Source organism: Ruegeria sp. THAF33 (assembly GCF_009363615.1).
In the GTDB taxonomy this organism is placed as follows: Bacteria; Pseudomonadota; Alphaproteobacteria; order Rhodobacterales; family Rhodobacteraceae; genus Ruegeria.
The window spans coordinates 2,517,330-2,572,234 of the sequence record NZ_CP045384.1; the positions used below are offsets into that span (position 1 = coordinate 2,517,330).

Here is a 54,905-nt window from a genome sequence, read left to right on the forward strand (position 1 = left end):
CTGCGCACCCGACCGTCAAAGCACGGCGGATACCTGGGGCGCCGTGGCTGATCTGCCTGCGGCACAAGGTCAACCTGCGCAGGTCAAAACCCGGTCCCTGCCCGGCCCGACCGGTGAATCAAACCGCCTGAGCGAGTATCCCCGTCCGCCTCTTTTGTGCTTGGGACCCGGAGAGGCCGCAGCGCGTGCGCAGGCCGATGCTGTACACGCGCTGGGTGGCACTGCCATTCAGGCGACCGGGATGCTTGACCTGCACCGGTTGGAAAACCTGACCGGAATTTCGGGCGTGTTGTGGTGGGGAGATGACGAAACAGCGCGGCAGATCGAACAGCATCTGGCGCGCCGCGACGGCCCGATTCTGCCGCTTATGCCCGGCAAGCCCGACCGCGCGCGTGTTCTGGGTGAACGCCATGTCTGCGTGGACACGACCGCGGCGGGCGGAAACGCCGCGTTGTTGGGAGGTGCGGCATAAGCTTGCCTTGACGCTGGACGCACAAAAGCCCAGCGTCACGGCATGTTTCCGATCCGCGACCATAACCCCTCGGGGCGCACACCTTATGTTGTCTATGCCTTGCTGGCGGCCAATATCCTGATCTTCCTCAGCTATGTTGGGATCATGGATGATGGGCCACGGATCGGCAGGCTGTTTTTCGACTACGCCATCATCCCGGCGCGGGTCAGCGACGGGTTCGGGCTGGAAACCCTCGTGACGTCCATGTTCCTGCACGGGGGGTGGATGCACCTGGCGGGCAACATGCTGTTTCTGTGGATCTTCGGTGACAATCTGGAAGACGAGATGGGCCATCTGCCCTTCCTGCTGTTTTACATGGCGGCTGGAATCGGCGCGGGCCTGATTCACGTCATCACCGGGCCCGAGTCCCAAATTCCCACTGTTGGGGCCTCGGGCGCGATTGCGGGCGTGATGGGCGGGTATCTGTTGCTGTTCCCGAAAGCACGGGTCGATATCCTGCTGATCCTGGTCGTCTATTTCAGGGTCTTTACCATTCCCGCCTTCATCATGCTGGGCGTCTGGCTGGCGATACAGTTCTTTGGCAGCGTCACCAGCAATCCGGACGAAGGCGGCATCGCCTATTGGGCCCATACCGGGGGGTTTGCCGTTGGCCTGATCCTGTGCATACCGCTGTGGCTGAGACGCGGCGGAATTCAGTTCTGGGATCGAACCCATGGACATCCGCCCCACCCGGAGGCGAAGTACAAGTTGTCACAATCCCGCATTCCGCGCGTTCCGCGCCGCTAAAGCCGGTTCAAAGGGCGCCTAGCCCCGGATCACCTTTGCGAACTGATCGAAGATCGGTTCGTTTGAACAGATCACTTCACCATCTTCCAGCACGTTGCCTTCAGGGTTCAGCGCCTGCACGAAGCCGCCAGCCTCTTTGACGATGATCACACCGGCGGCCAGATCCCAAGCATTCAGGCGGCGTTCCCAAAAGCCTTCGTATCGGCCTGCGGCCACGTATGCCATATCCAGCGCGGCGGCGCCCCAACGACGCACACCGGCGCAGGCGGGCATCAGACGCGCCAGATCCTGCAAAGTCGCAGGCAGATCCGAGCGGCCACCAAAGGGCAAACCGGTCGCGAAGACCGATTCAATCATGCGATGACGACCCGACGCGCGAATACGGGTGTCGTTCATCCAGGCGCCCTCACCTTTTTCAGCAAAGAACATCTCGTCCTTGGCGGCGTCATAGATCACGCCGGCAACGATTTTGCCCTTGTGTTCCAGGGCTATGGAAATCGCCCAATGCGGCAGGCCGTGCAGGAAATTGGTGGTGCCGTCCAGCGGATCGACGATCCAGCGGCGGGTCGGATCCTCGCCATCGATGGAGCCGCCCTCTTCGGCCAGCCAGCCATAGGTCGGCCGTGCGCCCAGCAGCTCTTCTTTCAGGATGGCTTCGGCGGCGATGTCGGCCTTCGAGACGAAATCACCAGCGCCTTTCATCGACACCTGCAGATTCTCGACTTCACGGAAATCCTTGACCAAAGAACGCCCCGCCTTGCGCGCGGCCTTGATCATGATGTTGAGATTTGCGCTGCCAACCATTGTCAAAAGGCTCCTGTCCGGTCAAACCGCGCGTATACTGCCGCAATGCGCCCTTGCCAAGAGGAATGATGCGCATAACAGACCCGCAGGAAACGCCGTTACTGGGATTGCAGCTTGCGCGCTTCTTCCCGGGCCAGTTTCACCAGTTCCTGCACAAAGGGTTTCTCCAGATCTTCCGACCGGACCGCGGCATAGAGACGCCGTGTAATACCCTCTTTCGTCAAGGGACGGGTGATGTAGTCCGAGTTGTATTTGACCTCGCGCACGACCCAATCCGGCAGCACTGAAATGCCCCGGTTCGATGCAACCAGCAACAGAATGACGGCGGTCAGTTCCACCTGCCGGATCGTTGCAGGCTCAACCCGCGCCGGGATCAACAGCTGGCTGAACACATCCAGACGCGTGCGTTCCACCGGATAGGTGATCAGGGTCTGGCCGCGAAAATCCTCGGCCTCGATATAGTCTTTCTTGGCCAGGGGATGGGTCGAAGCGGCCACAAACACCGCGTTATAATCAAAAAGTTCGACAAATTCGACGCCCGGCAGGTCTTCGGGATCGGACGAGACCACCAGATCGACCTCTTCTTTCTGCAAGGCCGGAAGCGCGTCGAAGGCCAGACCGGGGCGGATATCGACATCAACGTCGCCCCAGGACTTCCTGAAAGATTCGAGCACCGGAAACAGCCATTCGAAACAGGCGTGGCATTCGATGGCTATATGCATCCGCCCTGTGCGCCCGTCCCGCAGCGAAGAAAATTCATTCTGGGCGGCTTCGACCTGCGGCAGAATCTGCTCGGCCAATCGCAACAGGCGCAAACCGGCAGCCGACAGTTTCATGGGTTTGGAGCGGCGCAGAAACAGCTCGACCCCGGCCTGATCCTCCAACCCTTTGATTTGATGGCTCAATGCGGACTGGGTGATGTTCAACTGATCCGCAGCGCGGGCCAGCCCGCCGCATTCATGGATCGCCTTGATGGTGCGCAGGTGCCGGAATTCAATATGCATTTCAAACAGCATTCATGTTGTTGTTGAGTAATATGAGTTTGTTTCACAATGCTCGCCATGGCACAAGAGGCTCAGTTGATCCAGTGAGGCCACGATGTCCAAACCTGAAATTTCCTTCGAGTTCTTTCCGCCCAAAACTTTGGAAGCCTCTTTCCGCCTTTGGGACACGGTCCAGACATTGGCCCCTTTGGATCCCCGCTTTGTTTCCGTCACCTACGGCGCTGGTGGCACGACGCGTGAACTGACACGCGACGCGGTTTCGACCCTGCACAAGTCATCGGGCCTGAACGTGGCCGCTCATCTGACCTGTGTCGATGCTTCGCGGCAGGAAACGCTGGAGATCGCAGACACCTTTGCCCGCGCCGGCGTGCAGGACATCGTCGCCCTGCGCGGCGACCCGCCAAAGGGTCAGGACAAGTTTGTGCCGCACCCCGACGGGTTTTCCAGTTCAGTCGAACTGATCGAGGCTCTGGCCGAAACCGAAATGTTCAGCATCCGTGTCGGGGCCTATCCCGACACCCATCCCGAGGCTGCAAACATGGCTGCGGATGTGGACTGGCTGAAGGCCAAGCTGGACGCAGGCGCAGACGAAGCGCTGACACAGTTCTTCTTCGAAGCCGAAACCTTTTTTCGGTTCCGCGATGCTTGCGCCAAGGCCGGTATCGACAAACCGATCGTGCCTGGCATCTTGCCGATCGAGAACTGGGCAGGTGCTCGCAACTTCGCCAAGCGCTGTGGCACGCATATTCCCCTGTGGGTCGAACAGGCGTTTGAAAAGGCGGTGCGCGATGGGCGTGAGGATCTGTTGGCCACGGCAATCTGCACAGAGCTGTGTTCAGACCTGATCGAAGGCGGCGTGGACAAGCTGCACTTCTATACACTGAACCGTCCCGAACTGACGCGCGATGTCTGCTTTGCACTGGGCATTACACCGAGCGTTGAGTTGGAAAACGTCGCCTGACTTTCAAAAAGCCCAATGATTCGCCCGGGTTACGTTTACGCCCGGGCGTTTGTCGTTTCAGAAGATGTGCACTGTTTCACAACCCCGCCCGTAAAACGGTGCCTTTGAGGGACAATTGAATCTCAGCATCGCGATTGTTGTCCCCAGCCCGGCAAATCATCCCTGAAATTTGACAAAACTATGACTGTGACCACACTGGTTCTGTGTAGTTTGTAAAGAGTGTTTTGAGTATGGAACCTGTCGATAAAGTGCGGGCGCGCGCGGATGCGTTGGCGGATCTGGGGTTGAGTCCCTGCGCCGGTTCCCAAGAGATCAGGGACGCCTGGAGGCAGATCGCCTTCCATTCACATCCCGATCATACGGATGGGGACAGTTCCGGTTTTTCGCGCGCCAAAGCGGCTTATGATTTTCTGCGCAAGGAAGGGTTGGTTACAAAAGGTGGTGCCAGTTCCGGCCCTCCGCAACCGCGCCGCCCCCGTTTGAAAAAGCGCATCATCGAACTTCCGCTGGAAGATATCGCCGCCTGCAAGGCGATTTTGAATCCCGACCAGAGGTTGCCGCAAATGCACGATGAAGCCGATACTCAGGACACATCTGATGCATGTGTCTCGGATCACGTTCCCGACGCGGTCGGGTGTTACGGGCGGCATCTGACCTATTTTGTCACCACGCCCGTGCATCATGGGGCAAATCGCGTGGCCTTGCCAACGACCGTCCTGACCAACGCGCGCCACACCGAGGCTGAAATTCTGAGCTTTCAGTCAAAAGACACCGGCGCCGGAGAAGTCATCATCCCTGATACGATCCGCGAACGGAAGTTTCCGGGGGCCAAAAGTGTGCGGATCAGGTTTGATGCCGATCAGGATATTCGGGATCAATTCTGGCTTGCGGGGTAACGGCCTGAGCCCGGCTGGACCAGCCGGGCTTGGTTCTTTTGATGCCGGATCAGTTTGAAACCGGGCCTTCCGACGTGAATTTCGGGATCACATTGGTCGAAGCGTCGCTTGGTTCGATACCGGGCCAGTTTCCTTCGGCAAGATTGATATTGCCTGGAATGTCTTCCTCGAAAAATCCGACGACCACGTCGGTGATGTTGAGATACAGCTTGTCATCCACGATCCGCCACAGGTTCGGATTTGCCGGAACCTTGCCACCACGCGACACGCCGTAAGCGCAGTGCCCATCATATTGCGGCGCGTAGTATGCTGGGTTTTCAAGAAATTTGTCGCGGTTTTCCTCGGTCGCAAAAGCCCAGGTCGCACCGTTGTATTCGGCGGTGATGTTGGCATTTCCGCGCACACCTTCGGGCTGCGACTGGCCCACCGGCATCTGATCCAGGCTGCGATAGGCAACGACATCATAACCCGAAACAGCAAAACCTGTGCCGTCGATATATTGAGGGCCGGCCAAAGCCGGAACCGCCAGCGCTATGGCCGCAGCGAGTGTCAATGCAAAGCGTTTCATGTCGTTCATCCTTTTTGGGTCAACTAAATCCGTGATGCCTTGCGGCAGGTCTGACAGGACAATATGCGATTCCCAAGCGGTGCGTAGTCCCCCTAACGCCGCTGTGACCCGACACGAGAAAACGTGAGAGTTTGGCGGCGGATTGTTACAGAATACGCCAGTTGAGTAGGGTTGGACTCGGCGGTTTGCAATATTAGCTGTATGGCAGCCCTGACATAGGCAAGAAAGGCAAGTGATGAGCGACCAATCCTCGTATACCCCTCCAACGGTCTGGACCTGGGACAGTAAAAGTGGCGGACAATTCGCCAACATCAACCGGCCGATCGCCGGCGCGACCCATGACAAGGACCTGCCGGTCGGACAGCATCCTCTTCAGCTGTATTCGCTCGCGACACCTAATGGCGTGAAAGTCACGGTGATGCTGGAAGAGCTGTTGGCACTTGGTCATGAAGGCGCTGAATACAACGCCTGGCTGATCAACATCGGAGAAGGCGACCAATTCAGCTCGGGCTTTGTCGAGGCCAACCCGAACTCGAAAATCCCCGCGCTTTGGGATCGGTCGGGCGACAAACCTGTTCGTGTTTTTGAAAGTGCCTCGATCCTGTTCCATCTGGCTGAAAAGTTCGGCGCGTTTCTGCCCGCATCCGGCCCCGAGCGGACCGAGGTGATGAACTGGGTGTTCTGGCAGATGGGCAGCGCGCCGTATCTGGGCGGTGGATTCGGGCATTTCTACGCCTATGCACCCGAGAAATGGGAATACCCGATCAACCGTTTCGCTATGGAGACCAAGCGCCAACTGGATGTTCTGGATCGTGAACTGGCGGAGAAAACCTTCATAGCGGGCGAAGACTATTCAATCGCCGACATGGCGATTTGGCCCTGGTATGGCCAGTTGGTTCTGGGCCGCCTTTACAGCGCGGCAGAGTTCTTGGACGTGGAATCCTACAAGAACGTCATGCGATGGGCCAAGGCAATCGACGCGCGCCCTGCGGTTCAGCGTGGCCGCATGGTCAACCGCGCCTTTGGCGAGCCGCACACGCAGCTTCACGAACGCCACGACGCCAGCGATTTCGAAACCCGCACGCAGGACAAGCTGGAAGCGGCGGCGGAATAAACATATCCCAGGCGCAACGACACGCGGTGCAGCTTGTGCCGCGTGTTTGCATTTGGATGGTTATTTCAGAATGGGTGGGTTGTCCGGATTGCTGCCGGGGGCTTCGCGGACCGCTCCGGCAATTTGCGGCTGCGGCAGATCAAACCGAAGGCCCACCTTGGCCAGAAGCGCGGCGGCGGCCTCGCTTGCGGTGAAAAACCCGACATCCATCGCGCCTGCCTCAATCCCGGAAAAGGTCAGCGCCTCGGACGCGGCCTTGGCCAAAGCGGGCTCGGCCCCTTCAATCGCATCGACAAATCCCAACAGATGGCCCTGCGCGCCCGATTTGGACTTGGTGGCAACCAGATAGGCTGCGCTGGCAAGTCCGCCCGCCGTCGCTAGTTTCGTATCCAGCGCGGTCAGCAGGTTCTGCGGCAGACCGGCAGGGGGTAAAAACTCGGCAAGCTCTTCCTCGACCTCTTGCGGGCTGTGCTGCAACGTTTCAGCTAACCATTCCAAGGCTTCCGCCGGGACCAGCATAGAAGATGGCGCAGTCTCCAGGTTCAGACCAAGCCCGATGCCCTGCCCCGACAGCATCCCCGAAAGCACCCGCCCCGACAGCGCCACATAAGGCACGGGCCGCCCGGCAAACTGCGCCAGCCGGTCCTCACGATCAAAAGCCAGAACAAAGCGCCCGTCAGCCACATCGAACAATTCGGGCGAGATATTTTCGTCCCGCGCTTCTTCGGTCAGCATCAGAAACAGCTCGCTATCGGCAAGCCGTTCAAAGAAACGCAGACGGGCGGCATCACTTGTCGGGTCCGCCTGCATCGCGGCATGCGCGGTGTCCAACGCCGTGGATTCAGTCATTCAGCACCTCTTGGACCCGTGTACGCAAAACAGGCAGCAGTTCAGCCTCGAACCACGGGTTTTTCTTCAACCATGCCGTATTGCGCCAGGACGGGTGAGGCAAGGCAAAGACCCGCGGCGCATGGTCCCGCCAGTTGCGAACGGTGTCCGTCACCGACCCGCGCGCGCCAAGATGAAACTTGTGTGCATGACCTCCGACCAACACGGTCAGCGGCACACGCCCCAGGTCCTGCATCACCCGGTCGTGCCAGGTCTTGCGGCAAATCGCAGGTGGCGGAAGATCAGCATTGCGCGCATCATACCCAGGAAAGCAGAACGCCATCGGTACGATCGAAACACGGTCGCGATCGTAAAAAACCGACTCACCAATCCCCAGCCAGTGCCGAAGCCTGTCGCCGGACGGGTCGGTGAAGGGCCGCCCCGACTCGTGCACACGGGCGCCCGGTGCCTGCCCCGCGACAAGGATCGGTGTTCCGGGGCGGAACCAGACCACCGGGCGCGGCTCGTGTGCGGTTTCTGTTTGCGCGAACCTGTCGGCACACAAGCGGCAGGCGCGGATTTCCTGACGTAACGCGTTCATCTGATCCTGAAGGCCCCTGCCCATCCGGTCTGTTGTTGGCTGCCAAAACAGATAATAACGACCTGACGCGGCACCAAGTGACCGATAACCTTTGCTGCACCCAATCAGACATTCATGCGCGCAACCGGACCGCATTGATCATTTGTTTCATTATTCGACATAATGTAGCCAACATGGGACGGTAAAAAAATACCCTTTCTGGCCGCCCGCAAGTGCGACAACACGAACGAAACGAGCAGCAGACCCCGAATGCTAGAATTCGACAACGTCAGCAAATCCTTCTGGACCGGAACGCGCCGCAAGGTGATTCTGGATCGGGTCTCGTTTCGGGTCGAACTGGGCACCTCACTGGGCGTTCTGGCCCCGAACGGAACCGGAAAAACCACGTTGATCAACATGATGGCCGGCCTGGAGAAACCCGACGAAGGCGTGGTCCGTCGCGAATGCCGGGTTTCTTTCCCCATGGGGTTCACCGGTGGCGTGTCGGGAAAACTGTCAGCGCTTGAGAACGCGCGCTACATCGCCAAGATCTACGGTATGGACCCCGACTATATCGAGGCCTACTGCAAATGGCTCTGCGGTCTGGGCGAATATTTCGACCAGCCCCTTGCCACTTACTCCTCTGGGATGAGGGCGCGTTTCACCTTTTCTTTGATGCTGGCGCTGGACTTTGACATGTATCTCATCGACGAAGGGATGCCGGCAACAACAGATGTCGAATTCAACGAAAAGGCAGGGGCGATCCTGAAGGAAAGGTTGCGCACGACGACTTTGGTGATCGTATCGCACAGCCCGTCCGTGTTGGAGAAATTCGCCCAGAAAGCGGCCGTACTTCTGGACGGGCAATTGTATATGTTTGACTCCTTGGAAGAGGCAAAGCAGCTTTATGACTACGAAACCCAAGGTTAGAAAATACAACTGGCGCCGCAGACGCCAGACGGAAAGTTCGGCCGAGGCGCGATCGGACGCCATCTCGCGTATTCGCAACGCGACGCAGGGCCCCGAGGCCGCCGGCGAAGCGCAGCCCGGCACGCAGCTGGATGACATCAAGCGCGAAGGCCTGACGGGCCGTCAATTGCGTATCGCACGACGTCTAGCGCAGAAACACGGTCTGGCCGCGACGTCGGACTATGACGCGGTGCGATTGCTGCGCAAAAAGGGCATCGACCCCTTCCAGCGCACCAATCTTCTGGACCTTGCCGCCGCAAGGCCGTCGGACGAGGGTGACAAACCCAAGGACAGGATCAACGTTCAACTGCCGCAGGCCATGGGTGCAGAGAAAACAAACCTGCCCGGGCCCGAGCTCAGCCCGGCTGAGCGGCGCAATTTTGAAATTGGCCAAATCCAAAAAGACATCGCCCGCCGTCGCAAGCGTAAATTGTTTGGACTGTTTGCGCGTCTGGCAGCATTTGTGTTCCTGCCGACCTTCATTGTCGGCTTCTATTTCTACCGCATCGCCACGCCGATGTATGCCAGCGATTCCGAATTCCTGATTCTGCAAGCGGATGGCGGACCGGGCAATATCGGCGGTCTGCTTGCCGGGACGCAATTCGCCACCACGCAGGATTCGATCTCGGTTCAGTCCTTTCTGGAATCGAAAGAAGCTTTGCTGTTGCTGGACCGCGATGCCGGGTTTTCTGATGTCTTCAAGCAGGAATGGATCGACCCTATTCAAAGACTGGCACCGGACGCCTCGCTTGAAGACGCCTATAAGCTGTTCAAACGCATGATCACCATCGGCTATGACCCGACCGAAGGGGTCATTCGGATGGAGGTTGCCGCCCCCGACGCGCAGACATCGACCGAATTTTCCGAGCGCCTGATCTCTTATGCCGAAGACAGGGTGAATGCCTTGTCCGGAAAAAAACGTGAAGACCAGATGCGCGACGCGCTGCAAAGTTTCGAAGCGGCGCAGGAAGCGCGCAGGCAGGCTCAGGAAGAGTTGATCGAGCTTCAGCTTCAGGGCGCGGTTCTTGACCCCGAAAACGTCATTGCCAGCCTGCGAGCCCGCATCAACGAAATCGAAATACTGGTTCAGGACAAAGAGCTTGAGCTCGCCGCGCTTCAGGACAACCTGCGCCCGAACAAGGCAAAGGTTGATGGCGTCAAGGCAGATATCGCCCGCCTGGAAAAGGTTCTGAGAGAACTGAATGCCGAGATGCAGGATGCCTCGGACGGCGAAAACTCGCTGGCGCGGCTGAGCGTGCGTATCCAGATCGCGCAGGCGGACCTGGCGGCGCGTGACATGATGCTGCAAACGGCAATGCAGCAAATGGAAGCGACCCGGTCCGAAGCCAACCGGCAGGTGCGCTATCTGACCGTCTCGGTCAACCCCGTTCCCAGTCAGGAACCCAGTTATCCGCGCAAGTTCGAAAATACGATTTTGGCATTCCTGTTGTTTGCTGGTATCTACCTGATGATCTCGCTTACCGCGTCGGTCCTTCGTGAACAGGTATCCTCATAAAACTCATGAAACATGTTAAAATCTCCGACCTGACAGTCGGCAACGACCTTCCGCTGACCATCATAGCTGGGCCATGTCAGCTTGAAACGGCAGACCATGCGCAGATGATTGCGGGCAAGATGAAAGAAGCCTGCGACGCAGCCGGGGCGCAATACGTCTTCAAGGCGTCTTATGACAAGGCGAACCGAACATCCCTGTCGGGCAAGCGTGGCATGGGCATCGATGCGGGGCTGAACGTACTGGATGACATCCGCAAAACGATGGGTATCCCGGTTCTGACCGATGTTCATACCGAAGCGCAATGCGCCATCGCCGCCGAGGCGGTGGACGTTCTGCAAATTCCGGCATTCCTGTGCCGTCAGACCGACATGCTGCTGGCGGCCGGGAACACCGGCAAAGCGGTCAATGTGAAAAAGGGGCAATTCCTTGCACCTTGGGAAATGACCAACATCGTCGACAAAATCGAAAGCACCGGAAATCAGAATATCCTGCTGACCGAACGTGGCACCTCATTTGGCTACAACACGCTGGTTGCCGATATGCGTGCGCTGCCCCAAATGGCGAAGACCGGGTATCCGGTGGTGATGGACGCCACCCATTCCGTGCAGCAACCCGGAGGCAAGGGCGGGTCTTCGGGCGGACAACGCGAATTTGCACCCGTGATGGCCCGCGCCGCGGTTTCTCTGGGTGTTGGGGCCGTGTTCATTGAAACCCATCAGGATCCGGACTCGGCCCCATCGGACGGGCCAAATATGATCCCGCTCGACCAAATGTCCCAACTTGTTGACACATTGATGCGATTTGATGCGCTTGCTAAAGCGAATCCGATTCAGATTTAAAGATTGAGATTTCTTATGATCAAACCCCTCACCGAGGTAACACCCAACAGCTGGAACTTTCTGCGCGACGCGATGATCACGCCCACCGGGTTCCGTGAATACGATGCCCGTTGGAAATATCCTGAAGAGATCAACCTGCCCGGAATGACCGCGCTTGGGCTGGGGCTTGGCACACAGATGCACAGGCGCGGGATCGAGCCTGTGATCGCAGTCGGAAACGACTATCGTGACTATTCATTGGCGATCAAAAATGCCCTGATGCTGGGCCTGATGCAGGCTGGTATCCGTGTCAAAGACATCGGCCCTGCGCTCAGCCCCATGGCCTATTTTGCGCAGTTCCATCTGGATGTGCCCGCAGTGGCCATGGTCACCGCCAGCCACAACCCGAACGGCTGGACCGGGGTCAAAATGGGTTTTGACCGCCCGCTGACCCATGGCCCGGATGAGATGTCGGAACTGCGTGACATCGTTCTGAACGGCGAGGGCGTCGCGCGCGAAGGCGGCTCGTACGAGTTCGTCGATGGCGTCAAAGAGGCCTATATCGACGACCTGGTCGGCGATTTCAAAATGTCCCGCCCGCTGAAAGTGGTCTGCGCAACAGGCAACGGCACGGCTTCGGCCTTTGCGCCCGAGATTTTCGAACGGATCGGGGTTGAGGTCGTTCCCAGCCATAACCGGCTGGACTATACCTTCCCCAACTACAACCCGAACCCGGAAGCCATGGAGATGCTGCACGACATGGCCGCCACGGTGAAATCCAGCGGAGCCGATCTGGCGCTTGGGTTTGACGGTGACGGAGACCGCTGCGGCGTCGTCGATGACGAGGGTGAGGAGATCTTTGCCGACAAAGTTGGCGTGATCATGGCGCGTGATCTGGCCAAGCTTCACCCCGGATCGACCTTTGTTGCGGATGTGAAATCCACCGGTCTGTTCGCCAGCGACCCCGAGTTGCAGGCCCTGGGCGTCAAAGCCGATTATTGGAAGACCGGCCACAGCCACATGAAGCGCCGCGTCAACGAAATCGGGGCACTGGCAGGGTTCGAAAAATCAGGCCACTACTTTTTGGCCGAACCGATCGGGCGTGGGTACGACTGTGGAATGCGTGTCGCAGTCGAAATCTGCAAACTGATGGACCGCAACCCGGGCAAGAGCATGTCGGACCTGCGCAAGGCCCTGCCCAAGACCTGGTCCACCCCCACGATGTCACCACACGCCGCCGATACCGAGAAATATGATATCCTTCAGCGGCTGGTCGACAAGCTGGTCGCCAAGGGAGATGCGGGCGAAACACTCGCTGGCCGTGCGATCAAAGAAGTGGTCACGGTGAACGGCGCACGCGTGATTCTGGACAACGGCAGCTGGGGCCTGGTGCGGGCTTCGTCCAATACCCCCAATCTGGTCGTTGTCTGTGAAAGCAGCGAAAGCGAGGCTGAGATGCGCGCCATCTTCGCGGACTTAGACGCCGTCATCCGAACCGAGCCCGGTGTCGGCGATTACGACCAAACCATCTGAACACAACTGCTTGGGGCATATCCCGATGCCCCAAGCACGATGGTTGCTCAGTCGCCGCCGAATAATTTGAGCAGACCTTTTTTTGCCTCTTCTTCAAGTTTGTCCTTGATGGCGTCTTCGATCTGATCACTGTCGGTGATCGTCGTATCCAATTCGTTGCCGACCTTTTCAAAAACCTTCTGTTTGGCGTCGTCTTCCAGTTCCTTGACCTTCACATCCGCGGCCGCCTTGATCACCTTGGTCAGGTCCGGCTTGATCGCCGGATCGCTCCAGGGGCCTTTGACGTGAACGGGAACCGATATCCCCTGCCCGGAATTGGCACGCAGCGCCACGGGCGTGAACAGATAGTCGATGTTGCGAGCTCCCAGATCCACTGTACCGGTGCCATCTGCGCGGAAATTCTTCAGTGACATGAGCAGGTCGCTGTTCGTCAACACGCCCTGGTCGATGGTGAAACTGGCCGTTAGGCTGTTGAACACGGTGGTTCCGCCTGATCCGGTGCCCTGCCCCATCAATCGGTCCAGATCGAGCCCGGAAATCACTCCGGGACCGACATCCAGATTTCCTTTGCCGCTGAGGGACCGCATGATCTGATCCTCGGACTGGCCGACGCCCAGAAACCCAAACGCTCCCGCAGCGGTTCCCGACAGGCGTTTGACCCCGGCCATCGTGGTCAGTGCCTGTTTCAGATCGATCCCGGTGGCGGTCACGTTGCCGCCGACCGACAGGCCGTTGCGGTTGTTGGCCACCACCTGACCGTGCAACTGACCCGCAAACAGCGTGGCCGGGTGCATTTCCAGAACGGCCCGCGACCGATCCAGCGACAGGGTCAGATCGCTTTTGCCGAACGTCATCCCGGGCACGGCGATCGAGTTCGCCGTCAGGCGGATCTTACCGTTCGCCAATGCCAGAGCAGACGCGTCGATAGGGTCCTTCGACCACCCCTCAGGTGCAGGAGCGTTTGCCTGAGACGTACCGCCTGAGGCAGAAGCGGTTTCGGAAACCCGCGACAGATCCAAATCACCGGCTTCCAGACGGGCCACGATACGCGGCGGGTCCGAGATGGTGATATCCGCCTCGCCCACGAACCGGTTGTCATCCAATTGCGCAACCATGTTCCGCATGGAAATCCGGCCGTCCTGCGTATACGTCATATGGGCTGAAATGTCGGCAGTCTTGCCCAATCCGGGCGGTACGGATGTGCCAGCCTGACCGAAGGCGGCAAGCATCCTTTCCGTGTCCCGCGTCACCACCTTGGTCGTTCCATCCATTTCACCCGCAAGATTGACGCGCCCGTCAAATCCGATCTCTCCGCCCGGGGCCGTCAAAGCCAGTTCCAGATCAGTCACTGACCCCGCCGCAAATGCCGGTAAGTCCGGGATTTTCAGGTCAACCTGAACCGCCCCTCCAGGCACTGGCATGGCGGCCTCCATCACCAACGGGGCCGCCACCTCGGGCCAGCTTGCAGATAGCGTCACGTCCGAGAAATCCATCTGCGTCGAACCATTTTCCACGTAAATCAGCCGTGCATTTGTCAGCTCCAGCTGATCCAGCGTGACCTGCCCCGAGGGCTCAGCGGGTGTGGTGCCCCCGGTCGCGACCGCAGTTGTCGCGGTTGTCGGGGCGCTCAACTCCCAATTGCCGCGCCCATCTGATCGTTCCAACCGCAACACGGGATTGTCTGCAAAAACTCGTTTTATCCGCAGATCCCCATTCAACAGCCCGGCAGTGTCCACTCCGACGGCCAGGCTATCCGCGCTGAGCATCGGCTCCGGTCCGGCCCAGCTTGCGTTGCCGAAACGCACCGGTCCGGTTTCCATCCCGACCACCGGCCAGAAGGAAATGCGCACATCACCGGTCAGCGTCAGATCACGCCCGGTCTGGGCCTTGACCTGCTCGGCCAGAATCGCGGCAAGCTTTTCCCCCGGCATCAGCAACAGTGCGCCAATGATCAACGCGATCACGGCGACAACGATAAACAGGATGCGCATCAGCCATTTCATATTCTGCTCTCCGCCTTTTGGCTTGTCATTGCCGTGATCATTCAAATCACGCATCACATTTGCAAGGGCAAGCTTTCCCGACTATATGCCGCGCATGACGACAAACCCGCCGAACCTCCGCCCCGACCTGGCACCTTCTGCCCGGATCACCGAGACACCCCAATCGAACCAGCCGACCATCGGCATGGTGTCGTTGGGCTGCCCGAAGGCGTTGGTCGACAGTGAACGCATTCTGACCCGGCTACGTGCCGAAGGATACGGCATTTCGCCAGATTATGCCGGGGCCGATGCTGTCATCGTGAACACCTGCGGGTTCCTCGACAGCGCCAAAGCGGAATCGCTGGACGCGATCGGAGAGGCGCTGGTGGAAAACGGCAAAGTCATCGTGACCGGCTGTCTGGGGGCCGAGCCGGATTACATTCGCGAACATCACCCCCGCATCATGGCTGTCACCGGCCCACACCAATACGAGCAGGTGCTGGATGCGGTGCATGCCGCCGTGCCCCCCGATCCTGATCCTTTCGTGGACCTGTTGCCCGCCAGCAGCGTGCAGTTGACGCCGCGCCATTACAGCTATCTGAAAATTTCCGAAGGCTGCAACCACAAGTGCAAGTTCTGCATCATCCCCGACATGCGCGGAAAACTGGCCAGCCGCCCGGCGCATGCGGTTCTGCGCGAGGCGGAAAAGCTGGTGCAAAACGGCGTGCGTGAGCTGCTGGTGATTTCGCAGGACACCTCGGCCTATGGCTTGGACCGGAAATACGACATCAACCCGTGGAAAGATGTTGATGTGCGCAGCCATATCACCGATCTGGCGCGCGAGTTGGGGCAGCTCGATGCCTGGGTTCGCCTGCATTACGTTTATCCCTACCCGCATGTGCGGGACCTGATTCCGCTGATGGCGGATGCCGGTTGCAACGTGCTGCCTTATCTGGATATCCCGTTTCAACACGCCCACCCGGATGTGCTGAAACGCATGGCCCGCCCGGCCGCGTCGGCCAGAACGCTGGATGAAATCAAGGCCTGGCGCGCGATCTGCCCGGATATCACCCTGCGGTCGACCTTTATCGTCGGCTATCCGGGTGAGACGGAGTCGGAATTCCAGACCCTGCTGGATTGGATGGACGAGGCGCAGTTGGAACGTGTCGGGTGTTTTCAATATGAAAACGTCGATGGCGCGCGGTCAAATGACCTGCCCGATCACGTCCCGGCAGAAATCAAGCAGGAACGCTGGGATCGCTTCATGGAAAAGGCACAGGCGATCTCGGAGGCCAAGTTGCGGGCAAAGGTCGGACAGACGCTTGAGGTGATCGTGGACGAGGTCGATCACGAGGCCGCCACCTGCCGCACCAAAGCAGACGCGCCCGAGATCGACGGCAACCTGTTCATCGATGAGGGGTTTGAAAACCTCAGGCCCGGTGACATCGTCACGGTCGAAGTGGACGAGGCCGGAGAATACGATTTGTGGGGCAAGCCTGTCTAAGGTCCGACACCGCGTCGAGCACACGGCATATGGGCAAAGCGTGAACCGAGTTTATTGGCCGAACACGCGGTCAGACCCGATCTTGGACTGAAAGCCAATCATGGAGGTTTTCATGTCTCGTATCTTCAAGCTTGGCCTGAATTGCGTGGTTTTCCTGATGGCCGCGCATTTCGTGGCCACCCCCGGTTACGCCCAGCCTACACAGGTCGGCTCTGCCGGATTCATTACGGTTGGCGGCAAACATCTAAGCTTTCACAAAAACGGCCGTCACAAGATAAACCGGTATTACGTGGCCCCGAAGGCCAAGTCACATGTCAAGCGGCCCAAGGCGCATATCAAAAAGCCGGCCCCGGTTTATCGATACACCGCTCCCAAACGGCGTGTCCTCGGGCATATCCCCTACAGGTCGGTCAAACGACAGAAATTCAAGTCATTCAAGTTCAAGCGTACCTACGGCTTCAAAAGGCACTAAACAGGGTTCACGCAACACGAAGAACGCAACCTGTCCGATAGCCGCGAAATCGCAGGCAAGAAAAAACCGCCACAACTGGTGACGGTTTTTCCCGAAAGCGTACAGGCGGTCCAGGTCCGGGCCGCCTGCGAATGGCTTACTGAGTGATTGGGTCACAGACCGTCTGGCCAGCCTCGGTTGTGGCCAATTGATAACCACCCGGACAGCTGGGTGTGCCGGCTTTGTCATAGCTGGGCTGAACGTAAACAGGTGTCGGTTCTTCCTGCTGCGCACAGGCAGTCAGGATCAGTGCAAATGCGCCAACGGCAGCGAGTTTCAGTTTCATGTCCGTCAATCCTTTATTACTTTTCTGATATTGCCCAGCTTTTCGGGGCCAAGTTAAGAATACGGGCTGAACGACAATCTGGCAACTGAATCGATCACGTCTTCGTGAGTCACAGCGAATCCATGCCAATCCAATGGCGCAATGATGTTCTTTGAGGCGTGAAACCTATTCTTCTGACTCCGGCGCCCTAAACTGTTGCAGCAAATTCAGCCAAAGACGGAGAAGCCATATGTCAAACGCGCCCATTGTTGCCCAGAAATCGCCATTTCCGGTCGAGGTCGTCGAAGGGAAAACCTATTTCTGGTGCGCCTGCGGCAAATCCAGCCGCCAGCCGTTTTGCGACGGATCGCACAAAGGCACCGGGTTAGAGCCTGTGAAATATACTGCGGAAAGCAGCAAAAAGGTCTTCTTTTGTGGCTGCAAACACAGTTCGAAACCGCCTTTGTGCGACGGAACGCACAACGGGCTTTGATCAGGTTTTCAACCCATTCAGTATCTCGGCATTGGGGCAAAAATCCGGGGCAGTGGTCGCTGTGCCCTGTTGCCGGGCAAGCCAAAACTCGCATTGCACATCACATCCGGCAGCGCGGCACCGTGTGACAAGCTCGGCGTATTTTTCGGGTGAAAGACGTCCTTCGGCCATCGCTTCGGTCATTGAAATGCCCATGCAGCGTGAAACCGAGCGTGTAAGCCAAAAGTGCTTTTCGATTTCCCCTAACGCGACCTGAGACATCAAGCGTTCTCCACCTGCTTGGTTTTGAGGGCTGCAAAGTATTTGCGATTCGGGCATGTCGACGGCGCCTGTTCAACCTGCTCACGCCGTTCCAACCATTCCGGGCAGTCCTTGGCCCAGGAACAGCCGCGACACTGCTGCACGATTTCAGCCCATTCTTCCTGTTTCAGATGACCTTTCCGATAGGCCGCGGCCAAGTCGGTTCCGGTTGCTTGCCCCATACGCAACACCAAGCGCAGATGGGTCATGATTTCGCCCAGATGTGTCATGGCAGACCTTTGTGTCAAGGCAGGAGATTGTGAAGCAATTCCTGATTTCGGCAGTATTCGGGCGTACGCCGAGCAGATCCGGGATCGTTCAGCAAACTTTTGCAGTGATCCGGGTTCGGGCAGTCGGTACAGCGCAAAACAGCATCAGAGATCTGGTCCACGGAAACGGAACCATCAATGGCGGCTTCCTCAAGATCAATGTCCAGCATTCTGGCCATATCGTCCACCAATCCGGCATGCAGCCGAAGGGTCTCGTGTGTGGGCATGCTGTTTCCTTTCGCTTTCACGCTGTGTCCAAAGGGTAGCGCATCCGCGAAGGCAAACATTGACTCAGGTCAAGATTGGACGCCGATGTGATCCAGATAGGCCCTCGTGGCATCCTGAACACGGCGAAAGCGGTCCCCGCCCAATTTCTTGCCCCCATACCAGCGCGTCACGACTATTAAGTGATTTTTCAGCCCGGCGCGTTCGATCATCCGAAGGATCACCATGCCCGCGCCGCTTTCCCCGTCGTCAGCTTTCAACGCGCCGGTCGGCAAAGTCGCAGCCCAGGTGTTGTGCGTGGCCTTGGCATAGCTCTTGTCGGATTTCAAATCGTTCAGAACCGCGTCGATTTCAGCCCGCGTCGTGACCTGCGCCCCAGACACCGCGTATTTCGAGCCGCGATCCGTCAGGACGACACCCAGGCATGTGAGTCGGCTCATTGGGACAAACCCAATTGCTCTGCTGTTTCCCGCACGATCTGCACACGTTGTGCATTTGGTGGGTGGGTTCCCAAAAACCTGTCACCGGGATCCGGGATGCGATCAAAGAACCTTGCCCCGACCAACGGATTGTATCCCGCATTATACGTGATGATGGTTCCCAACTGGTCTGCCTCCAGCTCAAAGTCTTTCACATAAGCCTGAACGCCGACCTGCGCGCCCAGCTTTTGCGCCTCTTCAATGGCGGCGGCGTCCCCGCCGCGCAACTCTGCCACCCGCCCGAACTCAGCCGCGCTGGCGCTGGCGATTTCACTCTGCCTGGCGATATGCCCCAACACGTGGTGCGCTGCTTCATGCCCCATGACAAACGCCAGTTCATCCGCGTTCTGGGTGGATTCGATCATCGAGCGGGTGAATATGATCACCGGCTGCTTGTTCTCATCCAGCGTCTGGAATGCATTGACCGAAGCCTGTGGGTTCAAGTCGACAAGAATCCGAAAGTCGCAATTCTGCCCGGTCGTCTGTTTCAGACACTGTCTGCGGGCTTCAGCCCCAACGGCCCGACTGACCTCTCGGAAGGTTTGCACCATCGGTTCGGCCTCAGGCTCATCCCCCAGCCATTCCTCGGCGGGTTGGACGCGCAAGGCCCCCTCTCCACATGCCGCAAGCAGCAGGGACAGCAATAAAACAAACCATCTGTGCATGTCATATCCTTTGAGACCGAATGGCCGTGATTTCAACATAGTACGACCGTACCGGCGAAACCACACCGCCGGTTCAACGAACGGCTTGCATTGCGCCCCGGCGGCTTGCACTCTGGCCTCATGTTTACGATTGAGCATGAATTCGACTCGACGGTCATTACGCTTGTGGACGAAGGCGAACAACCTTTGCAAGAAGATGTGGTGATCAACAATTTCGCGGAATGCGTCACGCTGGAACAACTTGATCCCCGCACCGATCAAGTACAGAAGATCACGTTGTCGCCCGAGCAGGTGCGGGATCTGGCGGCCGCGCTGGATCTGCCCGAAGGTGTTTATCAAATTCGCGAAACCGGACCTCAGGGGTCATAGGAAAACAGCTTGATCCGTGCGGCTTGCCCCTGCTTCAGCGTCAGGGTCGAGGGCGCGACGCCAAGACATTCTGCAAGCAGCAACTGCACGGCCCTGTTGGCCTTACCGTTTTCCGGCGGGGCCGTAACGGATACCTTGAACTGCCCGTCTTCGACGCTCACCCGATCGCGGGCCGCCTTGGGCGTCACCTTCAGTTTGAAAACGGCCCCGGCCTGCGCCATCGCGCTGAGATCCGGCAGATCGCGCAGTTTGGGTTTCGCCATTGTCTCCTCTTTTTTCTCAAAGTCTTGCACGAAGCACGTCGTAATGAAATTGATCCACGCAATCCATTGGCGTGCCCTTGAAACGGGCAGAATACCGACCAAGATACAGAGTCCCGATGTAAAGGAAGTTAACATATGTCCCTGAAAAACCCCGCCGCTCTGGAGTTTTTGCAGTCGCGCCGGTCCCGGCCGGCCAAGACACTGGTTGCTCCGGCCCCAACCCGGGAAGAGTTGCTGCCGTTGCTGACGGCCGCAGCCCGCAGCCCCGATCACGGCAAACTGGAGCCCTGGCGGTTTATCGTTCTGGAAAAGGGCGCCATGCCACGCCTGGCGACCCTGACCGAGGCCTGCGGACAAAGGCTGAACAAAAGCCCGGAAGACATCGCCAAGGCGCGCAGCCAGTTCGATATGGGGCATCTGGCCGTCGCGGTCATCGAGGTTCGCAAACAATCCGAAAAGATTCCGGCCATCGAACAATCCTACTCTGCTGGCGCGGTCTGTCTGGCGCTGCTGAATGCCGCGCTGGCTGCGGGCTGGGGCGCCAATTGGCTGTCGGGTTGGCAAACACATGATCGCGAATTCTGTGTCGATGCTTTCGGGCTTGCCGAAAACGAACGCGTGGCCGGTTTGATTCATATCGCCACCGAGGGAGCTACCCCGCCGGAACGCCCGCGGCCCGACGTGGCCGCGTTGACAGAGTGGGTTTCGGAATGATCATCCTGAACGCCTTTTTCAGCGCACTTGGCCAGACCGGAGACCCCAGGTTTCGCGCCGTATTGCTGCGCGGCGTGGGTCTGACCATTCTGCTGCTGGTTCTGGCCTGTGCAGGTGCGATCTGGTTGATCAACTGGCTGTCAGGCAGCGAAATCTCACTGCCGTTTGTGGGAGCTGTGCCGTGGCTGAACGACGTTCTGAACTATTCCGGTATCGTGCTCGTCCTGATCCTGCCCGTTTTTCTGATGGTGCCGGTCGCGTCGGCCATCACCTCGATCTTTCTGGACGAGGTGGCACAGGCGGTTGAGGACAAGCATTTTCCGGCGTTGCCACCCGCACGGCGCATCCCGGCCTCAGAGGCGCTTATGGACGGTCTCAGCTTCCTTGGCGTTCTGATTGTGGCAAACTTGCTGGCGCTGATCCTCTATGCGATTTTCACCCCGCTTGCGCCTTTCATCTTCTGGGCGATGAACGGATTTTTGCTGGGGCGTGAATACTTTACCCTTGCCGCGATGCGAAGGATCGGGCGCGACGGCGCGCGCAAGCTGCGGGCCAAACATTCAAAGACGATCTGGGTGGCTGGCACATTGATGGCCATTCCGCTTTCAGTGCCGCTGGTGAACCTGGTGATCCCGATCCTCGGGGCCGCCACGTTCACCCATATCTATCACGCCTTGTCAGGCCAAAAGGCCTGACGGGGATTACCTTGGCTCCAACTGGTTCAGCCAGTCGAAATCCCGCACCGAGATCACGCCCGACAGGATGATTCCGGCGATGATCGCCCACAGAACCACAGAGATACCGGTGGTGATCCACATCTTTCTTTTCATGTGATGCACTTCCGGCGCGCCCGCATGCGTGCCGGGAACGATGTCACCCAGATCGCCCTGGGTTTTGATGCGAATGGGCAGCACCACCAACAACGTCATGAACCAGATGACGGCGAACAACACCAGCGCGGCAGTAATGGTCATTTCAGGCCCTCCGGGGTTGGGGGTTATACCTGCTCCAGCTCGACCAGGCAGCCGTTGAAATCCTTGGGGTGCAGAAACAGAACCGGTTTACCATGCGCACCGATCTTGGGCTCACCTGATCCCAGAACACGGGCTCCGGTCGCTTTCAGATGATCACGGGCCGCGATGATATCCTCGACCTCGTAACATACATGGTGGATGCCGCCGGCCGGGTTCTTTTCCAAAAACCCGTTGATCGGGCTGTCGTCACCCAGCGGATACAGAAGTTCGATCTTGGTGTTGGGCAGTTCGATGAACACGACCGTGACACCATGATCCAGCTCGTCCTGCGGCGCGCCGACTTTGGCGCCCAGCGCGTTGCGGTATTGCTCGGACGCCGCCTCAAGATCCGGTACGGCGATGGCGACGTGGTTCAGACGTCCAATCATGTCTCACTCCTGCTGTCCTGCGTTGCATGGGTTATGGGGGCTGATCCGCCAAAGGACAAGTGCGCCAAATCGCGCGTTAACGTCGTGTTAGCCAGAAGTTCCTAGCGTGAAGCATCTGCTGCATAGGAGAGCTGCCATGGACGATTCGGGCCTACTTGCCACCACCACCGCCGCGCCCACCGCGACTCGACCCTTGCTGGGTCAGACCATATTGGTTGTCGAAGACAGCCGGTACGCTTGCGATGCCATCCGCCTGATGTGCCTACACAGCGGCGCGCGCATTCGCCGTGCGGATTGCCTGAAATCGGCCCGAAGGCACCTACAGATCTATCGGCCTTCGGTCATCCTGGTCGATATGGGCCTGCCGGACGGTTCCGGCGCCGACCTGATCGCCGAATTGGCCGAGGCCACGCCCCGTATCAGTGTCATCATGGGCCTTTCGGGCGATGACGGCAGCGAAGACATGGCTCTGGCGGCCGGCGCGGATGGGTTTTTGTCCAAGCCGCTAAAATCAATGTCACATTTTCAAAAATCCATTCTGGAACGCCTGCCAGAGGACCGGCGGCCCAGCGGGCTTCATGCCGTGCGCGATGAAATCATTCGCCCGGACCCTTTGGCTTATCAGGACGACATGGCCCATATCGCCGATGTGCTCGCAGGTCCCAACGATCACAGTACATTGGACTACGCCGCACAGTTCCTGCACGGCGTCGCGCGCGAGGCAAATGACAGGCCCTTGGCGGAAGCAGCGCGAAAGCTGGCATTGTCACGCGCGAACGGGACGCCGATCATGGCGCAGGCGGCGCAGGTTGCCGGGATGGTGCAGAACCGACTGGAACAGCGAGAGGCGATTTGAAATGGTGACAGCGTATTTCATCACTGCAACCCTTTTGTGCATCTGGCTGTACCGCCAAACACGGCAGGCCGCGCGTTCCATCCGCGTCAACCGAACCGATCTGAAAGACCCGCTGGACTGACACACGCTGCCTGCGTGAAAAATCCGCCCGCGATACGCGGGCGGTTTTCTTACTGGTCCTGAGGGATAATGCGAAGACCCAGCTCCATCAACTGATCCGAGGTCGGGTCCGAAGGTGCGTCCATCATCAGATCTTCGGCGCGCTGGTTCATCGGGAACATCATGACTTCGCGGATATTGGCCTCATCTGCCAGCAGCATCACGATCCGGTCGATACCAGCCGCGCATCCACCGTGTGGCGGGGCGCCGTAGTGGAAGGCATTGAACAGGGCACCAAAGCGGGATTTTACTTCATCCTCGCCATAGCCCGCCAGTTCAAAGGCCTTCAGCATGATTTCCGGCTTGTGGTTCCGGATCGCGCCTGAAACCAGCTCGTACCCGTTGCACGCCAGATCATACTGGTAGCCGCGCACATCCAGCGGGTTGCCCTGCAACGCCTCCATACCGCCCTGCGGCATCGAGAACGGGTTGTGCTCAAAGTCGATCGCGCCGGTTTCCTCGTCTTGCTCATAGATCGGGAAATCGACGATCCAGGCAAAGGCAAAACGGTCTTTTTCGGTCAGGTTCAATTCCTCACCGATCACGTCACGCGCCTTACCGGCAACCTTTTCAAAGGCTTTTGGCTTACCGCCCAGGAAGAAGGCTGCATCGCCGACACCCAGACCCAGTTGCTGACGGATTGCCTCGGTGCGCTCGGGGCCGATGTTCTTGGCCAGCGGACCTGCGGCGTCCATCCCCTCACCCTGATCGCGCCAGAAGATATAGCCCATGCCTGGCAGACCCTCTTTCTGGGCAAAGGCGTTCATGCGGTCGCAGAACTTGCGGCTGCCGCCGCCCGGCGCGGGGATCGCGCGGATCTCGGTGCCTTCCTGTTCAAGCAGCTTGGCGAAGATCGCGAAACCGGAACCGCGGAAATGCTCGGATACCACTTGCATCTTGATGGGGTTCCGCAGGTCCGGCTTGTCAGTGCCGTACCACAGCGCCGCGTCCTTGTAGGAAATCTGCGGCCACTCTTGGTCCACCTTACGACCACCGCCAAACTCTTCGAATACGCCAGTCAGAACCGGTTGGATGGTGTCGAACACGTCCTGCTGCTCGACAAAGGACATCTCGAGGTCGAGCTGGTAGAAATCGGTGGGCGAGCGGTCGGCCCGCGGGTCTTCGTCACGGAAGCACGGCGCAATCTGGAAATACTTGTCGAAGCCCGACACCATGATCAGCTGCTTGAACTGCTGCGGGGCTTGCGGCAACGCATAGAATTTGCCCGGATGCAGGCGCGAAGGCACCAGAAAGTCGCGCGCGCCTTCGGGTGACGAGGCGGTGATGATCGGCGTCTGATACTCGCGAAAGCCCTGATCCCACATCCGTTTGCGCATGGACGCAACCACGTCCGAGCGCAGGGTCATGTTCCGCTGCATCGCCTCGCGGCGCAGGTCCAGATAGCGATAGCGCAGGCGTGTTTCCTCGGGGTATTCCTGATCGCCGAAGACCATCAGCGGCAATTCGTCGGCGGCCCCCAGAACTTCCAGTTCGCGCACGTAAACCTCGATCTCGCCGGTGGGCAGTTTCGGGTTCACCAGATCCGGGTCACGGGCTTTGACGGTGCCGTCGATGCGGATACACCATTCGGACCGCACCTTTTCCAGCTCGGCAAAGGCGGCGCTGTCGCCGTCGCACAGGATCTGGGTTACGCCGAAATGGTCGCGAAGATCGATGAACAGCACGCCCCCATGATCTCGAACCCGATGCACCCAACCGGACAGGCGAACGGTTTCTCCAACATTGGCGGCGGTCAAGGCGGCGCAGGTGTGGCTGCGATAGGCGTGCATGGAATATCCCTTCGGGCGCAGAATTCGTCGCGCCGATACACCCTGTCAGCCCCGGAAAGTCAAGGCGGGTTGCCCCTTCAAAACGGCCTTTGCACATTGCCCGAGTAGAAATATACGCCCAGCCCCACCGCAAAAATGATATTGCCCGCAATTGCGTGCAGCAACACCGCATAGAAGAATGACCCACGCTGCCGGTAGGCCCATGTGAACAGCAGGCCGCCGGCGAATGTCATCAGTGCGACGATCCAGCTCCAGTACATCAGGTGCGCGAACGAGAATATGGCCGCGTTCAGCAGATTGGCCGCACGCCCATCCGGCAGGATCGCGTGATAGCGGCGAAAGAACAGAGGGCGGAACAGCAGCTCTTGCGGCAGCGCTGACAAAAGTGGGTAGCCGACCCAGATGAAGGCTAGCATTTCGGGGCGGTGCACAAGCAGGAAGAACGCGGCATCCGGGCGCGTGATCTGAATCAGACCAACACAAAAGGCAGTCACGATGGCAGAGAACAAAGCCACCTCGCGCAGGGTCCAGTTGGCCCAGTCATAACGAAGCTCGGCCCATTGAAACCCGGGCGTCCGGTGCAGCAGCACGATACCAAGTCCGGTCAGCGCAAACAGCGCCGGAAACATCCAGTTCGGAGGGAAAAGAACAGCGATCAGCAGCGGCAAGCCAATATAGAACAGGTTAAATTCCAGCCGCAGCCGTCGCAATGCAACCGGCGGTCCGATCATCATGCTGTTTTTTGTCACCCGTCTATCAGCTCCACCTCGATCAGTCCGCGCAGTGAATTTCCGATCCGCACAGTTTGCGCATTTTTCAGGTCGGTCAAGGTCAGCACGGCTTCGGTGACCGCTTTGTTTTCCAGCAGTTCTTCGCGCAGTATCCCCGGCAAGAGCCCACAGGACAAAGCGGGCGTCAGAACCCGGCCATCAGGCATTTCCAGAAACAGGTTCGTGATGGTGCCTTCACAAAGCTCATCCAGTTCATTCAGAAACAACAGTTCGTCCAATCCCTCGGGCAGCGTTGCGCGCGCGGAATCATAGAGCGCACGGCGCGTGGTCTTGTGACGCAACCACAGGTCATTCGAAGCCAGACGCTGATCCGACAGAGCGACGCGCCAGGTTCTGGGATTGTCCACCAGTTCGCCGGTCGACAGATCGAACGAGCCCGACACATCCAGCGTAAGGCGGCAACGCAGCGTGGTGTCACAAGCAGCGCTTTTCAGTCTGGTGGTCGCTTCATCGGGGTTGAAAGGAATCTCGAACACCCGCGCAGTACGGGCCATTCGCGCAAGATGGCGGTCCAGCCTGACAAAGCCCTGATCCGGGCGGAAGGCCAGTGTTTCAATCAGGCTGAAATCAGGTTCAGCTGGCGGGCGAAGCGGGCTTTCCATAACGCCTCCTCATACTCTGACGGGGCGGTACTGTCCCAAACGACACCGCCGCCTACGTTCAGAGTGGCCTGATCATCCTCAAGCATCAAGGTGCGGATGGCCACGTTGAACTCGGACCGACCATCCGGCGCGGCCCAACCAATCGTTCCGCAATAGATGTCGCGCGCCCATGGCTCCAGTTCCGCCAGAATTTCCATCGCGCGGATCTTGGGGGCTCCGGTGATCGACCCGCAGGGAAACAGTGCTGTCAGTATTTCACCCAACCCCACGCATTTGTGCAGCTGCGCCCGCACCAGCGAGACCATCTGATGTACGGTGGCATAGGTTTCCACCCGGAACAGGTCAGGCACATGAACGGATCCGGGCAGCGCGACGCGGCTGATATCGTTGCGCAGCAAATCAACAATCATCAGGTTCTCGGCCCGATTCTTTTCGTCCGCGCTCAGAAAAGCCCGGCGGCGCGCATCCTCATCCGGGTCTTCACTGCGCGGTTGCGTGCCCTTCATCGGCCGGGTTTCGATCCTCCCACCCTCATCGGTGCGGAAAAACAACTCCGGCGAGCGGCTGAGCAGATCGGGCAGCCCATCCTGTTGCACCAGTGCTCCGTGGCCCACCGGCTGCCCCGCCGCCAGCGCGGCGTAGAGCGTTTCGCTGTTGCCCGAGACGGTCAGATCAATCGGAAAGGTCAGGTTGGCCTGATAGATGTCGCCGGCACCAATGGCGTCATGCACGGCGCTGAAGGCCTTGCCGTATCGCGCTTCATCCCATCGCGGCCGGAATGCGCCCACTTCGCCCGCAGGCGACGGAAGGGCGACCCGATCCGGTGCATCATAGACCCCAAAGCACAACAAAGGCAGGCGTCGTTCTTCCGGCAAAAGACCATTGAGCCGGGGTTCAAGCGTATAGCCCAGCTCGTAACTGGCATACCCTGCCAGCCAGGCACCAGCTGCGCGCGCCTCGTCCAATGCCGCCAGAGCCTGGGGCACGTCCTCCGCCACATCCGCGCGGATCACCTGAGACGGACGCTGAAACCGGGTTCCTCGCCCGGCCGGTCCCTGATCGAAACGAATACGCACTTGCATCCTCATTTGCCGTGAGGGGCCATATAGAGAATACTCTGCCAAGTGAAAGAGGGGAAAGCGGCAATTTCGCCCCTGTTTCCGATACCTCTTGCACCTTTTTGCGCGGTCCCTATAACGCAGGACAATTTGGGCGCTGGGGCGGTGCCCTGACTCGCGGACAATCGAAGGAACAAGGCCATGCCGAGAAGAACCGACATCCAGTCGATCATGATCATTGGGGCGGGCCCCATTGTTATCGGTCAGGCCTGTGAATTCGACTATTCCGGTGCTCAGGCCTGCAAGGCCCTGCGAGAGGAAGGATACCGGGTCATTCTGGTGAACTCGAACCCGGCGACGATCATGACCGACCCCGGTCTGGCAGACGCCACCTATATCGAGCCGATTACACCCGAAGTGGTCGCCAAGATCATCGAGAAAGAACGCCCTGACGCCCTGTTGCCCACCATGGGCGGACAGACCGGCCTGAACACCTCGCTGGCACTGGAAGAAATGGGCGTGCTGGACAAGTTCGGCGTCGAGATGATCGGCGCCAAGCGCGAGGCCATCGAAATGGCCGAAGACCGCGCCCTGTTCCGCGAGGCGATGGACCGGCTGGGCATCGAAAACCCCAAGGCCGAGATCGTTACGGCCCCCAAGGACGAGAGCGGCAAGAAAGACCTGGACGCCGGTGTGGCGCTGGCCCTTGAAACCCTTGAAACCGTGGGGCTTCCTGCCATCATCCGCCCGGCCTTTACACTGGGCGGCACCGGTGGCGGCGTGGCGTATAACCGCGAGGATTACATCCATATTTGCCGCTCGGGTATGGATGCCTCGCCCGTAGGTCAGATCCTGATCGACGAAAGCCTTCTGGGCTGGAAAGAATACGAAATGGAGGTGGTGCGCGACACTGCCGACAACGCCATCATCGTGTGTTCCATCGAAAACGTCGATCCGATGGGCGTGCATACGGGTGACTCGATCACCGTGGCCCCTGCCCTTACGCTAACCGACAAAGAATACCAGATCATGCGCAATCACTCGATTGCCGTGCTGCGTGAAATCGGTGTCGAAACCGGCGGCTCAAACGTGCAATGGGCGATCAATCCGGTCGATGGCCGCATGGTCGTGATCGAGATGAACCCGCGCGTGTCGCGCTCGTCGGCGCTGGCATCCAAGGCCACCGGTTTCCCGATCGCAAAGATCGCTGCGAAACTGGCCGTGGGTTACACGCTGGATGAGCTGGACAACGACATCACCAAAGTCACCCCGGCCTCGTTCGAGCCGACCATCGACTATGTCGTGACAAAAATTCCGAAATTCGCCTTCGAGAAATTCCCCGGTTCCGAACCCTATCTGACCACCGCGATGAAGTCGGTGGGCGAGGCGATGTCGATTGGCCGTACGATCCACGAATCGATGCAAAAGGCACTGGCCTCGATGGAATCGGGCCTGACCGGCTTTGATGAGGTCGAAATCCCCGGCCTGAACGTGGGCCTCTGGGACGAGGCCGACGACAAGGCCGCCGTGATCAAGGCGATCAGCCAGCAGACACCCGACCGCCTGCGCACCATTGCGCAAGCGATGCGCCATGGCCTGAGCGATGACGAGATTTTCGGCGTCACCAAGTTCGACCCTTGGTTCCTGGCCCGCATCCGCGAGATCGTCGAGGCCGAGCGTCAGCTCCGCAAGGACGGCCTGCCCGTCACCGAGGACGGTATCCGCAAGCTGAAAATGCTGGGCTTCACCGATGCGCGTTTGGGCAAGCTGACGGGCCGTGACGAAGACAACGTCCGCCGCGCGCGCCGCAATCTGGGCGTTTCAGCGGTGTTCAAACGCATCGACACCTGCGCGGCCGAGTTCGAGGCGCAGACACCTTACATGTATTCAACCTACGAAGCGCCCATGATGGGCGAGGTCGAATGCGAGGCGCGCCCGAGCGACCGCAAAAAGGTCGTCATTCTTGGCGGCGGCCCAAACCGCATCGGTCAGGGCATCGAGTTCGACTATTGCTGCTGCCACGCCTGCTTCGCGCTGACCGGAGCGGGGTATGAAACCATCATGATCAACTGCAACCCCGAGACGGTTTCGACCGATTATGACACTTCGGATCGCTTGTATTTCGAGCCGCTGACCTTTGAACACGTCATGGAAATCCTGACGAAGGAACAGGAAAACGGCACGCTGCACGGCGTCATTGTTCAGTTTGGCGGTCAAACTCCGCTGAAACTGGCCAACGCGCTTGAAGCCGAGGGCATCCCGATCCTGGGCACCACGCCCGACGCGATCGACCTGGCCGAAGATCGCGAACGTTTCCAGGCACTTGTCAACGAACTGGGGCTGAAACAGCCCAAGAACGGCATCGCCTCGACCGACGCGCAGGCGTTGGAAATCGCCGAGGAAATCGGCTTCCCGCTGGTGATCCGCCCGTCCTACGTTCTGGGCGGCCGCGCGATGGAGATCGTGCGCGACATGGACCAGCTGAAACGCTACATCAACGAGGCCGTGGTGGTCTCGGGCGACAGCCCCGTTCTGCTGGACAGCTATCTGGCTGGCGCGGTCGAGCTGGACGTGGACGCGCTGTGCGACGGCACCGATGTTCATGTGGCAGGCATCATGCAGCATATCGAAGAGGCCGGCGTGCACTCGGGCGATAGCGCCTGTTCGCTGCCGCCCTATTCGCTGTCGAAAGAGATCATCGCGCAGATCAAAGATCAGGCGTTCAAGCTGGCCAAGGCGCTGAACGTTGTCGGCCTGATGAATGTTCAGTTCGCGATCAAGGATGACGAGATCTACCTGATCGAGGTCAACCCGCGCGCTTCGCGCACCGTGCCGTTCGTGGCAAAGGCCACCGACAGTGCGATTGCGTCCATCGCCGCGCGTGTCATGGCAGGCGAAAAGCTGGCGAGCTTCCCGCAGCGTCCGCCCTACAAGACCGTGGACGACACCAAGATCGCAGATCAGATGACGCTGGCCGACCCGGACATGCCATGGTTCTCGGTGAAAGAGGCGGTCCTGCCCTTCGCCCGTTTCCCGGGCGTCGATACCATCCTGGGTCCGGAAATGCGCTCGACCGGCGAGGTCATGGGCTGGGACCGCGATTTCCCGCGCGCCTTCCTCAAGGCGCAGATGGGCGCGGGCATGGTCCTACCGACATCAGGCCGGGCCTTCATTTCGATCAAGGATGCCGACAAGGGCGCGGCGATGCTCGAGGCCGCCCAGGTTCTGGTCGAACAAGGCTTCACGCTGGTCGCCACCCGCGGCACGCAAAGCTGGCTGGCGGAACAGGGTGTTCCATGCGACGTGGTCAACAAGGTCTATGAAGGCCGCCCGGACGTGGTCGACATGCTGAAAGACGGTCAGGTTCAACTGCTGATGAACACCACCGAAGGCGCGCAGGCGGTCGAGGACAGCAAGGCCATCCGGTCCATCGCGCTTTATGACAAGATCCCGTATTACACCACGGCCGCCGCAAGCCATGCTGCCGCTCTGGCCATCAAGGCGCAGGCCGAAGGGGATGTCGAGGTGAAATCCCTTCAGGGATAACCCGCCTGAGCCACAATTGGCCCATCAATGAACGAAAAGATGCGCGCCCGTTGACCTGAACGCAACGGGCGCGCATTTCTGGTTCTCGTAATCTTCACTGCACTGGCCGCCTGTGACGTGCCGTTTGTTCCTTTGATCTAACCTGATTGGACCCAGCTTTTCAGCTGGACCCACAAGAGGCCAGTGTTCAGGCTGCCAGCGCCTCGCGTTTTTCATCGCGCGCAAAGAAGAGCAGGTAGAACACCGGCGCGGCGACCATTGTCAGGACGGTCGCAAAAGCCAGCCCGCCCATGATCGTCACCGCCATCGAGACGAAGAACGCATCGGTCAGCAGCGGCGCCATGCCCAGAATGGTCGTGATCGCAGCCAGCATCACCGGGCGCAAACGCGAGACCGAGGCTTCGACGATGGATTCGCGCAGGGGCTTGCCCGTGGCGCGAACCAGGTCGATCTCTTCCACCAGCACGATGCCGTTCTTGATCAGCATGCCCGACAGGCTGAGCAGGCCCAGAAGGGCTGTAAAGGTGAAGGGCAGCCCAGTTCCCAACAGGCCGATGACCACGCCGTTGACCGACATCGGAACCAGCAGCCAGATGATGATCGGCTGTCGGATCGCGTTGAACAGCAGGACCGAGATCAGAACCATGATCAGCAGGCTCAGCGGCAATTGTTTGCCCAGGCTTTCTTGCGCGTCGCGCGAGTTTTCGAACTCACCGCCCCACTCCATCTTGTAGCCCGGTGGCAGTTCGATGGCCTCGATGGCGTCCCGAACTTCGGCGTGTACCTGAGCCGCCGTCAGGTCGGGCGGGATGTCCGCGCCGACGGTGATGGTCAGAACACGATCGCGGCGATGAACCAGCGTATTGAGGGATTTGTACTCGAATCCATCGACCATCTGTTCGATTGGTACAAATTTCCCGGATTGGTCCGAGTACACCACCTGATCGACGATGGAATAATCTCCGTCCGCCGGACGACGCAGGATGATGGGGATCAGGCGGTCACGTTCCCGCAGCACACCGCCCGTGATGCCATCGGTCGAAAATTGCAGCGTGGCCGCAATGTCTTCGCGCGTAACGCCCGCGGTCTGGGCCCGTTCCGTGGCATAGATCGGCTGCACCGCCAGTTCCTGTTCGCGCCAGTCATGATGAACGAGCAGGGCGTTGGGCGACGCCGCCGCCATGCGCTGCACGGCCTCGTCCGCAAGTTGTCGCAGTACCACCGGATCGCTGCCCGAGAACCGGGCCTGGATCGGATCGCCGCCGCCGGGGCCAAACACCAGGCGCTTGGTTCCGAACTCGCCTTCGGGGAACTGGACCGACCCGAACGCTTCCAGATCCGCTTGCAAGGCCGGGATGTCATCCAGACTTTCCGTGCGGATGATCATGTGACCATAGCTCGGGTTCGGTTTCTCTGCCGAATAGGTCAGCATGAACCGGGTTGCCCCCTGACCGACGAATGTCGTGACCGAAACCACGTCATCGCGTTGGGTCAGCCAATCTTCGAAAACCGCCATGTCCTGTGCCGTGCGGGCAATCGGCGTGCCTTGAGGCAGCTTGTAATGCACAAAGAACAAAGGCGTGTTCGAGTTGGGGAAGAATTGTTGTTTCATCAACCCGAACCCGGCATAGCACGCAACGGTTACGCCGATGAGACCCGCAACAACCAGCCACCGAAAACGGAGCGCAAACCGCAGGATCGCGCCATATGTGCGGAACAGGATGCCCCCGTAGGCGTCGATCTCACCCTCCTTGCCCTGCTTGAAGAAATAGTGCCCAAGCAAAGGCGTGACCGTGATGGCAAGTATCCAGCTGAGCAGCAGCGAAATGCCGATCACCGCAAACAGGGAAAACAGAAACTCGCCCGTTGCGTCGGGGCTAAGACCGATGCCTGCAAAGGCCATGATACCGATTACGGTGGCCCCCAGCAGCGGGATCTGGGTTTTCGACGCCACATCTTCAGCGGCATCGCGCGAGGACTTGCCGCGCAACATCGCGATCTGCATCCCTTCGGCAACCACGATGGCGTTGTCCACCAACATCCCCATGGCAATAATCAGGGCCCCGAGTGAAATTCGCTCCATCTCGATCGAAAACAGCGACATGAACAGAAGCGTGCCGACTACGGTCAGCAACAGGGTCGAACCGACGACGATGGCCGCGCGCCAGCCCATGAAGATTCCCAGTACGGCGACCACGATGGCCACTGACATGGCCAGATTCACCAGAAAGTCGTTCGAGGCCTGCTCGACCACCACATGTTGCTGGTAGATCGGCAGAATATCGACACCGAAGGGGATATTCGCATCCAGCTCGGCAAATTTGGCGTCAGCCCGCTTGCCGACCTCGACGATGTTTTCCGTCGCCAGACCGGCGATGCCGAGGGTAAAGGCTTCGGTCCCGTTGTAGCGGATCATGATGTCCGGATCGTTCTGACGGGCGCGATAGACATCGGACATGTCGAACAGGTTGATCACCTGCCCTTGCGAGCCGACAGACAGGCCCGCAATGGCCGAGACACTGTCCGAACCCTCGGCCGTCAGAATGGTGGTACGGGCATCTTCAGACCGCAAAGACCCCGAGGAATTCACCGAATCCGCATTGGCTATGGCTTCGTTGATCGCTTGCAGCGGGACGTTCTGGTTCACCGAGATCGCCAGGTCGGGCTCTACAAAAATCGCCTCGTCCGGCAGGCCCTGAACCTCGACATCGGCGACGCCGTCCACGGTCAGCAGTTCGCGACGCAGAAACGTTGCCAGTTCATGCTTTTCGGCGTCAGAAAACCCTTCGGCAGTCACCGCATAGAACAGGCCGAACACATCACCGAACCCGTCATTCACATAGGGTTGGCTGACACCCGACGGAAGCCCGCGGGCGGCATCGCGCACCTTGGCCCGCAGGCGGGTCCAGATATCGGGCAGTTCGGTGCCGTCGTAGGTCGACTTGATCTCTACTTCGATCAGCGATTGTCCGGGTTGGTTGACCGAGGTGATGACGTCCACCTCGCCCATCTGCTGGATCGCGGATTCAAGGGGTTCGGACACTTCAAGCGCCACCTGTTCCGCCGTGGCACCGGGATATTGCGTGGCGATGACCGCGTTCTTGATGGTGAAAGCCGGGTCTTCCAAACGACCAAGCGACGTGAATCCCCAGATGCCACCGAAGAGGGCAATGAGGATGATCAGCCATGTGTAAAGCGGTCGATCAATCGAGGCGCGCGCGATGTTCATCAGTCTGCCCCTCAGTTCGCGAAACCGGTGAACCGGCGCACGGGCTGGCCGTCTGTCAGCACAGCACCGCCAGCCACAACAACTTCGTCACCGTCAGACAAGCCCTTCAACACCCGAACATCGCCCGACTGCGTGGGTTCGATTGTCACCGGAACGCGGCGGACCGTGCCTTCATCCGCGCCAGCGGGAGAGAACACCATGACGCTCAGTTCACCTGTTGCATCCGCGATGACGGCCGTCGCCGGCACGATGATGCCTGTGCGCTCATCCTGGACCTTTACGTTGACGGTGACGGACGAGCCGGGAAGAATTTGCAGCCCCTCGGGTGGGGTCAGGCCGAACTGAATGCGGAAGGTCTGCCCGACGCTGGAAGTTTCAGCGTCGAATTCACGGATTTCCAGCGGGAAGACTTCATCGCTTACGGGGAATTTGGCGGTGATGGTGATGTCGTCGTTCTGGCCCGAGCGTTGAAACAGGATCTCGGGCACATCCACCTCGATGCGCAGTTCGGACATGTCGTGGATGCGGACGATCGGCGTGCCGGCCGATACGGTGGTGAAAGACTCGACCGCGCGGCTGGAGACCAGCGCGTCAAATGGCGCGGTCAGAGTCGCGTGTTCCAGTTCGTATTCGGCATCGCGCAGAGCGATCGCGGCCAGTTGCGCTTCGGTCTCTGCGTCATCGACCGCCACCTGGCTGGCCGTGGTGCCCCGCAACCGCGACAGGCGTGCGACGGTTCGGTCGGCCTGTTCCTTTTGCAGCTGCGCCCGCTCGAGCCGCAGTTCGAACGGCTCCTGATCCAGTCGCGCAATCAGGCCGCCTTTGGGGATGACAAACCCTTCGTTGACCGGCATTTCGACGATCTGACCGGCGACCTGAAAGGCAAGATCGACCGTATGCCGCGCGGCAACACGACCGAAGAACTGGCGGGTGAAGCCGGGCGTCGTTTCGTGCACCTGCATCAGCTTGACCGGTTTCGGAGTATCTTGAGCGGCAATCGGAGTTGCCAGAACGGCCAGTGCAAGGCCCAGAGAGGTCAGGAGTTTCATTTCTTCAGTCCCTCGGGAATTCCCGTTTTCAAAACGTTGTCACGGATTTTGCGCGCCAGTCGCGCGAATTCGGCTGTTTCTTCGTCGTTCAGGCCCGAGGCCCTGTGAAACAGGTCTCCGGCCTCGGCCACCAGCATGTTGCGGGCTTCTTCACCACGCTCGGTCAGCACCAGCAACCAGGCGCGGCGGTCTTCCGGGTCACGCTCGCGCGTGAGATAGCCGGCTTTTTCCAGCGAATCCGCGGTGGCGGTGATTGTGGACGGTACACTCAGCATATCCGCAGCCAGAACCCCCATGCGTTTCGGCTGATCCAGCTTGATCAGCATGTGGCATTCGGGGTGGCTCAGGTCGGTTTCGATGCTGTCGAATGTCTCTTCCAGTTTCCAGTACAGGGCATACACCCCCATGATCGCCTGAATCTCGGGGCTGAGGCGGCCAAGTCTGGTGCTGATATCGTCGGGCATCGGGGGTCTCCGCGCGTTTGGAGGGGTCATATACTTCAGTTTCTGAACTATTCAAGATATGAAGCTACGGCTTTACGCACATTCCCTTGGGTCAACATACCTTGATCAAAACACAACGTGACTGCATTTTGGGCAAATCCGAAACATTCAGGGCTCGCCATGTATACCCCCGCCATCACCGGTACCGGTGTCTTCACGCCTCAGAACGTCATCACCAATGCCGAGCTTGTCGAGGCATTCAACGCTTATGCCGACAAGCAGAACGCCAAGAATGCAGAAGCCATCGCCGCCGGACGGATGGAGCCGATGCAGCATTCATCGGAAGAGTTCATCGTCAAGGCATCGGGGATCGAAAACCGCTACGTGATGGACAAGAGCGGCGTGCTGGACCCGGACGTGATGCATCCACTGCTGCGGCAGCGCAGCGATGATGAACCCGGCATCATGACCGAAATGGCGGTGGATGCCTGCAACAAGGCGCTGGCACAGGCGGGGCGTACGGCGGCGGATGTTGATCTGGTAATCTGCGCGGCTTCGAACCACGAGCGCGCCTATCCGGCGATTGCGATCGAAATCCAGCAGGAACTGGGGATCAACGGGTTCGGCTTTGACATGAACGTCGCCTGTTCGTCAGCCACGTTCGGCATTCAGGCCGCGGCGGATATGGTGCGGTCGGGATCGGTGCGGGCGGCGTTGGTGGTGAACCCCGAAATCTGCTCGGGCCATCTGGAGTGGCGCGACCGCGATTGCCATTTCATCTTTGGCGATGTGGCGACGGCAACGCTGATCGAACGGATCGAAGACGCAAAAGGACCGCATTTCGAAATCCTGTCGACGCGCTGCGCCACTGCGTTTTCCAACAATATCCGCAACAACAACGGCTTTCTGCGCCGCTCGCGCCCAGACGGGCTGACCGACCGGCGCGACATGCAGTTCATGCAGAACGGTCGGAAAGTATTCAAGGAAGTACTGCCGATGGTCAGCAAGCATATTAGCGACCACATGGATGCCGAAGGGGTCGGAAACTCTGATCTGAAACGCCTGTGGCTGCATCAGGCCAACAAGACGATGAACGACTTCATCGGCAAGAAAGTTCTGGGCCGCGAACCCGAGCCGGGCGAGCAACCCAACATCCTTCAGGATTATGCCAACACGTCATCTGCGGGGTCGATCATCGCGTTTTCGAAGTATTCCGACGACTTGCAGGAGGGTGATCTGGGCCTGATCTGTTCCTTCGGCGCCGGGTATTCGGTCGGGTCGGTGATCGTGAAGCGCCACACCTGACGGTTGATCTTGTCTGGCCTAGCCTGCCCCAGTCACTTGGAAGATCTGAAAGGCTGCACCTTCCGCGCCTTGTATCCGTCTGAGATAGGCCGGGATTTCACCCGCAATCAATCGCGACTTCAAACCACGGCCCTGTGACGCCCAGGACCAGAATTCGGCGCGCGGTGCGGACGTACAGAGCATGACGTAATCCACGTCCAGCTCGGTCAGACGTGATCCGATCTGGTCGGCGTCCGATCGGAAAAGTTCGATCTGCGCCAGAATTCCAGCCTGATTCCGGTGATAATTGCCCGCCAGAACGGAATGATCGGTATGGCGCAGCACGTTTGCGGCAAAGTCGAAATCAACAAGGAATCTACCAGCTGGAAGATCACGCAGGGCCGCATAGGCTTCGGGCGTTTTGCAGGATGCGCCCGAGTTTTGCTGTGACTGTCGGGCCGGCTTCGCGGAAGCGGCAAGGGACGGCCCGGCAAAACGCCCCAGCTGCTCATCGATGCTGGCGCCGGTTTTCGGCGAGATGCAGAGGATGAAAGCAACCATCGCAAACCCTGACAACGCGCGGCGACTGCTTGCATAAGAGCTGTACAGGACACGCAGGATCTGCGCCTGGACAGCCACCAGCGAAACACCCAGGAATGTCATCATTCTGGACTGATAGAGGAACACCACCAGGCCGGTCACGATCAGGGCCAGAAACAGGGCGTATTCCAGTCTGAAAGGCGATCTGACTGCAAAGATCAGGGCCACTGCCATGCACAGGATCGACATCGCGATCAGGGCCAGCGCTTCGCCCCGGTGCAGTTGCAGAATGACGTTGATTTTCTGGGCTTCCGCCACCTGGCTCAACCAATAGTCGCGCATGTCCTGTGGCAGGGCTTCGATCGGGTTGCTGAGACAATGCGGGGCGAAGCCGTAAGCGCAGGCCAATGTCACCATACCAACCGCAACGCATGCGCCGATGCGACCCCAAAGTGACCAGCCAGACCCGATCCGGGCCGCAATGCAAAGCCCTGCCGCGGCAACGCTCGCCGGCAATGCCACGCTGAGAGTCAGGGCGTCACAGCTTGGAAACAGAAAGGCCTCGTGTCCCGTTGTTGCAAGGCTGGTCAGCACAAGCGTCAGGACCAGCCCGATACCAAACGCCATGGTCCGGCGACGGGTCGGTTCGCCGTTTACGATCCAGTCAATGGTAAAAAACACGGCGACAAGTGCGATCTGCAATATCGATTCGGTGCCTATCGACACCGAAAGCGCCAGGCAGGCACCCAGCAGCCATCCGGCATATGGTTTGTCCCTGCGCAAAGCAAACAGCATCAGGGCCGTGACGAACAGAAGAATCTGAGCATTGTGGTGATCAAACGAAAAATAGTCGAACTTCCTGGAGTGTTCGAGCGCAAGCACCCCTACAACCAGCGCCGAAACAGCGCCTTCCCGCGCGCCCAAAACGCTGCCCGTCACCGCAAAGGCCCCCAAGGTCAGACCCGCCAAAAGTGAGGGCCAGACGAATGCCGTTACCTGAAGGGCCATATCGGGCGGCAAAACCAAACCGAATGCTCCGTAGAGCAAGGCAATCGGCGCGTCGATCAATCGGGACCAATGCATCAGCGTACCGCCCTCGGGGCCCAACCGATACTGATGGCTGTCGAACCAGCCCTGGCCCTGCAACAGATCCTGCACGACAACCCAGCGCATCACGTCGTCAGAGCCTTCCTGATGACCACTTAGGGCCATTAACACCAGAAGTGCCGCATAGGCGCATACAAAAAATCGCAGAACCACCCGGTCTGCGAAAATACTGTATGTTCCCTGCGATTTCTGCATGGTCCACTGCCCTTGACGTTCTTGCCCGCGACGGACCTTACAGGACAGACGTGACTGAATTGAGGCAACAGGCACGGTCAGAGTTTCTGTCTTTTCGAGCATGAAAAGAGGTCGGCCGCACAGGCGAAAACTGGCCAGTCATGGGTGCAACGGTTCCCGACCCCGGCTAGCTGACGCTTTCTTCTTCCAGATGCAGCTTCATCTCGATCAGAACCTGTTGCAGCAAACTGGTTTCTTTCAGCAACCGTTTGGCTTCGTTGACGGTGATGATTCCGTCTTCGATTGCGGCCTGATACTCGGTCATCAACATCGCAAACCGCTGGCTGAGCGCAATGACATCCGAATTGACACCACCGGTGCGGGGGGTGGAGGTATTGCGGTCGCTATAGGACAAGGTGATGTTCTTTAGGTCCGCCAAAGCCGACGTCACATGCGGATACGTCGCCGCGTTTTCAAGGCGGGCCACCGCGTCCACTGGCATGAACCTGTCCTCGTGTTCAGCATTGTCGGAATAGTATCGTCCTAAAGTGGCCTTGGATTTCCCTGTAATTTCACACGCGGCTTCGATTCCAACATCCTTGACCAGCGCTTCTGTGTGTTTTTTCAGATAGGCCCCGATATCTGCCATTGTTTTACCTTTGTTACCTGCAAACGCCTGCCCGATGTCCAAACGGGGGAAAGCGTGGGTAAATTTCCCATAACTAAGTCATAATTGAAATGTCATACATTGGCTATCCCTCAGATATGCGGGGGATTTTGTGAGTGAGTGGCGGCAGTTCAAGCCGGTAACGAGTGATTGCAGGGTGATATTGTTAAACCTTGCTGCGTTTTGGCCACATGTTGGCCGACGGCGTCGCTGTTGCAGATGTGGGGGTTCCATCCCCTAGAGCGTAGCTCGGCCTCTGCGAACGCAACGGCGACGTCGCTCCATCAAAACGATTGATATCTTGTTCCTTTTCCCCAAGCGTTTTAGACCCGCGTCATGGCAAAGCTGTATTTCAACTATTCAACCATGAACGCGGGGAAATCGACCGTGTTGCTGCAAGCCTCGCACAACTACCGCGAGCGTGGGATGCAGACATACCTGATGACCGCGGCCATTGACGGAAGGGCGGGTGCCGGACGGATCGCATCGCGCATCGGCATCTCGGAGGAGGCCGATACCTTCACGCCCGGCGACGATGTCTTCGCGATGATCCGAAACCGCCTGGACGACGGCCCGGTAACCTGCGTGTTCATCGATGAGGCCCAGTTCCTGTCCGAAGCTCAGGTCTGGCAGCTGGCCCGGGCGGTCGACGATCTGGACGTACCGGTACTGGCCTACGGGCTGCGGGTGGATTTTCAGGGCAAGCTGTTTCCCGGATCAGCCGCGCTGCTGGCCCTGGCTGATGAGATGCGCGAGGTCCGCACCATCTGCAAATGCGGGCGCAAGGCCACGATGGTGATACGTCAGGACGAAAACGGCAACGCCATCACCGAAGGCGCCCAGGTGCAGATCGGTGGCAACGAGACCTATGTTTCGCTTTGCCGCAAACACTGGCGCGAGGCGGTGGGCGACTAGACCGGGTTGGGCAACGCCTCGCCCGCCACAAAGGCCGCCACGTTATCCAGCGCCATGTGCCCCATGCTGCTGCGCACTTCTTCGGTGGCCGTGCCCAGATGGGGCAGCAGGGTGACGTTTTCCATTTCACAAAGGGCCCGGGGCACTTTGGGTTCGAACTCGTAGACATCCAGCCCGGCCCCGGCAATCTGACCCGATTGCAGCGCCGCAATCAGGGCCGCTTCGTCCACGACCTCGCCCCGCGCGATATTGATCAGAATGGCCGAAGGATTCATCGCCTGAAGAACCTGCGCGTCGATCAGGTGTCGGGTTTCGGCACCGCCGGGAACGGCGAGCACAAGGAAATCGACCGAGGCGGCAAGGGCTCCAAGGTCAGGTGTGAACTCGGCCGGAAAGTCCAGTTGCTTGGCGTTGCGGGATTGATAGGCAACCTGCATTTCGAAACCGAAATGGCACCGGCGCGAGATGGCCTGCCCGATACGGCCCATCCCGACGATACCGACGCGTTTGCCCGTTACATGATGACCCAGCATCTGCGTGGGATGCCAGCCTTGCCATTGGCCCGCGCGGACCAGCCGTTCGCCTTCGCCCGCGCGTCGGGCCGTGCTCAACAGCAGGGTCATGGCGATATCCGCCGTGGCGTCAGTGACTGCGCCGGGCGTGTTGGTCACCTCGACCGAGGCTGCGCGCGCGGCCTCGACATCGATGTGATTGTAGCCGACGCCGAAATTGGCCAGAAGCTTGCACCGAGGCGCGCCTGCATCCGCAAATATCCGAGCCGAAAACTGATCGCCCAGCGTGGGCACGACCACGTCGAAATCCGTCAGCGCCGAAAGCATTTCCTGCCGCGACATGGGCGCCGTATTGTCTCGAATCTTTACGTCAAACGCGGCGCGGGCGCGGGCCTCGACTGCCGGCGTCATCGGGCGTGTGATCAGCAGTTTCATCAATGCATCCGCCCGCCTGTCGGAACTCGGCCGTCGGGACCGATCAGAACAATCTCGCCGTTTTCATCGGGCAGACCCAGCACCAGAACTTCGGACATGAACCTGCCGATCTGGCGAGGGGGGAAATTGACCACGGCCATGACCTGTTTGCCCACCAAGGTCGACGGATCATAATGCGCGGTGATCTGGGCCGACGTCTTGCGCTCGCCAATCTCATCACCAAAGTCGATCCACATCTTGATCGCGGGTTTGCGGGCTTCGGGATAGGGTTCAGCGCGGATCACCTCGCCCACGCGGATATCAACCTTGAGAAAATCGTCGAAAGAAATCTCACTCACGTGACAGCTCCTTGGATCGGTCGGTTGCGGCCTTGACGGCACGGTGCAGCAAGTCAGGGAAGCCGCGTTCTTCATGCATCAGCACCTCAAGCGCGGCTTGGGTCGTGCCGTTCGGCGATGTTACATTGATCCGCAGTTGAGACGGATCCTCGTCAGCGGACATCGCCAGTGCGCCGGCTCCAGCCACCGTCGATTTGGCCAGTTTCATCGCAAGGTCGTGCGGCAGGCCCTGCGCCTCGCCTGCTTTGGCAAGTGTTTCAATCAGATGGAACACATAGGCAGGACCGGATCCGCTGAGGCCGGTGACCGCATCCATCTGCGCCTCGTCTTCAAGACGCACCGTCTCACCCACCGCCGACAGCAGGTTTTCGGCCAGAGCCAGATCCTCGACCGAGGCGTGGCTGTTGCCAATCAGCGCGGTGATGCCCCGACGGATCGCGGCGGGGGTGTTGGGCATGGCGCGAATGATCGGCGTATCGCTGCCCAGAACGGATTCGAACGTGGCAATCGAGGTGCCCGCCGCGACCGAAACAAACAGCGTGCTGCCACCGCCCAGCGCCTGAATGGCGGGCAAGGCCTCGCCCATCATCTGCGGCTTGACCGCGACCAACACTACGGCAGGGGCTTCGGGCAAGGGTGTGTTGATGTTGACGCCCTGCGCCTTCAGCCAGTCGGACGGGTGCGGATCGATCACCCAAACGGACGCTGGCGGAAGGCCGTGTTCCAGCCATCCCGCCAGCATTGCGGACCCCATCTTTCCGCACCCCAGAAGCACAAGCCCCTGTTCGGCCACACGCGTCATGTCCATTTGCCCCTCCCGCGTTACATGTCGGTTCGGGGCAAAGCTTTACGCCCGGCCGTAGGCCTCTGCAATGGCCACTTGCATGGCTTCTTCTGGCTCTCGATTGCCCCAGGTGACCAGTTGAATCGCCGGATAGTACCGTTCCGCGCTCATGACGGCGGCGGTGATCATCGTGTCGATCTGTTCGGCGCTAGCTGTCTGCCCCCCGGCAAGGACCAACCCGTACCGGTACACCATCAGCTTCTGGTTCGCCCAATAGGTAAAGGCACCTGCCCAGCACTGATCATTCATCTTGTTGAGCAGCTCATAAAGCTGCATTTCCCGCTCGGCCGGTGGTTCCATTTCGAACGAACACACCATCCGCAGCGTTTCGTCATAGTTGGACCAGGCCAGAGTGATCGAATAGGTCCGCCACTGGCCCTCGACAGCCATGGCGATCTGATCGTCCCCAATGCGGTCAAAATCCCAGTCGTGATGTTCGGCCAGATGTTCAACAATGTCGATCGGATGAATGTCTTCTTCGAGATACTGCTCGGAAAGGGCCATAATGCCACCTCACTAATCTCTAGCATTTTGGGGCTGGCAGCGCCCCAGCGCTAGTTGCCTGCTCTACAAACCGGGCTTCCCCCATAGGCCTGTACTAAATATGGTGCGATGTGGCGTGTGTTCTGGCAACCCTATTTATTGGGGATAACAGCAATAAGTTGTGGACAGAAGGCAACGGGGATCAAAATATTGGCTGCCGGGTCAGCTTTGTCTTGATTAAATCCCGCAATGCGTCAGAATGCACGACACCGCACAATCCCGGTCGGATTGCGCGGCGTCGGACTTTGTCCAAAACTGTGAAATCAGGGAACGCCCGCGGCGTTACTTGTCCAGTTTCGCCTCGAGCGCGGCAATGCGGGCTTCGAGTGCGGCGTTTTCTTCGCGCGCTTTCTGGGCCATGGCGCGGACGGCGTCGAATTCTTCGCGGGTGACGAAATCACGGTCGGCCAGCCAGCGGTCGATCATCGACTTCATCGCGTTCTCGGCCTCTTCCCGCGCGCCCTGCGCGACACCCATGGCGTTGGTCATCAGCTGGGACATGTCGTCCAGTATCTTGTTGCGGGTTTGCATATCACTACTCCGGTATCGCGGTTGATCTCTATATGGGGAAAGAATGCCGCAGGCTCAAGGTTGACTTGCCCTGCAAACCCCGGGCAATGAGACGCACATGCAGGCTGTTCTGAATTTCCCCGATCTGTCGCCCGAATTGTTCTCGATCTCGCTGTTCGGGATGGAGTTCGCGTTGAGGTGGTATGCGCTGGCCTATATCGCGGGCATCCTGATTGCGTGGCGGCTGGCAGTCATGGCGTTGCGCCGCCCTGCCCTGTGGCCTACGGACGGCCCGCCGATGAAACCGAACCAACTGGAGGATCTGGTCACCTGGATCATTCTGGGCGTGATCTTGGGCGGGCGGCTTGGCTTCGTGCTGTTTTACCAACCCGGCTATTACCTGTCGTATCCGCTTGAGATCGTGAAGGTCTGGCAAGGCGGCATGGCGTTTCATGGGGGGCTGCTGGGCGTGATCCTAGCCTCGTACCTGTTTGCCCGCCGCCATCAGATCCCCGCCCTGTCGCTGGGCGACCTGGTTGCCTACACCGTGCCACCCGGCCTGGTGTTGGGGCGGCTTGCCAATTTCGTCAATGCCGAGCTGTGGGGCCGCCCGAGCGAGCTGCCCTGGGCCGTCATTTTTCCCGGTTTTGCCGCGCAGGACTGCCCCGGCGTGGTTGCGGGAATGTGCGCCCGGCACCCCTCGCAGCTGTATGAAGCGGCGCTGGAAGGCGTGTTGCTGGGCGCGTTGTTGCTGTGGCTGGTCTATCGCCGGGGGGCCTTTCGGAAACCCGGCCTGATCATGGGCACGTTTCTGACCGGTTACGGCGCATCGCGCTTTTTTGTTGAATTCTTCCGCCAACCTGATGCTCAATTCGTCTCGCCCGGCAATCCGCTGGGATTGGCCTGGCATGTGGGCGGATATGGCCTGACCATGGGCCAGATCCTGTCATTGCCCATGATCGCGCTTGGCCTGTGGCTTGTCTTGCGCGCAGGGCGGGCAAAATGAGCCTGACCGATCACCTGATCGCCCGCATCCGACAGGATGGACCGATGAGCGTGGCCGACTACATGGCCGAATGCCTTCTGCATCCGACGCTGGGCTATTACACAACGCGCGATCCGTTGGGGGCTGCCGGGGATTTCACCACGGCACCGGAAATCAGCCAGATGTTTGGCGAACTGATCGGGCTGTGCCTTGCGCAATGCTGGATGGATCAGGGCCGTCCCGCGCCATTCACCCTGTGCGAATTGGGGCCCGGGCGCGGCACTCTGATGAGTGACATATTGCGTGCCACCCGGGCCGTGCAGGGATTTCACGATGCTGCCCGGATCGTGCTGGTCGAGGCCTCGCCTGCCCTGAAGCAGGTGCAGGCGGACACCCTGAAGGACTACACACCGAACTGGGCCGACAGTGTCGCAGAGTTGCCGGACCAGCCACTGCTGCTGGTGGCGAACGAGTTCTTCGACGCGCTGCCTGTCCGGCAGTTCCTGCGCGACGGTGACGGCTGGAGTGAACGCCTGGTCGGCGAGCGCGACGGCGAATTGCAGTTTGGGCGAGGGCCCAACGGGCCGCAGGTGGCGCTGGCAGACAGGCTTTCGGACACCAAGGATGGTGATCTGGTCGAGCTGTGTGCGGCAGCGATCCCCATTCTGACCGTGATTGCCGGTCGGATCGCCAGCCACGGAGGTGCCGCGCTGATTGTCGATTATGGCGACTGGCATTCGTTGGGTGATACGCTGCAAGCCCTGCAAAACCACGAGCCCGCCGATCCGCTGGCGTCACCCGGTCAGGCCGACCTGACGGCACATGTGGATTTTGAGCCTCTGGCCATCGTGACCCGCGCGTGCGGAGCCAGGCACACACGCCTGACACCGCAGGGCGTGTTTCTGGAACGGCTTGGCATAACCGCCCGGGCGCAGGCTTTGTCCCGGTCGCTGAGCGGTTCCGAGCTGGATGCCCTGGCTGCCGCGCATCGCCGGTTGACGCATCCGGCCGAAATGGGAAATCTGTTCAAGGTGATGGGCCTCTATCCGGCCTATGCTGCACCACCGCCGGGATTAGAGCCATGACACTGGAAATTCTGACTTCGGACTTGCTTTCCCCATTTCGGCACGGGTTCTTCACCCGTCGCGGCGGGGCGTCCTCTGGTATCTTCGGCGGGTTGAATTGCGGTTATGGATCGTCAGATCAAACCGAAATTGTCGCGCTGAACCGCCGGCGGGTTGCCGATGCGATGGGCGTCGCGCCCGAGGCGATGATCGGCGTGCATCAAGTTCATTCCCCAACAGTTCTGACGGTTGAACAGCCCCTGGAAGGTGAAAAACCGCGCGCGGACGCGGTCGTGACGGCGACACCCGGTCTGGCGCTGACGATTCTGACGGCAGATTGTCAGCCAGTTCTGTTTGCCGATCCCGCGGCCAATGTGATCGGAGCAGCCCATGCGGGCTGGCGCGGCGCGCTTGACGGTGTGCTGGAGGCGACGCTGGACGCCATGGAAGCGCTTGGCGCAACACGCCGGAATACCAACGCCGTCATCGGCCCCAGCATTTCGCAACGCGCCTACGAAGTGGGCCCCGAGTTTCTGGACGCATTTATCGCCGATTCTCCAGACAACACCCGGTTCTTTGTAAACGGACAGGATGACCGGCTGCAATTCGACCTGCCCGCCTTTGGCTTGCACCGATTGCGGCAGGCCGGTGTCGGGCAGGCGGAATGGACCCGGCACTGCACATATTCCGACCCGGACCGGTTCTATTCCTATCGCCGCACAACACATGCAAACGAGGCCGATTACGGGCGGTTGATCTCGGTCATAAGATTGTGATTTTGGCCCAGATTTAGGCGTCGCGCCACTTTTCCGCCACATTTGTTGTGTTTACCGGACTCAGAATCGTAACGAGTTTTGCCAGCTATCAGATGGTCTTCTGACGTCCTTGTTTCGGACGCTGGCGTGTTGAGTGGAAGGATGGACCGAGTATAAATTTCTTGTCTGCAAAACATCCCGGATAAGCCTTATCCATGCCGCAAACGTGCGTCACAAAAGGTTCATAACGGATGCGGGAAACAAACCCGTTCAGAGCAGGACCAGAAAATGAAAACCAAATCTCGCTTTCTCAAAGCCATGGTTGCCGCCACGCGGAGCCAGAAGCTGGAAATGCCGTGGAAGCGGGTATCAAGCCATTCTGTCAGGGTCGCCAGCCGCATCGCGGCACGACGCTGAGACAGAAACACCCTGAGGCCAAGCTGCCGGTCTCGATTGGGTGAACGCGCTTCGGGCTTGCTCCTGCCCGATGTGTGGTGCGTCGCGATCTGAGGGGGTCGAGACGGATTCAGGAGTTGTGTGTGTGCGGGCAATTTTCGCCCGTGAAGTACGAGTTTGTCTGGGGGGTCAATGTGTTGACCATTGGAAAGCGAGATTTTGTCGCAATGCGGGGTCCGACCGACCGCCGCCCAAGGGTCACCCATTTGTTTCAAGACAAAGAACCAGTTCGCCAGGTTGGCCTGTACGGGGATACGCCGCGCCTGACCGGACAATTTGAGGGGAAGGAATATTTATGACTATTCCTAATTCACTGGCCCGTGCGGCCAGAAATGCGATCGAAACGACAGCCATGCTGCGGGAAGCACCGCGGCCGGTTGCGAAACCAAAGGCTCAGCTGCGCCGGTATGAAGTCAGCAGCCTGTTGAAAAACGGAAACGTGGTTCAGACCAGACACATCGCGCCCGCTCTGCCAATGTTCGAAGACGCCTTTTGTGCCTTCACGCGCGGATCGCTGGTTGAAACGGAACATGGGCCCATGGCCATCGAAGACCTGATGCCGGGGGATACAGTCCTGACTCAGGATGGCGCGTCGGAAACCGTGCTGTGGAAGGGATCTGTCACTCTGATCCCCGGACGCCCGGATTCGCGGGGCCGCACGCGGCCGCTTACGCGCGTCACGGCAGATACATTCGGGATGCAAAAGCCGATGTCGGGTGTAATCGCCGGGCCTGCAGCACGGATCGTGGGCACACCGACGCATTTACGGCATTTGTATGGAAATGACCCGATTCTGACACCTGTGTCCGAATTTCAGGATGGAACGGGCGTGATTGAAACAATGCCGCCGACGCCAGTTGAACTGTTTCACATTTGTCTGAAACGGCATTCCGTTATTCGGGTAGATGGTTTACAGTTCGAAACGTATCACCCAGGTGTGAACGCGGTCCGGATGATCAGCCACTCGTTGCGGTCGGTTTATCTGAACCTGTTTGCGCATATCGAGTCGCTCAACGATTTTGGTCCGCTGCTGATGCCGCGTGCCGGGGACGGAGAAATCGACGCGATGACAGCCTGAGTACGATAGCGATTACTGCATTATGGGGGGCATCATGCAGCTGTTACTAAGTTGGATTCTATCCTTGGCGGTGGCTGCCATGCTGCCACCGAACACCGCACCTGCAAAACGTCTGGGGGTTACGCCGTCCGGTTCATTCGTTCTTCCAGAACGTCGAACGGCACGCCTGGTTCGTCTTTTGCGCCGCGGATAACAAGCGAAGTCTTGACGCTGGCCACGTTTGGCGTGGTCAGCAGTTCACCGGTCAGAAACTGCTGAAAACTGCTGAGATCGGGTGCGACGCATTTCAGGATGAAGTCCACCTCGCCGTTCAGCATGTGGCATTCACGGACAAGCGGCCATTCGCGGCAGCGTTCTTCGAACGCGCGCAGCTCGGTCTCGGCCTGACTGTCAAGACCGACCATGGCGAACACCTGCACCTCGAATCCCAACTCACGGGAATTCACCTCGGCGTGGTAACCGGTGATATAGCCGGATTCTTCCAGTGTGCGCACCCGGCGCAGACAGGGCGGCGCCGAAATTCCGACCCGTTTGGCAAGTTCCACATTGGTCATACGACCGTCTGCCTGTAGTTCCGCCAGAATTTTGCGGTCGATATCATCCAGCCGAGTCGTGACCATCAAATGCTCCTGATTATTGCGGTTCTTATATCAGCCCCCCACGCGCGCGCAATAATGTTTCGTACATGCGCAATTTTCTTTGTTTTCAATTCTCTCATTTCGCCCTCACACTGCGCACGGCGGCTTGAACGGCCTTGAACAGTAAAGGGCTTTAAGCCGGGTCTGTCGGTCGCTATATCGGGGCGACGGGCCAAGAGCCCAATTCAGGCAATTCGAGCGGAGTTACCATGGCCGACACACGACACACCAAGGTTCTGATCATCGGATCGGGGCCGGCAGGATACACTGCGGGCGTTTACGCAAGCCGCGCCATGCTGGAACCCATCCTGGTGCAGGGTATCGAGCCCGGCGGCCAGCTGACGACAACGACCGAGGTCGAGAACTGGCCCGGCGACACCGAGGTACAGGGCCCGGACCTGATGGTCCGGATGCAGGATCACGCCAAGGCCATGGGTTGCGAAGTGATCGGCGACATCATCAACGATCTGGACCTCAGCCAGCGCCCCTTCACCGCCAAGGGCGACAGCGGCACTACCTACACGGCGGACGCCGTCATTCTGGCGACCGGCGCGCGCGCCAAATGGCTGGGCCTGCCGTCGGAAGAAAAGTTCAAGGGCTTTGGCGTTTCAGCCTGCGCCACCTGCGACGGGTTCTTCTATCGCGGACAGGAAATCGTGGTGATCGGCGGCGGCAACACGGCCGTGGAAGAGGCCCTGTTCCTGACCAATTTCGCCAGCAAGGTGACTCTGATCCATCGCCGCGATGAGCTGCGCGCGGAAAAGATCCTGCAAGACCGGCTGATGAAGAACGACAAAATCGAGCCTCTGTGGTTCCACGAGTTGGACGAAGTGATCGGCACCGACGCGCCGCTGGGCGTCGAGGGCGTTCGCGTCAAGCATGTCAAAACCGGAGAGATCACTGAAATCCCCTGTAAAGGCGTGTTTGTTGCCATCGGCCACGCGCCCGCGAACGAGCTGGTCAAGGACACGCTTGAAACGCATATGGGTGGCTATGTCGTCACCAAACCGGGCAGCACGGAAACCTCGGTTCCGGGCGTGTTCGCAGCGGGCGATCTGACCGATCACGTCTATCGTCAGGCGGTCACAAGCGCCGGTATGGGCTGCATGGCGGCACTGGATGCCGAACGGTTCCTGGCGGAAAACGAATAACGCGCGTTCTGAATGTTGCAGGGCTGCCGTGGTGAATTCAGATCCGAAGGCCGTCAGCCTTTTCAGTACAGTGCCCCCGGGGTTTAAGGGGGCACTGCACAGCATACGCTGCTCTGCAATCACTGATCGGCAGCCGATGCCACCTGCCAATCCCTTGACCCCCAGCCGGCGGCGTATCAGGATTGCCGAGGGAAAAGCGAAAAACAGGTGAACATTTGAACAACGCTCTTTGGCGCGGCGGGTGGTCAACCCGACTCAGGATCGTCAGTGGTCTTGTGTTGTTTGTGTTCGCGTTCTTTCACTTCATAAATATTGGCTTGGGCCTATTTCACACGGATTACCTGCACGGGATGCAGGACGGTCGAAAGGCCGTCACCCGCCACGATGTCATGAGCGTGCTTCTCTATGCTGCCCTGTTCACGCATGCAGGTCTGGCCCTGACATCGATCGCGCAACGCAGAACCCTGCGCATGCCCTTCAGCACGGCGTTGCAGGTCGTTCTGGGCTTGCTGATTCCGCTGCAACTGATCTCGCACATCGTGCAGACGCGGGTCGCGCACGAAGTCTATGACGTCAATGACGAGATGGGATATATCATCATTTTGATGTGGCCCAGTATCGCCGTATGGATGCAAAGCGCCTTGTTGCTGATCGTTTGGATACACGGCTGCATCGGTTTGCATATGTGGTTGCGGCTGACCCGGTGGTGGTCGCGGGTCGTGCCCTATCTGATCGGCGTTGCGGTTTTCGTGCCATTATTCGCGTTGGCCGGATTGCTGACCGAAGGTCGACGCATATGGGCCGACTTTGCTGATGAATTCCTGCGCGAGCAATATATCGAGCACTACAATTGGCCATCGCCCGAAGCCTTCCAGACCCTGTTCAGTGTAAAAGATTATGGCCTTTTGATCTTCTGGCTGGCTCTGGGGGCGACGGGTCTGGTTTACATCGGGCGCAAACTGTGGCGGCGCAGGCATTCGGTGCGCGTGAATTACGCCAAAGGGCCCGAGGTGGTCGCGGAAAAAGGCATGACGTTACTTGAGATTTCGCAGGTGAACGGCGTGCCGCACGCCGCCTTGTGCGGTGGAAAGGGGCGCTGCACCACATGCCGTGTCATCGTAGAGGATGGCAGCGACGCCCTGCCGCCGCCCGGCGACGTCGAAGCACGCAGCCTTGCCGCTGTGGGCGCCTCGCCGCAGACGCGACTGGCCTGCCAGATACGCCCAACGGAACCCACCACTGTTTTTCGGGTTTTCAGGCCAGATGGCGGGCGCATACGCGGACATGCCAGCCAGGGTCAGGAACGTCAGTTGGCTGTTTTGTTTCTGGACATGCGCAGCTTTACCGCGCGCACGACCGGCCAATTGCCTTATGACATCGTGTTCCTGCTGAACCGGTTTTTCGATGCGGTCGTACCTGCCATCACCAAGGAAGGCGGTGTCGTGGACAAATATATGGGAGACGGGCTGCTTGCCGTTTTTGAAAAGCCGAAAGCGGCGGCGTCCGCCCGTGCCGGGTTGAAAGCCGCCATCGACATCAGTCACGCCCTTGATGAATTCAACGCACAGCTCGAGGCCGAAGGAAGCCCCGGCATTCGCATCGGGATGGGTCTGCATCTTGGGGATCTGGTGGTGGGTGAGATCGGAGCCGCGGGCCATGCGTCGAAAACCATAATCGGCGACGCCGTCAATGTCGCCAGCCGTCTGGAAAGCGAAACCAAGGCGCTGAAGGTCGAACTGCTGGTCTCGGAAGAGTTGCTGAAGGCCGCAGGTGTCGTCGTGCCCCAGAACGGCATCAGATTGTTCCAGCTGCGCGGCGTGTCTGAACCGATTCCCGCCCTGCCCGTCACCCGTGCGTCCACACTTGAGCAGAACGCCACAAAACAGGAACAGAAATTCTCTGCATGAACCAATAACCTCTGATCGCAAGGATCAGATCATCGATTTGACCCGTGAATTAGAAATTCCTTCCAATTCAAAAATATTCGGCGCATATCCTCCTTTGTTACATTCCCGCCTGTGGACTTCGCCTGTCAGTCGGTGCAAACGCCTCGAAACCGCCTGATATCCACTGGCAAATCAACACTGCGACAAGAGAATTCCAATGACGATGTTAAGCAATCTGGCCCCGATCCCCGAACTGTATGTGTCATACGATTCGGCGCAGAAACTGAAGGTGGAAGCGGCTGACCTGACCAGCTGGGATTTGAGCCCGCGTCAGATCTGCGACCTGGAACTTCTGATGAATGGCGGGTTCAACCCGCTCAAGGGATTTCTGAGCGAAGCGGATTACGACAATGTGGTCGAGAATATGCGCCTGGCCGATGGAACGCTTTGGCCAATGCCCATCACATTGGATGTCAGCGAAGACTTCGCGGATCAGATCGAACTTGGGCAGGATATCGCTCTGCGTGATCAGGAAGGCGTAATCTTGGGCACCATGACCGTGACCGACCGCTGGACTCCGGACAAGTCACGCGAGGCAGAGAAGGTCTTTGGTGCCGATGACGATGCCCACCCGGCAGTGAACTATCTGCACAACGTGGCCGGCAAGGTCTATCTGGGCGGACCGGTGGTCGGAATCCAACAACCCGTGCATTACGATTTTCGTGGGCGCCGCGACACCCCGAATGAATTGCGCGCCTATTTCCGCAAGCTGGGCTGGCGCCGCATCGTGGCCTTCCAGACCCGCAACCCGCTGCACCGCGCGCATCAGGAGCTGACCTTCCGCGCCGCCAAAGAGGCACAGGCCAACCTGCTGATCCACCCGGTCGTGGGCATGACCAAACCGGGCGACGTCGATCATTTTACCCGCGTGCGCTGTTACGAGGCGGTGCTGGACAAGTACCCCGCCTCGACCACCTCTATGAGCTTGTTGAACCTGGCCATGCGCATGGCTGGCCCGCGCGAGGCCGTCTGGCACGGCCTGATCCGCGCCAACCACGGCTGCACCCACTTCATCGTCGGCCGCGACCACGCAGGCCCCGGCAAGAACAGCAAGGGTGAGGATTTCTACGGCCCCTATGACGCGCAGGATCTGTTCCGACAGTTTCAGGACGAAATCGGCGTTGAAATGGTGGACTTCAAGCACATGGTCTATGTGCAGGAACGCGCCCAGTACGAACCGAATGACGAGATTCTCGACAAGGACAACGTCACGATCCTGAACATCTCGGGTACCGAACTGCGCCGCCGCCTGCGTGAAGGGCTGGAAATCCCCGAATGGTTCTCGTTCCCCGAAGTGGTCGAGGAACTGCGTCGCCGCTTCCCGCCGCGCTCCAAGCAGGGTTTCACCGTCTTCTTCACCGGCTTTTCGGGCTCGGGCAAGTCGACCATCGCAAACGCGCTGATGGTCAAGCTGATGGAGATGGGCGACCGCCCGGTGACGCTGCTGGATGGCGACATCGTGCGCAAGAATCTCAGCTCGGAACTGGGCTTCTCGAAGGAACACCGCGACCTGAACATCCGTCGCATCGGATATGTGGCGTCCGAGATCACCAAGAACGGCGGCATCGCCATCTGCGCCCCGATTGCGCCCTATGCCACCACACGCCGTGCCGTGCGGGAAGAGATCGAACAGTTCGGAGCCTTCTGCGAGGTGCATGTGGCCACCAGCATCGAGGAATGCGAACGCCGCGATCGCAAGGGTCTGTACAAGCTTGCGCGCGAGGGCAAGATCAAGGAGTTCACCGGCATCTCGGACCCTTACGATGTTCCGGAAAACCCCGAGCTGCGCGTCGAAACCGAAAATGTCGAGGTCGACAACTGCGCCCATCAGGTGCTGCTGAAACTGGAAAGCATGGGCCTGATCGCAGCAAACGGATAACGGTCTCATCAGACTTTGTTTGGCGGCCTCCGGTCATTCCGGGGGCCGTTCCTTTTTTTGGTCTTCGATTGACAATTGCCGCTGGTCCTGATGGTTTTCAGGACCTCAAGGCGGGTGTGAAACTGAGATGACGAACAGGTCTCCGACCATTGCCAGTTTCTGGTTTGGATCCGATCTGAGTTGGTTGGAGCAACTCTGCCTTCAGTCCTTTCTGGATCATGGCCACCGCTTCGTCCTGTATGTCGCGCACGAGGTAAAAGGCATTCCGGCAGGCGTCGAAACCCGCCCTGCCAGCGACGTTTTCTGGCCCCCGCCTTTTGTGGTCAAGGCCGAAGACAGACAGGGCGTTGCCGTCTTCTCGGATATTTTCCGGCTGCACCTGATGCGGCAAGGCGAGATGATCTGGGTCGATCTGGATGCCTATTGCGTACGGGCGTTTGAATTTTCGACGGATTTCGTGTTCGGTCGCTCCAGGCGGGGTGACTTCCCAACTGGTGTGCTGCGCCTGCCCACAAGATCGGCGACCCTGGAACAGATGCTGGAATTTGTCATGTCGTCTAACCCGTCCCAACCCTGGCGTGGACGCAGATTGCAGCGCCACAATCGGGAACGAACCGCCAGAGGGGAACGCTGGGGCATCGAAGCCCTGCCCTGGGCCAGTTCGGGGCCCAAAGCCTTTGGCCATTTCCTGCGCCAGACGGCAGAAGACCACCATGCCATGGCTGCCGAAACCTTTTATCCGCTGGCCCAGGAGGAATTGTGGAAGCTCCATGATCCGCGCATCGCGACGAACGAAATCGAAACCGAAGCCGTGCATTCGGTACACATCTACGGCCATCAGAAGAAACTGATGGCCAACCGGATGGCCGGGCTGCCGGTTTCAGGGTCATATCTGGACAGGTTGTGTAAACGACACGGGATCGAACCAAGTACGGCCCCGATTCTGCGGTTGGCCTGGATGTAGCCCGTGGCATCCGGCCAGGGTTTCGCGGGTCAGCCCTTGGTCGGCTCCCGCCTAGTTTATCGGCATTTCCGGAAGGTCGACCTGCCCGCGCATCAGGATATGCCCCTGACCAGAAACCTTGATGCCCGTCATCGCATCAGACGGGCCGACACGCGTGACGATGGCTTTCCCGGGGCGGCCCATATCGTGACCCTGCTGGGCGATGAAGCTTTCCTTTTGCATCAAGCCATGTTTCCACAAATAGGCGGCCATCGCACCGGTGGCAGACCCGGTAAACGGATCTTCGGGCGGGCTGGGCGGTGCTAAG

59 protein-coding genes (2 of these 59 cut by a window edge) are annotated in these 54,905 nt (G+C 59.2%); 28 read left to right on the plus strand and 31 right to left on the minus strand.

Translation table 11 applies throughout. The features are described from left to right. Window positions 1–472: the 3' portion of a bifunctional proline dehydrogenase/L-glutamate gamma-semialdehyde dehydrogenase PutA gene (gene putA / locus FIU92_RS12535; RefSeq protein WP_152458935.1), read on the plus strand. 2,927 nt of this gene lie to the left of the window's left edge; only the last 472 of its 3,399 coding nucleotides appear in the window; its start codon lies beyond the left edge, outside the window; it ends in the stop codon at window positions 470–472. Between the two features lie 42 nt (window positions 473–514). Next, entirely contained in the window at window positions 515–1,258 is a 744-nt protein-coding gene (locus FIU92_RS12540; RefSeq protein ID WP_152458936.1) for a rhomboid family intramembrane serine protease, read from the plus strand. Between the two features lie 18 nt (window positions 1,259–1,276). Here the strand turns inward: FIU92_RS12540 and FIU92_RS12545 are convergent, their stop codons facing one another. After that, window positions 1,277–2,062 (minus strand): inositol monophosphatase family protein, encoded by a 786-nt coding sequence (locus FIU92_RS12545; protein ID WP_152458937.1) that lies wholly within the window; start codon window positions 2,060–2,062, stop codon window positions 1,277–1,279. A 98-nt stretch (window positions 2,063–2,160) separates the two neighbouring features. Then, entirely contained in the window at window positions 2,161–3,066 is a 906-nt protein-coding gene (locus FIU92_RS12550; RefSeq protein WP_152459911.1) for a LysR family transcriptional regulator, read from the minus strand. A gap of 94 nt (window positions 3,067–3,160) precedes the next feature. On the opposite strand from FIU92_RS12550, the gene metF reads away from it, so the two are divergent. Together metF and FIU92_RS12560 are read left to right on the plus strand one after the other, a co-directional pair. Further along, window positions 3,161–4,027, plus strand: coding sequence for a methylenetetrahydrofolate reductase [NAD(P)H] (gene metF, locus FIU92_RS12555; protein WP_152458938.1), 867 nt, complete (start codon window positions 3,161–3,163; stop codon window positions 4,025–4,027). 230 nt (window positions 4,028–4,257) lie between these two features. Continuing rightward, the gene (locus FIU92_RS12560; protein ID WP_152458939.1) at window positions 4,258–4,923 is read left to right on the plus strand and encodes a J domain-containing protein; all 666 of its coding nucleotides are present in this window, start codon (window positions 4,258–4,260) and stop codon (window positions 4,921–4,923) included. A gap of 49 nt (window positions 4,924–4,972) precedes the next feature. On the opposite strand, the gene FIU92_RS12565 is transcribed toward FIU92_RS12560, so the two are convergent. Next, window positions 4,973–5,491, minus strand: coding sequence for a YHS domain-containing (seleno)protein (locus FIU92_RS12565; protein ID WP_152458940.1), 519 nt, complete (start codon window positions 5,489–5,491; stop codon window positions 4,973–4,975). Between the two features lie 235 nt (window positions 5,492–5,726). On the opposite strand from FIU92_RS12565, the gene yghU reads away from it, so the two are divergent. Next, entirely contained in the window at window positions 5,727–6,605 is an 879-nt protein-coding gene (gene yghU, locus FIU92_RS12570; RefSeq protein ID WP_152458941.1) for a glutathione-dependent disulfide-bond oxidoreductase, read from the plus strand. A 60-nt stretch (window positions 6,606–6,665) separates the two neighbouring features. On the opposite strand, the gene FIU92_RS12575 is transcribed toward yghU, so the two are convergent. Together FIU92_RS12575 and FIU92_RS12580 are read right to left on the minus strand one after the other, a co-directional pair. After that, window positions 6,666–7,454 carry an SseB family protein gene (locus FIU92_RS12575; RefSeq protein ID WP_152458942.1) on the minus strand — a complete coding sequence of 263 codons (789 nt, stop codon included), beginning with the start codon at window positions 7,452–7,454 and terminating at the stop codon, window positions 6,666–6,668. Further along, entirely contained in the window at window positions 7,447–8,058 is a 612-nt protein-coding gene (locus FIU92_RS12580) for a uracil-DNA glycosylase family protein (protein ID WP_253283471.1), read from the minus strand. Before FIU92_RS12580 ends, FIU92_RS12575 begins: the two co-directional genes overlap by 8 nt. Before the next feature lie 225 nt (window positions 8,059–8,283). On the opposite strand from FIU92_RS12580, the gene FIU92_RS12585 reads away from it, so the two are divergent. The 4 genes from FIU92_RS12585 to FIU92_RS12600 are packed head-to-tail and all read left to right on the plus strand — an operon-like array spanning window position 8,284 to window position 12,849. Continuing rightward, window positions 8,284–8,943, plus strand: coding sequence for an ABC transporter ATP-binding protein (locus tag FIU92_RS12585; RefSeq protein ID WP_152458943.1), 660 nt, complete (start codon window positions 8,284–8,286; stop codon window positions 8,941–8,943). Continuing rightward, window positions 8,921–10,498: a capsule biosynthesis protein gene (locus FIU92_RS12590; protein WP_152458944.1), complete on the plus strand. Its 1,578-nt coding sequence runs from the start codon at window positions 8,921–8,923 to the stop codon at window positions 10,496–10,498. Before FIU92_RS12585 ends, FIU92_RS12590 begins: the two co-directional genes overlap by 23 nt. A 5-nt stretch (window positions 10,499–10,503) precedes the next feature. Continuing rightward, on the plus strand, window positions 10,504–11,337 hold the full coding sequence (gene kdsA / locus FIU92_RS12595; protein WP_152458945.1) for a 3-deoxy-8-phosphooctulonate synthase: 834 nt from the start codon (window positions 10,504–10,506) through the stop codon (window positions 11,335–11,337). Window positions 11,338–11,352: 15 nt separating this feature from the next. After that, window positions 11,353–12,849: a phosphomannomutase/phosphoglucomutase gene (locus FIU92_RS12600; protein WP_152458946.1), complete on the plus strand. Its 1,497-nt coding sequence runs from the start codon at window positions 11,353–11,355 to the stop codon at window positions 12,847–12,849. Window positions 12,850–12,896: 47 nt separating this feature from the next. Here the strand turns inward: FIU92_RS12600 and FIU92_RS12605 are convergent, their stop codons facing one another. Next, window positions 12,897–14,906, minus strand: coding sequence for an AsmA family protein (locus tag FIU92_RS12605; protein ID WP_254705308.1), 2,010 nt, complete (start codon window positions 14,904–14,906; stop codon window positions 12,897–12,899). Between the two features lie 40 nt (window positions 14,907–14,946). On the opposite strand from FIU92_RS12605, the gene rimO reads away from it, so the two are divergent. Then, entirely contained in the window at window positions 14,947–16,335 is a 1,389-nt protein-coding gene (gene rimO, locus FIU92_RS12610; protein ID WP_152458947.1) for a 30S ribosomal protein S12 methylthiotransferase RimO, read from the plus strand. Between the two features lie 112 nt (window positions 16,336–16,447). Continuing rightward, complete coding sequence (locus FIU92_RS12615) at window positions 16,448–16,807, plus strand: hypothetical protein (RefSeq protein WP_152458948.1); 360 nt, start codon at window positions 16,448–16,450, stop codon at window positions 16,805–16,807. Window positions 16,808–16,943: 136 nt separating this feature from the next. Here FIU92_RS12615 and FIU92_RS12620 read toward each other — a convergent pair whose 3' ends face one another. Next, window positions 16,944–17,132 carry a hypothetical protein gene (locus tag FIU92_RS12620; protein WP_050604769.1) on the minus strand — a complete coding sequence of 63 codons (189 nt, stop codon included), beginning with the start codon at window positions 17,130–17,132 and terminating at the stop codon, window positions 16,944–16,946. Between the two features lie 229 nt (window positions 17,133–17,361). Here FIU92_RS12620 and FIU92_RS12625 point away from each other — a divergent pair, with 229 nt between their 5' ends. Further along, window positions 17,362–17,604, plus strand: a complete 243-nt coding sequence (locus tag FIU92_RS12625; RefSeq protein ID WP_152458949.1) for a CDGSH iron-sulfur domain-containing protein — start codon at window positions 17,362–17,364, stop codon at window positions 17,602–17,604. Here the strand turns inward: FIU92_RS12625 and FIU92_RS12630 are convergent, their stop codons facing one another. The 5 genes from FIU92_RS12630 to FIU92_RS12650 form a co-directional block, all read right to left on the minus strand. Beyond that, a complete protein-coding gene (locus tag FIU92_RS12630) occupies window positions 17,605–17,865 on the minus strand; it encodes a DUF6455 family protein (RefSeq protein WP_152458950.1) in 261 nt (86 codons plus the stop codon). Next, window positions 17,865–18,134, minus strand: coding sequence for a DUF6455 family protein (locus FIU92_RS12635; protein WP_152458951.1), 270 nt, complete (start codon window positions 18,132–18,134; stop codon window positions 17,865–17,867). The genes FIU92_RS12630 and FIU92_RS12635 overlap by 1 nt, the downstream gene beginning before the upstream one ends. A gap of 14 nt (window positions 18,135–18,148) precedes the next feature. After that, complete coding sequence (locus FIU92_RS12640; protein WP_152458952.1) at window positions 18,149–18,400, minus strand: DUF6455 family protein; 252 nt, start codon at window positions 18,398–18,400, stop codon at window positions 18,149–18,151. 69 nt (window positions 18,401–18,469) lie between these two features. Beyond that, window positions 18,470–18,838 carry a YigZ family protein gene (locus FIU92_RS12645; protein ID WP_152458953.1) on the minus strand — a complete coding sequence of 123 codons (369 nt, stop codon included), beginning with the start codon at window positions 18,836–18,838 and terminating at the stop codon, window positions 18,470–18,472. After that, window positions 18,835–19,542 carry a M48 family metallopeptidase gene (locus FIU92_RS12650; RefSeq protein WP_152458954.1) on the minus strand — a complete coding sequence of 236 codons (708 nt, stop codon included), beginning with the start codon at window positions 19,540–19,542 and terminating at the stop codon, window positions 18,835–18,837. The genes FIU92_RS12645 and FIU92_RS12650 overlap by 4 nt, the downstream gene beginning before the upstream one ends. Window positions 19,543–19,662: 120 nt before the next feature. Here FIU92_RS12650 and FIU92_RS12655 point away from each other — a divergent pair, with 120 nt between their 5' ends. Beyond that, window positions 19,663–19,911, plus strand: coding sequence for a hypothetical protein (locus FIU92_RS12655; RefSeq protein ID WP_152458955.1), 249 nt, complete (start codon window positions 19,663–19,665; stop codon window positions 19,909–19,911). Here the strand turns inward: FIU92_RS12655 and FIU92_RS12660 are convergent. Then, entirely contained in the window at window positions 19,899–20,174 is a 276-nt protein-coding gene (locus tag FIU92_RS12660; RefSeq protein ID WP_152458956.1) for a DUF167 domain-containing protein, read from the minus strand. The genes FIU92_RS12655 and FIU92_RS12660 overlap by 13 nt on opposite strands. Window positions 20,175–20,309: 135 nt before the next feature. Here FIU92_RS12660 and FIU92_RS12665 point away from each other — a divergent pair, with 135 nt between their 5' ends. Further along, window positions 20,310–20,888, plus strand: coding sequence for a nitroreductase family protein (locus FIU92_RS12665; RefSeq protein WP_152458957.1), 579 nt, complete (start codon window positions 20,310–20,312; stop codon window positions 20,886–20,888). Then, window positions 20,885–21,583 carry an EI24 domain-containing protein gene (locus FIU92_RS12670; RefSeq protein ID WP_172978491.1) on the plus strand — a complete coding sequence of 233 codons (699 nt, stop codon included), beginning with the start codon at window positions 20,885–20,887 and terminating at the stop codon, window positions 21,581–21,583. The genes FIU92_RS12665 and FIU92_RS12670 overlap by 4 nt, the downstream gene beginning before the upstream one ends. Window positions 21,584–21,589: 6 nt before the next feature. Here FIU92_RS12670 and FIU92_RS12675 read toward each other — a convergent pair whose 3' ends face one another. Further along, a complete protein-coding gene (locus FIU92_RS12675) occupies window positions 21,590–21,862 on the minus strand; it encodes a DUF1467 family protein (RefSeq protein WP_117867937.1) in 273 nt (90 codons plus the stop codon). A 23-nt stretch (window positions 21,863–21,885) separates the two neighbouring features. Then, the gene (gene mce / locus FIU92_RS12680) at window positions 21,886–22,290 is read right to left on the minus strand and encodes a methylmalonyl-CoA epimerase (protein WP_152458958.1); all 405 of its coding nucleotides are present in this window, start codon (window positions 22,288–22,290) and stop codon (window positions 21,886–21,888) included. A gap of 136 nt (window positions 22,291–22,426) precedes the next feature. Between mce and FIU92_RS12685 the strand changes: the two genes are divergently transcribed. Beyond that, window positions 22,427–23,146, plus strand: coding sequence for a response regulator (locus FIU92_RS12685; RefSeq protein WP_152458959.1), 720 nt, complete (start codon window positions 22,427–22,429; stop codon window positions 23,144–23,146). 170 nt (window positions 23,147–23,316) lie between these two features. Here FIU92_RS12685 and aspS read toward each other — a convergent pair whose 3' ends face one another. From aspS to FIU92_RS12705, 4 genes are all read right to left on the minus strand, one after another. Then, entirely contained in the window at window positions 23,317–25,095 is a 1,779-nt protein-coding gene (gene aspS, locus FIU92_RS12690) for an aspartate--tRNA ligase (RefSeq protein WP_152458960.1), read from the minus strand. Window positions 25,096–25,172: 77 nt separating this feature from the next. Continuing rightward, window positions 25,173–25,829, minus strand: a complete 657-nt coding sequence (locus FIU92_RS12695; RefSeq protein WP_152459915.1) for a CPBP family intramembrane glutamic endopeptidase — start codon at window positions 25,827–25,829, stop codon at window positions 25,173–25,175. An 11-nt stretch (window positions 25,830–25,840) separates the two neighbouring features. Then, the gene (locus FIU92_RS12700; RefSeq protein WP_152458961.1) at window positions 25,841–26,488 is read right to left on the minus strand and encodes an aminotransferase class IV family protein; all 648 of its coding nucleotides are present in this window, start codon (window positions 26,486–26,488) and stop codon (window positions 25,841–25,843) included. Further along, entirely contained in the window at window positions 26,443–27,570 is a 1,128-nt protein-coding gene (locus FIU92_RS12705; RefSeq protein WP_152458962.1) for an aminodeoxychorismate synthase component I, read from the minus strand. Before FIU92_RS12705 ends, FIU92_RS12700 begins: the two co-directional genes overlap by 46 nt. A gap of 177 nt (window positions 27,571–27,747) precedes the next feature. Here FIU92_RS12705 and carB point away from each other — a divergent pair, with 177 nt between their 5' ends. Further along, window positions 27,748–31,092 (plus strand): carbamoyl-phosphate synthase large subunit, encoded by a 3,345-nt coding sequence (carB, locus tag FIU92_RS12710; protein ID WP_152458963.1) that lies wholly within the window; start codon window positions 27,748–27,750, stop codon window positions 31,090–31,092. A 187-nt stretch (window positions 31,093–31,279) separates the two neighbouring features. On the opposite strand, the gene FIU92_RS12715 is transcribed toward carB, so the two are convergent. Genes FIU92_RS12715 through FIU92_RS12725 form a run of 3 tightly spaced genes read right to left on the minus strand, consistent with a single transcriptional unit; the run spans window position 31,280 to window position 35,834 of the window. Then, the gene (locus tag FIU92_RS12715; RefSeq protein WP_152458964.1) at window positions 31,280–34,321 is read right to left on the minus strand and encodes an efflux RND transporter permease subunit; all 3,042 of its coding nucleotides are present in this window, start codon (window positions 34,319–34,321) and stop codon (window positions 31,280–31,282) included. An 11-nt stretch (window positions 34,322–34,332) separates the two neighbouring features. Then, complete coding sequence (locus FIU92_RS12720) at window positions 34,333–35,370, minus strand: efflux RND transporter periplasmic adaptor subunit (RefSeq protein ID WP_152458965.1); 1,038 nt, start codon at window positions 35,368–35,370, stop codon at window positions 34,333–34,335. Beyond that, the gene (locus FIU92_RS12725; RefSeq protein WP_152458966.1) at window positions 35,367–35,834 is read right to left on the minus strand and encodes a MarR family winged helix-turn-helix transcriptional regulator; all 468 of its coding nucleotides are present in this window, start codon (window positions 35,832–35,834) and stop codon (window positions 35,367–35,369) included. The genes FIU92_RS12720 and FIU92_RS12725 overlap by 4 nt, the downstream gene beginning before the upstream one ends. Before the next feature lie 159 nt (window positions 35,835–35,993). Here FIU92_RS12725 and FIU92_RS12730 point away from each other — a divergent pair, with 159 nt between their 5' ends. Continuing rightward, entirely contained in the window at window positions 35,994–37,118 is a 1,125-nt protein-coding gene (locus FIU92_RS12730; RefSeq protein WP_152458967.1) for a beta-ketoacyl-ACP synthase III, read from the plus strand. A gap of 18 nt (window positions 37,119–37,136) precedes the next feature. On the opposite strand, the gene FIU92_RS12735 is transcribed toward FIU92_RS12730, so the two are convergent. Both FIU92_RS12735 and FIU92_RS12740 read right to left on the minus strand, forming a co-directional pair. Continuing rightward, a complete protein-coding gene (locus FIU92_RS12735; RefSeq protein WP_172978492.1) occupies window positions 37,137–39,041 on the minus strand; it encodes a hypothetical protein in 1,905 nt (634 codons plus the stop codon). 64 nt (window positions 39,042–39,105) lie between these two features. Continuing rightward, complete coding sequence (locus tag FIU92_RS12740; RefSeq protein ID WP_152458969.1) at window positions 39,106–39,567, minus strand: hypothetical protein; 462 nt, start codon at window positions 39,565–39,567, stop codon at window positions 39,106–39,108. Between the two features lie 354 nt (window positions 39,568–39,921). Between FIU92_RS12740 and FIU92_RS12745 the strand changes: the two genes are divergently transcribed. Continuing rightward, on the plus strand, window positions 39,922–40,500 hold the full coding sequence (locus tag FIU92_RS12745; protein ID WP_152458970.1) for a thymidine kinase: 579 nt from the start codon (window positions 39,922–39,924) through the stop codon (window positions 40,498–40,500). Here the strand turns inward: FIU92_RS12745 and FIU92_RS12750 are convergent. The 5 genes from FIU92_RS12750 to FIU92_RS12770 form a co-directional block, all read right to left on the minus strand. Then, complete coding sequence (locus FIU92_RS12750; RefSeq protein WP_152458971.1) at window positions 40,497–41,447, minus strand: D-glycerate dehydrogenase; 951 nt, start codon at window positions 41,445–41,447, stop codon at window positions 40,497–40,499. The two genes, FIU92_RS12745 and FIU92_RS12750, sit on opposite strands and share 4 nt — an antisense overlap. Continuing rightward, window positions 41,447–41,785, minus strand: a complete 339-nt coding sequence (locus tag FIU92_RS12755; protein ID WP_117867910.1) for a tRNA-binding protein — start codon at window positions 41,783–41,785, stop codon at window positions 41,447–41,449. Before FIU92_RS12755 ends, FIU92_RS12750 begins: the two co-directional genes overlap by 1 nt. Continuing rightward, window positions 41,778–42,593 (minus strand): pyrroline-5-carboxylate reductase, encoded by an 816-nt coding sequence (proC, locus tag FIU92_RS12760; RefSeq protein ID WP_152458972.1) that lies wholly within the window; start codon window positions 42,591–42,593, stop codon window positions 41,778–41,780. Before proC ends, FIU92_RS12755 begins: the two co-directional genes overlap by 8 nt. 39 nt (window positions 42,594–42,632) lie before the next feature. Continuing rightward, entirely contained in the window at window positions 42,633–43,133 is a 501-nt protein-coding gene (locus tag FIU92_RS12765) for a YbjN domain-containing protein (protein WP_152458973.1), read from the minus strand. 321 nt (window positions 43,134–43,454) lie between these two features. Next, a complete protein-coding gene (locus FIU92_RS12770; protein ID WP_152458974.1) occupies window positions 43,455–43,703 on the minus strand; it encodes an accessory factor UbiK family protein in 249 nt (82 codons plus the stop codon). 97 nt (window positions 43,704–43,800) lie between these two features. Between FIU92_RS12770 and lgt the strand changes: the two genes are divergently transcribed. From lgt to FIU92_RS12790, 5 genes are all read left to right on the plus strand, one after another. Continuing rightward, on the plus strand, window positions 43,801–44,688 hold the full coding sequence (lgt, locus tag FIU92_RS12775; protein WP_152458975.1) for a prolipoprotein diacylglyceryl transferase: 888 nt from the start codon (window positions 43,801–43,803) through the stop codon (window positions 44,686–44,688). Next, window positions 44,685–45,752, plus strand: coding sequence for a class I SAM-dependent methyltransferase (locus FIU92_RS12780; protein ID WP_152458976.1), 1,068 nt, complete (start codon window positions 44,685–44,687; stop codon window positions 45,750–45,752). Before lgt ends, FIU92_RS12780 begins: the two co-directional genes overlap by 4 nt. Beyond that, the gene (pgeF, locus tag FIU92_RS12785; protein ID WP_152458977.1) at window positions 45,749–46,507 is read left to right on the plus strand and encodes a peptidoglycan editing factor PgeF; all 759 of its coding nucleotides are present in this window, start codon (window positions 45,749–45,751) and stop codon (window positions 46,505–46,507) included. The genes FIU92_RS12780 and pgeF overlap by 4 nt, the downstream gene beginning before the upstream one ends. Window positions 46,508–46,774: 267 nt before the next feature. Next, a complete protein-coding gene (locus FIU92_RS23140) occupies window positions 46,775–46,903 on the plus strand; it encodes a hypothetical protein (RefSeq protein WP_256367481.1) in 129 nt (42 codons plus the stop codon). Between the two features lie 334 nt (window positions 46,904–47,237). Then, window positions 47,238–48,020: a Hint domain-containing protein gene (locus FIU92_RS12790; protein WP_152458978.1), complete on the plus strand. Its 783-nt coding sequence runs from the start codon at window positions 47,238–47,240 to the stop codon at window positions 48,018–48,020. A 119-nt stretch (window positions 48,021–48,139) separates the two neighbouring features. Here the strand turns inward: FIU92_RS12790 and FIU92_RS12795 are convergent, their stop codons facing one another. After that, window positions 48,140–48,640: an Lrp/AsnC family transcriptional regulator gene (locus FIU92_RS12795; RefSeq protein ID WP_152458979.1), complete on the minus strand. Its 501-nt coding sequence runs from the start codon at window positions 48,638–48,640 to the stop codon at window positions 48,140–48,142. Between the two features lie 227 nt (window positions 48,641–48,867). Between FIU92_RS12795 and trxB the strand changes: the two genes are divergently transcribed. From trxB to FIU92_RS12815, 4 genes are all read left to right on the plus strand, one after another. Continuing rightward, on the plus strand, window positions 48,868–49,809 hold the full coding sequence (gene trxB / locus FIU92_RS12800; RefSeq protein ID WP_152458980.1) for a thioredoxin-disulfide reductase: 942 nt from the start codon (window positions 48,868–48,870) through the stop codon (window positions 49,807–49,809). 215 nt (window positions 49,810–50,024) lie between these two features. After that, the gene (locus FIU92_RS12805) at window positions 50,025–51,716 is read left to right on the plus strand and encodes an adenylate/guanylate cyclase domain-containing protein (protein WP_152458981.1); all 1,692 of its coding nucleotides are present in this window, start codon (window positions 50,025–50,027) and stop codon (window positions 51,714–51,716) included. 196 nt (window positions 51,717–51,912) lie between these two features. Beyond that, window positions 51,913–53,634: a bifunctional sulfate adenylyltransferase/adenylylsulfate kinase gene (locus tag FIU92_RS12810; RefSeq protein WP_152458982.1), complete on the plus strand. Its 1,722-nt coding sequence runs from the start codon at window positions 51,913–51,915 to the stop codon at window positions 53,632–53,634. Window positions 53,635–53,761: 127 nt separating this feature from the next. Then, entirely contained in the window at window positions 53,762–54,598 is an 837-nt protein-coding gene (locus FIU92_RS12815) for a hypothetical protein (protein ID WP_152458983.1), read from the plus strand. 51 nt (window positions 54,599–54,649) lie between these two features. Here the strand turns inward: FIU92_RS12815 and FIU92_RS12820 are convergent, their stop codons facing one another. After that, window positions 54,650–54,905 carry the 3' portion of a PhzF family phenazine biosynthesis protein gene (locus FIU92_RS12820; protein ID WP_152458984.1) on the minus strand. It continues 635 nt past the right edge of the window, so the window shows 256 of its 891 coding nt (coding positions 636–891); the start codon falls outside the window, past its right edge; the stop codon is at window positions 54,650–54,652.

Bases quoted from the DNA above. Each gene is read 5' to 3' on its own strand.
- FIU92_RS12735 (WP_172978492.1), bottom strand. From the start codon at position 39,041: ATGCTCGAAAAGACAGAAACTCTGACCGTGCCTGTTGCCTCAATTCAG.
- FIU92_RS12795 (WP_152458979.1), bottom strand. From the start codon at position 48,640: ATGGTCACGACTCGGCTGGATGATATCGACCGCAAAATTCTGGCGGAA.
- FIU92_RS12675 (WP_117867937.1), bottom strand. From the start codon at position 21,862: ATGACCATTACTGCCGCGCTGGTGTTGTTCGCCGTCATCTGGTTCATG.
- yghU (WP_152458941.1), top strand. From the start codon at position 5,727: ATGAGCGACCAATCCTCGTATACCCCTCCAACGGTCTGGACCTGGGAC.
- FIU92_RS12770 (WP_152458974.1), bottom strand. From the start codon at position 43,703: ATGCAAACCCGCAACAAGATACTGGACGACATGTCCCAGCTGATGACC.
- proC (WP_152458972.1), bottom strand. From the start codon at position 42,593: ATGGACATGACGCGTGTGGCCGAACAGGGGCTTGTGCTTCTGGGGTGC.
- FIU92_RS12670 (WP_172978491.1), top strand. From the start codon at position 20,885: ATGATCATCCTGAACGCCTTTTTCAGCGCACTTGGCCAGACCGGAGAC.
- FIU92_RS12645 (WP_152458953.1), bottom strand. From the start codon at position 18,838: ATGAGCCGACTCACATGCCTGGGTGTCGTCCTGACGGATCGCGGCTCG.
- FIU92_RS12685 (WP_152458959.1), top strand. From the start codon at position 22,427: ATGGACGATTCGGGCCTACTTGCCACCACCACCGCCGCGCCCACCGCG.
- FIU92_RS12730 (WP_152458967.1), top strand. From the start codon at position 35,994: ATGTATACCCCCGCCATCACCGGTACCGGTGTCTTCACGCCTCAGAAC.
- FIU92_RS12705 (WP_152458962.1), bottom strand. From the start codon at position 27,570: ATGCAAGTGCGTATTCGTTTCGATCAGGGACCGGCCGGGCGAGGAACC.
- FIU92_RS12720 (WP_152458965.1), bottom strand. From the start codon at position 35,370: ATGAAACTCCTGACCTCTCTGGGCCTTGCACTGGCCGTTCTGGCAACT.
- FIU92_RS12695 (WP_152459915.1), bottom strand. From the start codon at position 25,829: ATGATGATCGGACCGCCGGTTGCATTGCGACGGCTGCGGCTGGAATTT.
- FIU92_RS12780 (WP_152458976.1), top strand. From the start codon at position 44,685: ATGAGCCTGACCGATCACCTGATCGCCCGCATCCGACAGGATGGACCG.
- trxB (WP_152458980.1), top strand. From the start codon at position 48,868: ATGGCCGACACACGACACACCAAGGTTCTGATCATCGGATCGGGGCCG.
- FIU92_RS12580 (WP_253283471.1), bottom strand. From the start codon at position 8,058: ATGGGCAGGGGCCTTCAGGATCAGATGAACGCGTTACGTCAGGAAATC.
- FIU92_RS12660 (WP_152458956.1), bottom strand. From the start codon at position 20,174: ATGGCGAAACCCAAACTGCGCGATCTGCCGGATCTCAGCGCGATGGCG.
- FIU92_RS12665 (WP_152458957.1), top strand. From the start codon at position 20,310: ATGTCCCTGAAAAACCCCGCCGCTCTGGAGTTTTTGCAGTCGCGCCGG.
- FIU92_RS12545 (WP_152458937.1), bottom strand. From the start codon at position 2,062: ATGGTTGGCAGCGCAAATCTCAACATCATGATCAAGGCCGCGCGCAAG.
- carB (WP_152458963.1), top strand. From the start codon at position 27,748: ATGCCGAGAAGAACCGACATCCAGTCGATCATGATCATTGGGGCGGGC.
- FIU92_RS12640 (WP_152458952.1), bottom strand. From the start codon at position 18,400: ATGCCCACACACGAGACCCTTCGGCTGCATGCCGGATTGGTGGACGAT.
- FIU92_RS12550 (WP_152459911.1), bottom strand. From the start codon at position 3,066: ATGCATATTGAATTCCGGCACCTGCGCACCATCAAGGCGATCCATGAA.
- FIU92_RS12625 (WP_152458949.1), top strand. From the start codon at position 17,362: ATGTCAAACGCGCCCATTGTTGCCCAGAAATCGCCATTTCCGGTCGAG.
- FIU92_RS12620 (WP_050604769.1), bottom strand. From the start codon at position 17,132: ATGAAACTGAAACTCGCTGCCGTTGGCGCATTTGCACTGATCCTGACT.
- FIU92_RS12650 (WP_152458954.1), bottom strand. From the start codon at position 19,542: ATGCACAGATGGTTTGTTTTATTGCTGTCCCTGCTGCTTGCGGCATGT.
- FIU92_RS12815 (WP_152458983.1), top strand. From the start codon at position 53,762: ATGACGAACAGGTCTCCGACCATTGCCAGTTTCTGGTTTGGATCCGAT.
- kdsA (WP_152458945.1), top strand. From the start codon at position 10,504: ATGAAACATGTTAAAATCTCCGACCTGACAGTCGGCAACGACCTTCCG.
- FIU92_RS12630 (WP_152458950.1), bottom strand. From the start codon at position 17,865: ATGTCTCAGGTCGCGTTAGGGGAAATCGAAAAGCACTTTTGGCTTACA.
- FIU92_RS12655 (WP_152458955.1), top strand. From the start codon at position 19,663: ATGTTTACGATTGAGCATGAATTCGACTCGACGGTCATTACGCTTGTG.
- FIU92_RS23140 (WP_256367481.1), top strand. From the start codon at position 46,775: ATGAAAACCAAATCTCGCTTTCTCAAAGCCATGGTTGCCGCCACGCGG.
- pgeF (WP_152458977.1), top strand. From the start codon at position 45,749: ATGACACTGGAAATTCTGACTTCGGACTTGCTTTCCCCATTTCGGCAC.
- FIU92_RS12635 (WP_152458951.1), bottom strand. From the start codon at position 18,134: ATGACACATCTGGGCGAAATCATGACCCATCTGCGCTTGGTGTTGCGT.
- FIU92_RS12725 (WP_152458966.1), bottom strand. From the start codon at position 35,834: ATGCCCGACGATATCAGCACCAGACTTGGCCGCCTCAGCCCCGAGATT.
- FIU92_RS12750 (WP_152458971.1), bottom strand. From the start codon at position 41,447: ATGAAACTGCTGATCACACGCCCGATGACGCCGGCAGTCGAGGCCCGC.
- FIU92_RS12585 (WP_152458943.1), top strand. From the start codon at position 8,284: ATGCTAGAATTCGACAACGTCAGCAAATCCTTCTGGACCGGAACGCGC.
- FIU92_RS12560 (WP_152458939.1), top strand. From the start codon at position 4,258: ATGGAACCTGTCGATAAAGTGCGGGCGCGCGCGGATGCGTTGGCGGAT.
- FIU92_RS12615 (WP_152458948.1), top strand. From the start codon at position 16,448: ATGTCTCGTATCTTCAAGCTTGGCCTGAATTGCGTGGTTTTCCTGATG.
- FIU92_RS12700 (WP_152458961.1), bottom strand. From the start codon at position 26,488: ATGGAAAGCCCGCTTCGCCCGCCAGCTGAACCTGATTTCAGCCTGATT.
- FIU92_RS12765 (WP_152458973.1), bottom strand. From the start codon at position 43,133: ATGGCCCTTTCCGAGCAGTATCTCGAAGAAGACATTCATCCGATCGAC.
- FIU92_RS12575 (WP_152458942.1), bottom strand. From the start codon at position 7,454: ATGACTGAATCCACGGCGTTGGACACCGCGCATGCCGCGATGCAGGCG.
- FIU92_RS12745 (WP_152458970.1), top strand. From the start codon at position 39,922: ATGGCAAAGCTGTATTTCAACTATTCAACCATGAACGCGGGGAAATCG.
- FIU92_RS12715 (WP_152458964.1), bottom strand. From the start codon at position 34,321: ATGAACATCGCGCGCGCCTCGATTGATCGACCGCTTTACACATGGCTG.
- rimO (WP_152458947.1), top strand. From the start codon at position 14,947: ATGACGACAAACCCGCCGAACCTCCGCCCCGACCTGGCACCTTCTGCC.
- FIU92_RS12540 (WP_152458936.1), top strand. From the start codon at position 515: ATGTTTCCGATCCGCGACCATAACCCCTCGGGGCGCACACCTTATGTT.
- mce (WP_152458958.1), bottom strand. From the start codon at position 22,290: ATGATTGGACGTCTGAACCACGTCGCCATCGCCGTACCGGATCTTGAG.
- FIU92_RS12565 (WP_152458940.1), bottom strand. From the start codon at position 5,491: ATGAAACGCTTTGCATTGACACTCGCTGCGGCCATAGCGCTGGCGGTT.
- FIU92_RS12810 (WP_152458982.1), top strand. From the start codon at position 51,913: ATGACGATGTTAAGCAATCTGGCCCCGATCCCCGAACTGTATGTGTCA.
- FIU92_RS12740 (WP_152458969.1), bottom strand. From the start codon at position 39,567: ATGGCAGATATCGGGGCCTATCTGAAAAAACACACAGAAGCGCTGGTC.
- FIU92_RS12600 (WP_152458946.1), top strand. From the start codon at position 11,353: ATGATCAAACCCCTCACCGAGGTAACACCCAACAGCTGGAACTTTCTG.
- aspS (WP_152458960.1), bottom strand. From the start codon at position 25,095: ATGCACGCCTATCGCAGCCACACCTGCGCCGCCTTGACCGCCGCCAAT.
- FIU92_RS12790 (WP_152458978.1), top strand. From the start codon at position 47,238: ATGACTATTCCTAATTCACTGGCCCGTGCGGCCAGAAATGCGATCGAA.
- metF (WP_152458938.1), top strand. From the start codon at position 3,161: ATGTCCAAACCTGAAATTTCCTTCGAGTTCTTTCCGCCCAAAACTTTG.
- lgt (WP_152458975.1), top strand. From the start codon at position 43,801: ATGCAGGCTGTTCTGAATTTCCCCGATCTGTCGCCCGAATTGTTCTCG.
- FIU92_RS12590 (WP_152458944.1), top strand. From the start codon at position 8,921: ATGACTACGAAACCCAAGGTTAGAAAATACAACTGGCGCCGCAGACGC.
- FIU92_RS12605 (WP_254705308.1), bottom strand. From the start codon at position 14,906: ATGCGTGATTTGAATGATCACGGCAATGACAAGCCAAAAGGCGGAGAG.